The sequence below is a fragment of the Meiothermus cerbereus DSM 11376 genome (genome assembly GCF_000620065.1).
Lineage (GTDB): Bacteria > Deinococcota > Deinococci > Deinococcales > Thermaceae > Meiothermus > Meiothermus cerbereus.
In genome coordinates this window covers 1-55,674 of record NZ_JHVI01000013.1, presented here as the reverse complement: position 1 = coordinate 55,674, position 55,674 = coordinate 1, and the positions used below count along the sequence as shown (strand labels likewise).

The following is a 55,674-nucleotide window of genomic DNA, read 5'->3' as shown; positions in this document are numbered from 1 at the left end:
AGGCTACCTCGGCAATGCTCAGGGTGCGCCGGTGGATCTTTCCACTACCAAGGGGGCGGGGTTCGGCATACACCAGGGTAACGGGCCGCAGGAGTTCATTGGCCCTCTGGGCCACTGGCTCGAGCATGGCCGCCGTCAGGCGGGGGGTGATGCTTCTGGGAAAAAACTCGAGCACGCTCTGCGTGGGGTGCTGGATATAGGTCTCGATGGCGCGCTCGATGTCGAGTTGCAAGCCCGCCTTTTCGGGAATAACCACGTACTGGCCGTTCTTAAACACCACCCTGGCATCGGTGGGGGGGTACTCGAGCTTGTCGGCAATGACCCGCAGGCGATTTTCCAGGGCTCTGGCATCCACCCTGGGCACCAGGGGAACCCTGACCTGCCCCCGCAGGGCTGCCAGGCGCTCGCTCCAGCGTGTTCGTCCCACCGCAAAAGCACGCTCGGCGGTGGCCCTGGGGTCGGGCTGCCAGCCCAGCTCGGCGGCGGAGACCTCCAGGGTTTGGTCGCCAGCCTTGAGGGTGAGCAGGGGTGGGGTGATGTTTTGCGTGGCAGCCGCAATTTTCGCGGTGGCCTCCTCCAGCGTCAGGCCTCCTACTAGTACCCCAGCGGCCTGCACGCCCGCAAAGACCCGGTTGTGGTGGTGGCGCTCGATTCCAGCCCAGCCCAGCACCGAACCCGCGAATATGCCCAGACCAATCAGCAAGCCCCGTCTCATCGGCTTTCGAGTATAGCGGCCCGATGTGGGCAAGGTGTGAAGGCAAACACCCAATCGGGTTTTACAATCTCTCATCACCTCAGCCCTGCTCAAAGAGGCTTGCCAGCCCATGCCCGGCCCTGCTTGAGCCTGGGCTGCGGGCGGGATAGGATGCCCCCATGCTACTTTATGGGCGAATAGAGACCATGACCGAGGCTGGGGCCGAGGCAGTGTATCTGGAAGGTGACCGCATCGCCGATGTGGGTAGCCTGCAAGACCTGAGTGCGCGCTACCCGGGAGCCAAAAAGCATTTTTTTGAGCAGATTACCCCTGGCCTGCACGAAGCCCATGCTCACCCGCAGATGTGGGGGTTGCAGCTCAGCAGCCTGGACCTGGAGGGGCTTGGCGACCCCCAGGCGGTGGCCCAGCAGGTGGCCGAGAAGGCCCGCACCCTGCCCCCCGGTACCTGGATACGCGGCGGGGGTTATCTGTTTCGGGACTACCCCACCCGCGAACTGCTGGATGCTGTAGCACCCCACCACCCGGTGTTTTTACAAAGCCGCGACCGGCACTCGGCCTGGGCCAACAGCCAGGCCCTGAGAGAGGCCGGTATTACCGCCCAAACCCCCGATATGCCCGGTGGGGTGGTGGTGCGGGATGCCCAGGGTGAGCCCACCGGGTATTTACTGGAAGCTGCCCAGGAGCTAATAAACCGGGTCTTGCCCCCGCCCGGCCTGGCCGAGCTCGAGCGGGGCCTGCAAGACCTGGCCCGTCGGGGCTACACTGCCGTTCATCACATGGGCTGGTGCCACTATAGCCTGGCGGAACAACTCGCGGCTTCCGACCGGCTGCCGCTGCGGCTTTGGTGGGCCCTGGACCGCGACCACTGGCGCGAAACCCAGCCAGGCTGGCGGGGCGACCGGCTGGAGATTGCCGCGGTCAAGTTTTTCGCCGATGGGGCCCTGGGCAGCCGCACCGCCTGGATGGTGGAGCCCTACCCCGACGGTTCACATGGTCTGGCGCTCGACCCCCTCGAGCTGATCGAAAGTGAGGGCCAGGCAGCACTGGCAGCGGGCTTCGGCCTGACCGTACATGCCATCGGAACCCGGGCGGTGCAGGGGGTGTTGGAGGTGTTTCACCAACTACAACCCGAGTCCGGGCGTATCTTTCGGCTCGAGCACGCCCAGCATGTGCGCGATCAGGAGTTGCCACGGTTTGCTGGGCTGAACCTGGCGATTTCCATGCAGCCCATGCACCTTCTAGGGGACGCCGAGCTGGTGCGCTACCACCTGCCGGGCCACGAGCACCAGGCCTTCCGCCTGCGCGACCTGTGGAACACCGGCCTGCCCCTGGCTTTTGGCTCGGATGCCCCGGTGATGAAGCCGCTTTTCGAGCTGAACCTGGAGGCTGCTACCCAGCACCCCCTGAATCCGGCCCAGCGCCTGACCCCCGCCGAGGTTTTGTGGGCCCACACCCGGGGCGCAGCGCTGGCGGCGGGCTGGCCCCAGCACGGCCAGATTCACCCGGGGGCCCCCGCCGACCTGACCTTGTGGGCGCAGGGCCGCCCTGTGGGGCGGGTCTTTGCCGGGGTGCTCGAGCTGGTCTGATACCAGATTCGGTTAGTTCGTCGCCGAACGGTGACGAACTAACCCGACCGAAGGGATACGCTTTCTTCGCCGAGCGCAGCGAGGGGTGTGCTCTAGGATTCAAAAAGATAGCCTCTTAGCGCTTTTTGTTTGAAGATTATCTTTTTGAATCCGGTATGATACCTGGAGCGCTTTGCTAGCCCAAAGCCCGCCGGTGGCCTTGCCAAAAGGATTTTGCACCTTTCTCGCCCCTGGAAGGCCAGGGTAGGGCAATCAGGCTGGCAGGAGACTTAGCGATTGTGAAGAGTGTTCTAGCGATCCGGGGCTTCTCTGGCCAGTAAAAAGCTTTCCAGCGCCCGCCCTGCGTTGCGGACGTGGGTTCGCATGGCAGCTTCCGCAGCCTCGGGGTCTTTGTCACGTACCGCTTGCAAGATGGCTTCGTGTTCGGCGCGGGACTGGGGCAGGCGCCCTGGGATGGCCGCCGAGCTGTTGATGAGCATGCGAATTTGTCCGTCTATGGTCTCGGCGGTGGCGAGCAGGCGTTTGCTGCCGGCGGCTTCCCAGAAGGTGCGGTGGAAGGCCAGGTCTAGGTCGCCATAGGTGCCAATATCGCCCTGGTCGGCGGCTTCGCGCTGCTTGCTAAACAGGCGCTCGAGCTTCCTAAAAAGGGCCCTTCCGTCATTCTCGACGGCTAATCGGACTGCCAGCCCCTCCAGCACCTCGCGCAGGCTGTAGATCTCCCGCACATCCTCGAGGCTTGGCTCCAACACAAAATAGCCCCGGTGGGGCACCGCCACTACCAGCCCCTCGCGCTCCAGCGCTGCTAGGGCTTCCTTGACCGGGGTGGGGGAGAGCCCCAGGTCTTCGGCCAGCACCCGCACCACCAGTTTCTGGCCGGGGGGAATCTTGCGCCCCAGAATGGCCTGCCTGAGCGCCTTGTAGGCTTCGCGGTTCAGGGTGGTGCGGTTGAGGGTCATCCTTGGTCTTTCAGTTTAGCACATTGACTATAAAAGATTTTAGATATAAAATCCCAAGGAAACCAAAGGAGGACTTGTGGCACATAGGGCCTTAGCGCATAAAAGCACCGATGATGTAGCGGTTGCGGTGGCCGATTTAAAAGCTGGCGAGGAGCTGACCATCCATAGCCTCGAGGGCGGAAAAGCCCACAAGGTTAAGCTGCTGGAGGACATCCCCTTGGGGCACAAAATCGCCCTCAAGGACATGCCCGAAGGCCACGTGGTCATCGAGTATGGCGAAAAGGTGGGCCGTATGACCCGGCCCGTAAAAAAAGGCGGGTATGTGCACGTGCACAACATCCGCACCCTGCGCTGGGATTATGGAAAAAGCAAGGGTAATCCCAAAGCCAAAGGAGGCCGATGATGCCCAGGAAAGTAGCTTCTAAAGGCTTGGCGCTCACCGGCTACCGTCGCCCCAACGGGGCGGTGGGGGTGCGCAATCACGTGCTCATCCTGCCGGTGGACGACCTGTCCAACGCCGCCGCTGAGGGCGTGGCCCGCTTGATTAACGGAACCACGGCCCTGCCACACCCCTATGGGCGCTTGCAGTTTGGTGCGGATCTCGAGCTCACCTTCCGCACCCTCTCGGGCCACGGGGCCAATGCCAACGTACACGGGGTGGTGGTGATCGGCATCGAGCCCAAATGGACCGACCGGGTGGCCTCGGCCATCGCCAAAACTGGCAAACCCGTCGAGACCTTCTCCATCGAGCGCCACGGCGACCTCAACGTGATCAACGCAGCCAGCCGGGCGGCCTACCGCATGGTGCAGGATGCCTCCGAGCTCAAGCGCGAGCCGGTTCAGGTATCCGAGCTGGTGCTCTCCATAAAGTGTGGCGAGTCCGACCCCACCTTGGGCCTGGCCGGCAACAAAGCCCAGGGCCGGGTGGTGGATCGGTTGGTGGACATGGGGGCCTCGGTCATCTTCGGCGAAACGTCTGAGCTGACCGGTGGCGAGCACCTGATCGCCAACCGCTGCGCCAGCCCTGCCCTCAAGCGCAAGTTCATGCAGATTTATAACGACTACATCCGCATGATCGAGGCCCAGGGGGTAGATCTGCTGGGCTCCCAGCCCACCGAGGGCAACATCCGCGGGGGGCTTTCCACCATCGAAGAAAAAGCCCTGGGCAACATCCAGAAAACTGGTTCGCGCAAGGTAAACGCGGTGCTGGACTACGCCGAGCCGGTCAAGCCGGGTCAGGGTCTGGTTTTCATGAACAGCTCCTCCGCCGGGGCCGAGCAGGTTACGCTCTGCGCGGCGGGGGGCAGCGTGCTGCACTTCTTCACTACCGGCCAGGGCAACATCGTGGGCCACCCCCTCATCCCGGTCATCAAGATCTCGCCCAACCCCATCACCTGCACCACCATGAGCGAGCACATTGACGTGAAGCTGCCGGATCTGCTGGTGGGAGATATCAATCTTGATCAGGCCGCCGACCGCATCCTGGAGGTTTTTGTTCGCACCGTCAATGGTCGCCTGACCGCTGCTGAACTTCTGCGGCACAACGAGTTCGTGATCACCAAGCTGTTCCCCAGTGCCTGAACCATGATTGTGGTTTGCGAGTTCATCACCCCCAGCGGGCTCGAGCGCCTAAAGCAAAGTGGCCTCGAGGTTCATTACGACCCCAACCTCTGGAAAGACCGCGCAGCCCTCAAGGCCCGGCTGGCCGAGGCCACCGCGCTCGTGGTACGCAACCAGACCCAAGTGAATGCCGACTTGCTGGCTGCTGCGCCTAAACTCAAGGTGGTCGGGCGGCTGGGGGTGGGCCTGGACAACATCGTGCAGCCCGACCTCAAAGCCCGCGGCGTACAGCTTTACTTTGCCCGCGGCATCAACGCGGTTGCGGTGGCCGAGTACGTGCTGGCCGCCATGCTGCACCTGGCCCGCAACATTGCGAGGGCCGCGGCCCACGTGGCCGGGGGCGGCTGGAACCGCAGCGCTTTTGGCGGTTTTGAGCTGGCGAACAAAACCCTGGGCCTGGTGGGGCTGGGCGAGGTGGGCTTGCGGGTGGCCAAGCGGGCCCGGGCCTTTGGCATGAAGGTAGTGGCCTCCGACCCCATGCGCCTGCCCTGGGAGAGCGCGGTAGAAGACCTCGAGATCGAGCTGGTTGCTACCCCCGAGGTGCTGCGAAGGGCCCAGTTTCTCTCGCTGCACGCCCCCCTAACCCCCGAAACCAAAGAACTGATCCGGGCCGAGACCATCGCTACCATGCCCAGGGGCAGCTACCTGATCAACACCGCCCGGGGCGAGCTGGTCAACCAGGCCGATCTGGTGGCCGCCCTACGTTCGGGTCATCTGGCTGGAGCCGTGTTGGACGTGGTAGACCCCGAGCCTCTGCCCGAGCAGCACCCGCTGCGGGGTGTGGACAACCTGTGGATAACCCCCCATGTGGCGGGCCTGACCGCCGAGGCCCAGGAAGCGGTGGGGCTGCGGGTGGCCGAGGGGGTTTTGAGCATCCTGGGGGTGGCATGAAGGTTCCCTATTCCGAGCTATTGCGGGTGGTCTCGAGCCACTTCCAAAGCCTGGGGCTGGCCCCGGGCCACGCCAACGAGTTCGCTGAGGTGATCCTCGAGGCCGAAATCGAGGGCAACGTAGGCCACGGCCTGACCCGTGTGGCCCAGTACACCAGCCAACTCCAAGCGGGTGGCTTGAATGCCAAACCGCAGATGCGTTTGGAACGAACCAAACCCAGTGTCGCCATTCTCCATGCCGACGGCGCACCAGGGCCGGTGGCCGGGCTCTTTGCGGTGCGGGTGCTGGCTCAGATGGCCCAGGAGCAGGGCAGTGCAACGCTGGCTGTGCGCGGCGCGGGGCACTCTGGGGTGTTGTCGGCCTATGTGGGTCGGCTGGCCCAGCAGGGCCTGGTGGCCTTAGCTTTTGCCAACACCCCGCCCGCTATTGCCCCTGGGCCGGTGTTGGGCACCAACCCCATCGCCCTGGGTGCGCCGGCCCAGCCCCAGCCGATCATCATCGACACCTCCATCTCGGTGGTGGCCCGGGGCAAAATTATTGCTGCTTCGAAGAAAGGCGCGCCCATCCCGGAGGGCTGGGCGCTTGACAAGGAGGGCCGCCCAACCACCGATGCTCGGGCAGCCCTGGAAGGTTCCTTGATTCCCATTGGGGAAGGCAAGGGCTTTGCCCTGGCGGTGCTGGTTGAGATTCTGGCGGGTGTCCTGGCGGGTGAGGTGCTCTCGCCCGAGCTGCCCCTACCCTGGATGCCCCCCGAGCAGGCTGCCAAGCCGGGGTTGATGCTCCAAGCCTTCGATCCCGGTGCATTTGGCTTGGGCTATGCCAGTCGAGTGGCCCAACTCATCCAGGCTCTTGAAGCGGTCGGAGGCCGGATTCCCGGTTCGCGCCGGGCCGCTTTACGAGAAAAAGCCATGACAGAAGGTGTGGAGGTTAGCGAGACACTACAAGCCGAACTCGGTAAACTAGGTTTGCATCTACAAGGAGGAGGAAACCCATGAAGAAGTTTTTTTGGTTGTTGGTTGCTATCTTGGTGATGTCTGGTGCGCTGGCACAGCAAGCCCGCTTGCGGGTGTTCGTTGGGGGGCAGCAGCGCCCCGATGTACTGCGCAAAATTTTGGATACCTACCAGCAGCGCAACCCTGGAGTGCGTGTGGAGATTGAAGTCGGTGGGGCTACTTCCGACCAGCAACAGCAATACCTCACTACTGTGCTGGCCTCGCGCGACCCCAGCATCGACGCCATCTTGATTGACGTGGTTCGGCCCGCCCAATATGCCGCGGCCAAGTGGGCCGATACCCTGGATAAGTACTTGCCAGCGGCTACCCGGCAAGCCCTGCTCAAGCAGTATCTTCCGGCCTATGCCAAAGCCAACGTCATCAATGGTCAACTGGTGGCACTGCCCAGCTTTGCTGATGCTCAGTTCCTGTACTACCGCAAAGACCTCTTGGAGAAGTACGGTTTCAAGCCCCCCGTAACCTGGGATGAAGCCATTAAGCAGGCTCAGACCATCCTGGCCGGTGAGCGCAACGCCAACCTCAACGGGATCGGCTTCATGGGCAACATCTCCGAGGGTACGGTGTGTAGCTTCCTGCTGCCCATCTGGGCTGCTGGGGGCGACGTGGACGAAGGGGGCAAGCTTATCCTGACCGAGGCCCAGGCGCGTGCTTCCTTGCAGTTCTGGCTCGACCTGATGGACAAACACAAGGTTTCTCCGCCCAACATGGCCGAGAAAGCCCAGGACACCATCCGCCAGGAAATGCAGGCAGGCCGCTGGATTTTTGGTACCCTGTTTGCTTACGCCTGGAATAGATTTCAAAACGACGCTGACAGCCAGGTCAAAGGCAAGATTGGGGTAGTCCCGTTGCCCAAGTTCGAAGGCGGGCGCTCGGCCTCCTGCCTTGGTGGCTGGCAGTGGACCATCTCCGACTTCTCAAAAAACAAAGCCCAGGCCTACAAGCTGGTGCGCTACCTCTCGAGCCCGGAAGTTTCCAAAATCCTGGCCATCGAGGCCTCCAACCTACCGGTTTTCCCGTCACTTTACCGTGATCCCGATGTGCTGAAGGCCAACCCCTGGTTTGCCGATGCCCTGCCGGTGGTGCAATCGGCCCGGGCCCGCCCGGTGCATCCGCGCTATCCCGAGGTGGCCGATGTGATGCGTAAGGCGCTCAACGCGGTGCTGGCCCGCACCAAGACCCCAGAAGTGGCCGCTAAAGAAGTTATCGAAGGACTTCGCGCGATATACCGCTAGCTGTTTACCTCGAGCCTCGAGCCGCAATTTTGCACCCTTACTGCGGCTCGAGGCCACTTCGACAGGAGAATAGTTGTGTCTGTGCCCACCCAACCATACCGACGAAGTTTTGGCGATATGTCCGAGCGAGCGCTGGCCGTCTGGCTGCTGCTCCCGGCGGGCCTGCTGCTGGGCTTTGTAGCGCTGTATCCGGTGGTACGGCTCATCTACACCAGCTTTTTTCAGTACCAGCTTACGCAAGGCCCTGAGGCCAGCTTTATCGGCTTGGCCAACTATGCAGCCGCCCTCGAGGATGCCCGCTTCTGGAACGCGTTTAGAAACACTGCCCTGATTGTGCTGGTTACGGTTCCGGGTGCTCTGGTGGTGGGGCTGGGCCTGGCCTTGCTGGCCAACCTGCCCTTTCGGGTAAAGTGGCCGGTTCGCCTGGGGTTGCTGCTGCCCTGGGCCTTGCCGCTGGTGTTCGTGGGTCTGATTTTTCAGTGGTTTTTTGATAGCCAGTATGGGGTGGTCAACGACTGGATTGTGCGCCTGGGGGGCGAGCGCCAATTCTGGCTGTTCAGGCCCGACCTGGCCTTTTGGGCTATTTGCTTTACCATCATCTGGAAGACCAGCTCGTTCGTAGCCCTTATTTTGCTGGCGGGCTTGCAGACCATTCCCAAGGAACTCTACGAAGCCGCCGAGGTAGATGGCGCAAGCCGCTGGCAGGTTTTTTGGCGCATTACCCTGCCGTTGCTCACGCCGGCCATTCTGGTGGCCATGATTTTTCGCACCATCACCGCTTTTCAAACCTTCGACATCCCCTATGCCATGACCAAAGGTGGGCCGGGCAACGCCACCGAGACGCTGGCGATGTACGTGCGGGTGACCAGTATCGAGAACCTCAACTTCGGTTATGGATCAGCCCTGGCCGTGCTGCTGTTTTTAGTCAGCATGGCGATTACGGTGATCTACCTGCGCTACATTCGAGGTGCCGATGACTAGGGATAGGCGAGTGCAGCACTATAAAGCAAATCAGGGCCGCAAAGGCCTTTTTGGGGACATATGAAAATCAATAACCCGCGCATCTGGTTATGGATAGCTGCGGCTATCGTTGTGTTAAATGGCTTTTTCCCGGCTTTGTGGATTTTCCTGACCTCCATCAAGGGAGAGGCCGAGCTGACCCGCATTCCCATTACCTACTGGCCCGACAACCCTACCCTGCAAAACTACGTGCAAGCTTTTCGGGAGCAGCCCCTGGCCCGCTACTTTTTGAATAGCCTGATCGTGGCAGGTTTTTCTACGCTGCTGTGTGTGAGCGTGGCCAGCCTGGCGGCGTATGCGCTGGCCCGACTGCATGTGCCGCGGCGCAACCTGATTTTGTCGTTGCTGGTGGGGGTTTCCATGTTTCCTGTGGCCTCGTTGATGGTGCCGCTGTACCAGACCTTCAACGAGCTGGGTCTGCGTAACAACTACTTGGCCCTGATTTTGCCTCACGCTGCGCTTTCGTTGCCGGTGGCTACCCTTACGCTGGTGAGCTTTTTTGCGGGCATCCCGCGCGACCTCGAGTCCGCCGCCATGGTTGACGGCAGCACCCGGCTGGGGGCCTTGTGGCACGTGGTGGTTCCGCTGGCTGCGCCAGGGGTTTTTACTGCGGCCATCCTGGCGTTTGTGAACAGTTGGGATGAGTTCCTGCTGGCCTCCACGCTGTTACCGGCCAAGGCCATGCGAACCCTGCCGGTGGGCATCCAGCTTTATCAGGGGGAGTACGTCTTTCCCTGGCCGCTCATCTCGGCAGCGCTGGTGGTGGCCCTGGTGCCGGTGGCGCTGGTGATTGCGCTGTTCCAGGAGCGGGTAGTGGGCGGTTTGACCCAGGGTGGAGTCAAGGGTTAGTGCGGCTTGGGTGTACTAAAGTGAACGAAAAGTGATATGTCAAACCTAAGAGTTGGTCTAGTTCCCATCGTGCGGCCTTTGTTCAGGGGCTCGAGGTTGGGCCTCGAGCACAGCAGCCGCCAAGCCCTGGAAGCCCTGGGCCCCAAGCTGGGCTTCGAGCTGGCCTTTGTGGCCGAGCCGGTGGTCGACGCTGCCCAGGCTGAGGCGGCGGCCCGTGCGGCCCAAAACGCAAAGCTGGATTTACTGCTGGTGCAGCATGTGACCTTTGCCACCGGCGATGCCTTTATGCCGCTCCTGGAGCTTCCCATCCCGGTGGGGCTGTGGGCCTTGCCGGAGGTGTGGGAGAGCGGCCCCCTGCCGCAGAACGCAATCTGCGGCCTCAACCTGGGGGTTTCGCTGGCGCAAAAGCCCACCAAGTGGTTCTACGGAGTGGTGGAGGATGCCTGGTTCCAGGCCCGCCTGCAGCTCACCCTACAGGCCCTACGCGGGGCCAGGGTGCTGCGCGAAGGCCGCGTGCTATGGCTGGGCGGCCATGCGCCGGGTTTTTTTGCCTTTGGGGCCCTGCCCGAGACCGGCCTTACCGTCGAGAAGGCCGACCTGAGCGAGCTATGGGCGGCCCTGGCGGCGGTCTCAGAGGCCGAGGTAGAGGAGCGGGCGTCAGCGTTTCGTGAGCTTTCGGAGTACCCGCTGGAAGCTTTGCGCGAAAGCTTCCGCCTCGAGCTGGCCCTGGAAAAACTGGCCCGGCCCTACGACGGGGTGGCCCTGCGGGAGTGGCCGGAAATCCCCGACCAAACCGGGGTGATGGCCTATGCGGCCATGGCCCGTCTGGCCGATATGGGCTACACCCTGGCGCCCGAGGGCGACGTGATGGGCTTGGCCGGTATGCTGGCCCTGAAGGCCATCTCGGGGCGGCCCGCCATCCTGCTGGACATCTCGCACTTCTCGTCCAAAGGGGTGATGCTCTGGCACGGGGGCGAAGCCCCCCAGGTCTGGGCCGGTGGCCCCACCCGGCTGGTGCCGCACTTCAACCGCAACCTGCCCGCCGTGCGCGACATGCCCCTGCGCGCAGGGCCCATCAGCGGCCTGCGCCTGCTGCCGGGCCGCAAAGCCGTGGTACACGGGGGGGTGCTGAACGGCGATAAGGGCTACGACGGCGACTCAGGGCACCTTACCCGCCCTACCTGGGCTGGTGAACCCCTCACCCCCCGGCAGTTCCTGGCGAGCTGGCTCAACCACCGCATCCCGCACCACCTGGCGGTGGGGATGGGCGCGCACGAGGAGGCCCTGCTGGAGATGTGTGTCTGGCTGGGCCTGGAGGTACTGCCCCCACGTTCGGAGGAGCGCAGGCTGGTATGAAGGTACTGACCGTGGGCTGGGCCAACCTGGATCAGCGCTACTACGTCGAGGAGTTCCCACCCCGCGCCAGCCGAACCGGGGTGCGGGCCTACCGCGAGACCATCGGCGGCCCGGCCGCAGTGGCCGCGCTGGCGGTGGCCCGGCTGGGGGGGGCGGCCCACCTGCTAAGCCGCCGGGGCGATGATGCGGCGGGCGAGCGGCTGCAGGAGCTGCTCGAGGCCGAAGGGGTCAAAACCCATTTCCAGCTGGGCGCGGCCACCCCGGTCTCGGCGGTGCTGGTGACGCCGGAGGGGGAGCGCTTTATTTTTCCCTACCGGCCTGCCCTGCCCGAGGAACTGCTGCTGAGCCAGGAAGACCTGCTTGGGGAGGCGAGGGCGCTGCTTTTGGACGGGCGCTGGGCCACCGCCGGGTATAGGCTGGGCCAGGCCGCCCGGGCGCGGGGCCTTCCGGTGGTGCTCGATCTGGATCGCGACCGGGAGGAAGACTGGAGGCTTATTCAGGTGGCCACGCACGTGGTGGCCTCGGAAGAGCTGGCGCTGAAAAAAGGCGGCGTGGATGCGCTTTTGGCCCAACTACAGGCGTTGGAGGTATTCGCTGCCGTTACCCTGGGGGCCGAGGGGGTCGCGTATGCGGGGGGACGGGTAGCGGCCCACAAGGTGCACGTGCGCGATACCACCGGGGCCGGCGACGTGTTCCACGGTGCGTTTACCCTGGCGGTGGCCGAGGGGCAAACAGAGCTCGAGGCGCTCGAGTTCGCCTCGGCGGTAGCCGCCCTGCACTGTGCCAACGCTGCGCCGCCACACCGCAACGAGCTAGAGGCCTTCCTGGCATCCCAGGGCCGCGCCTAGATTCAGCTTTTCACCAAAAACCTCAGAGGGAAAGATATGCAAACCACTCCAGCAAAAGCCCGTGCTTATGCCCGTATCGGTGATGGGGCCCTGCGCTTTGGCACCCTGGCCATCGACCAGCGCCCACCTTTGATGAACCTGGTGGCCCAAGCCCTGGGCCGCAACCCCGAGGATGTGGGGGCCGAAGTAGCCGAACTCAAGGGCCTGCTGGCCGAGACCCTGGGCCGCGCCGTGACCGGCATCCTGATCGACCCGCACTATGCCTTTCCGGCGGCCATGCCTGCCCTGCCCCGCGAAACCGGCCTGATGCTGACCCTCGAGCACCACCGCTTCGAGACCCTCGAGGGCGGTTGGCGCAAAAGCCAGCTCATCCCCGGCTGGAGCGTGGAGCGGGCCGTACAGATGGGGGCCGATGGCCTGAAGTTGCTGGCCTGGCACCGCCCCGACGCCCCACAGGAAATTGTCGAGCACCAGCTCGAGTTCGTGCGAAGGGTGGGGGAGGCGTGCAAGCGGGCCGACCGCCTCTTTATCTTCGAGGTGCTGCCCTACCCCCTGCCCGGCGAGGACGAGGCCGCCTACAACGCCAAACTGCGCGAGATGTCGCTGGAAATCGCCGCGGCTTTTGCCGACCCCAGCTTCCACATCGACCTCTACAAACTGGCCTTCCCCGGTGCGGCCCGCTTAGTGAAGGAGTGGGGCGGCTCGGGCTACAGCCTGGAGGACCTCGAGGCCGACATGCGCGAATACAGCAAGCTCCCGGCCCCCTGGCTGCTGCTTTCGGGCGGCCTGAATGCCGACCAGTTTGTGCAGATGCTGGAAGCTGCCCTGAACGCCGGCGCGCGGGGTTATCTGGCGGGCCGCGCGGTGTGGCAGCACCCTTTGCGCTTCTACCCCGACCAGGCCCGCGTGCGCGAGGCCTTGCGCGAAGAGGGCCTCGAGACCATCAGCCGCCTGAACGAACTCCTGCACGCCCTAAAGCCCATGCATCCCCAGGTGGACTGGAAGCTCGAGGGGGTGGCCGGGTAGAGCCCGGCTACTCCCGCACCAGCCGGTAGCGCATGCCCCCATCTACCTGAACCAGGTTCAGCACCGGCCCGCTTCCGGTCATCTCGAAGTAGGCCTCGAACACCTCGGTCTTGTTGTTGAAGCGGTTGGTTAGGCTCATCTGCCAGTTGTTTAGGGTCATGCGGCCCTGGTATTTTTGCGAGTAGAACTGCTGTGAACCCACAAAGCCGCTGGCCCCGCTGTGGGCAGAGCTATAGGTACCGTCGCGATTAAAGGTGAAGCTATGCGCGCTGCTCACCGCGTTCATGCCGGCATAGGCACCGGTGACGGAGTTGTAGTACTGGCCTGCGGCGAAACTGCTCTCTTTCCACGTGCCGACCAGGTCGGCGGCCTTGACCATAAACTTGTTGTAGCCGTACATCTTGCCCACCGCCTCGATGTTGGGAAACTCTTTTTGAAAGGCGGCAAAGCTGGGGGCCACCACCTGGACGGCATAGCCCAGGCCATTGCCAAACGAGATGTAGAGGGCCACGTGTTTGCGCGCGCCGGTGGCAATCTCGGTTGCGCTGCCCTCGCCAAAATAAAGGCAAAAATAACAGATGTCGTTTTTGAAGACCTTGAGCTCGTCCACCCTGTAGCGAGGGGCCACCAGACGGTTCCAGTAGTAGCCCACCCGCTCCTGCTCGTTGCCCATCACCCACATGTTGTCCGGCAGCGGCAGGCCATAGTGCAATAGCACCACCACCTCGCCCTTGGCCACCCGCACGAAGCCCTGCTCGATGGTGGCCACCCAGCCGTCGTTGAAGCGGGTGGTGGGGGTGGCGATGCTGCGGTTGCTGGCCGGTGCGTTGGCGGGTGGACGGGCCACATTGACCGGCGGGGCCTGTGCTGCTTTGGGTTTGTTGAGCCTGAGGGTGCTGTTGAAGCGGTCGAACAGGTCGAAGAGCTTTTCGTCGGTGGTGATGTAGAGCACGCTGGCCGCGCGCCCGTTGCCGGTAAAGGTGGAGAGCAACACCACGTAGTTGAGCCCGTCCTGCGTGGCCGCAAGGCCCCCCGCCAGGTTCTGGTACTCGCCGTTGGGTGGCCCCATCTCGGTGGTGGGCTCACCGGACAGCCCCAGCCCCTCTTCCACCAGCCGCTTCCACTCGCCCTTAAAGTTTTGCTCGGGGTTGTTGCCGGCGGGCACGCTGGCATACAGCACAATGCCGCCAAACGATTCTTTGGTTTGCAGCGAGAGCATCACCCCGCCCTGCAGGTTGGTTTTCTTCCACCCCTGGGGTGGGGTGTACTCGAAAATGTCGAAGCTATCGGCCAGGGCTACCCCCCACCCCAGCCACAGCACCGCCGCCATAAGCCCAAACAGCTTTTTCATGCCCGTACCTCCTCAGGTTCTCTATCAGGGTACGCACTGCAGGATGACTCGAGCATGACTGAGGGGTGGCTGGCTTGGCAGCGGGCGCGTCAAGTGCAAATTGCCGTCTGAAATGGGCAGGGGTGGGTTAGTATGCGGCGAATATTGGAGACCTCTATGCGGTCACTTCGAGGTATAGGAAACTGCGCTGGTTCAGGAAAGGTCTAAGGGATTAATCGCTAATGTGCGAATGAGCGTATAGGAGGCTTCTTTAATGTCGCCGCTTGAAGCGAGGAAAATCATAGAAGCACTAGCCAACGGTATCGACCCCGAGACAGGAGAGATCTTGCCAGCACAAAACACGCTAAATAGTCCACAGGTCATCCGCGCACTCTTTGTTGCTTCAAAGGCACTAGATAAAGAGGCTAGGCGCCATAGAGCAACCCATCGCAAAAGTTCTATTCACGCAAAGGCTGGTAGTCCATGGTCTGTGGATGAAGATAAAGAGCTCCTTGCTGCCTTTGACTCAGGCATACCCGTCAACGAAATCGCTCAGCGTCACGGGCGAACCCAGGGTGCAATAGCGGCTCGCCTGGTTCGCCTGGGCAGAATCAAGGAACGTTCCGAGGTTTATTTCCACACTCAACCCGAGCCCGTTGCTACTGGAGATATCTCCGAAAAGGGGCATCACCTTTGAGACTTCAATCTGGCATAAAATACCCGTAATGGAGTCTTTGACGCCAGTAAGCTACATAAAATCTAAAAAACGCGTCGCTGAACACGGTGAGGTGTTTACCCCGCCCTGGCTTGTTGAGGCGATGCTAGACTTGGTAAAAGAAGAAACTGAGCGAATCGATTCGCGGTTTCTGGAGCCTGCTTGTGGTAGCGGCAACTTCCTGGTAGCTATTTTGCGCCGCAAGCTTGCCGCTGTAGAAATCAAATACGGTAAATCCAAGTTTGAGCGGCAGCACTACGCCCTGCTCGCGCTGATGTGTCTTTATGGCATCGAGCTCCTTGAAGACAACATTGCCGAGTGCCGGATGAACCTGCTGGAGATTTTTGCCGAGTATCTAGAACTCGAAGAGACCAACCCCCTTTTCCGAGCCGCATCGTATGTGCTCTCGCAGAACCTGATTCATGGCGATGCGCTGAAAATGAGTACCCACGATGGCCAGCCGATTACCTTCGCCGAGTGGGGCTACCTGGGTAAGGGCAAGTACCAGCGTCGCGACTTCCGCCTAGATGCCCTCACCCTCTCCTCAACCTTCAGCGCAGAAGGGTCGCTTTTTGCGCATTTGGGCAAGCACGAGATTTTCACGCCGGCCAAGGCCTATCCGCCCATGACGGTGCGTGAACTAGCCGCGCTGGCGCCGGGGCCGATCTGCGGTGATCTGCCATGACGCACGATCTCCACAACCATCACCGCCGGTCCATCCGACTGAAGGGATACGACTACGCCCAGGCAGGGGCGTATTTCGTCACCATCTGTACGCAGAACCGAGCGTGTTTGCTAGGCGAGGTGGTAGGTGGGGAGATGCGGTTGAATGACGCGGGCAGGATTGTTGCCGATGTATGGGAATGGTTAGGGATTCAATACGATTATGTGGAATTGGATGAATGGGTGGTCATGCCCAACCATCTACACGGCATCATCGTGATCACCGACGATAATTGTAGGGGCGGTTCGCGAACCGCCCCTACCCGAACCGCCCCTACCCCACCAACGCAACGCAAACCGATTGGCCGGTTGGTCGGGGCGTTCAAAACGGTATCCACCAAACATATCAACGAACGCCGCGGCACGCCCGGTGTACCCGTATGGCAACGCAATTATTACGAACACATCATCCGCAGCGACCCATCCTTGCAGCGCATCCGCGCCTATATCGCCAACAACCCGTTGCGCTGGTATCACGACCGTGAGAACCCGGCTGCCCAGGAGGTCACGCTATGACCACCCAAGCCCCCTTCAGCCTGCGCGGGCGTAACCCGGATGTGCTGACCTGCATTGCCAGACGCGCCCAGACATGTTTACGCCTTCGTCCCCGATCTCCCGCTCGACCATGCATGGACCGACGCCAAGCTATACCAGCGCTATGGCCTGACCGCTGACGAAATCGCTTTTATCGAGTCGCAGGTTTCCGAGCACGACGACACCCTGACCGAGGAACCTGCCCCCGACGAAGCCGACGATGAGTAAACCCCTTGGATCGGCTTGATTGCTTTGCCTACAATGCTAGCATTGATATCACGACAAGGAGGTGAGCATGGCCAGCTTGACTATTCGCAACCTCGATGAAACCACCAAGCAAGCCTTGCGGCTTCGGACGGCGCGGCACGGGGTCTCGATGGAGGAGGAGGCGCGACGTATTCTCAAGTCGGCGCTGGAGGGGACGCAGCTTTCTATGCGGCTGGGTAGCCATCTGCGCGAGCGGTTTCGGGCTGTCGCGGATTCAGCCTTCGAACTGCCCGAACGCCAAACGCCGCGCAAGACGCCTCGCTGGGATGAGTCCGCGTGATTCTGCTCGATACCAACGTGCTCTCCGAGTTCATGCGGCCACCACCTGCATTGCAGGTGGTGGCCTGGTTGGACAAGCAACCCGCCGACTTTGAACAAATCGTGGGGCTCGATTTGTTCAATCCTTGGATGGGTGCGGCCTGAGCACCCGTGTGTTTTGGACACGCAGCGTTATGACTAAACCCATCGAACAAATCCTTGCCGAAAAGCCCAGGGCGCAGCTTCACATCTACGCCTATTCCCTTGATGCTGAAACGCACCGCGGGCTGCTCAAGATCGGCCAGACCACGCGAGACGTGAAAACCCGCGTGGCGGAGCAGCTCAAGACAGCGGGCATCACCAACTACCGCATCGAGCTGGACGAACCCGCGGCGCGGGAAGATGGCACGCTGCTTAGTGATTTTGAGGTGAGAGCGGCTCTGGAGCGCAAAGGTTTCGAGCGAGCGATGGGGGAGTGGATGCGCTGCACGGTGGCGGATGTGCAGGCCGTGCTGGCCGAGCTGCGTACCGGCAAGCCCCTTTCGGGCACGCGCTACCAGACCTTTTCCATGCGCCTCGAGCAGGCCGAGGCCGTTGAGAAAGCGCTGGCCTACTTCAACTCCATCTGGCGCGAAAACCCCAAGGCCGTGCCGCGCTTTTTGTGGAACGCAAAGATGCGCTTCGGCAAGACCTTTGCCACCTACCAGCTGGTCAAGCGCATGGGAGCCAAGCGCGTCCTGATCGTGACTTTCAAGCCAGCAGTTGAGGATGCCTGGCAGAGCGACCTGGAAAGCCACCTGGACTTCGAGGGCTGGCAGTACCTCTCCCGCGCCACCGGCGGAGACCCTACCCAGGTTAGCTCTGATCGGCCATTGGTTTATTTTGGTTCTTTCCAAGACTTGCTCGGTCGTGACGAATACGGCAACATCAAGGCTCACAACGAATGGCTGCACGTCGTGAACTGGGACTTGGTGGTCTTCGACGAATACCACTTCGGGGCTTGGCGCGAGACGGCCAAGGAGCTGTTCGAGGGCGAAGAGGACGCTAGCGCAGAACTCAAAGCGGAGTACGGCACCACCCTTTCGGGCCGGGTGGCCCAAAGCGTGAGCCTGGCCGATTTCGAGGAAGAGTTTAAGGAGCTTGGGGAGGCCGAGACTGAGTTCCTGCCGATTACCACACGGGCCTATCTGTACCTCTCTGGCACGCCGTTTCGCGCGTTGGCAACTGGCGAGTTCATCGAGGAGCAGATCTTCAACTGGACCTATACCGACGAGCAACGTGCCAAGGAAGCCTTTGCTCGCGAATACCCCGGCCAGCCCAATCCCTATGCTGCCTTGCCGGAGATGCGGCTTTTTACCTACCAGATGCCGGATGAGCTACTGGCGATTGCCAGCGGCGGCGAGTTTGATGAATTCGACCTCAACGAGTTTTTCGCGGCCAGCGGGACGGGTAAACAGGCCACCTTCAAGCATAAGGACGAGGTGCAGAAGTGGCTGGACATTATCCGCGGTGGCTACCTGCCCAAGTCGGTGGAGTTTCTCAAAACCGGTACCAAGCCACCCTGGCCCTACCACGATGTGCGGCTGTTGCCCTACCTGCAACATTCGCTTTGGTTTCTGCCGAGCGTGGCGTCTTGCTATGCGATGGCCAACCTCCTGGCCGAGCGGCATAACACCTTCTGGCACGATTACACCGTGGTCGTAGCTGCCGGTGCACAGGCGGGTATCGGCCTTGCAGCCCTGCCGCCGGTGCGTAAGGCCATCGGCAGCGGGTTCGATACCAAGACCATCACCCTTACCTGTGGCAAGCTGACCACGGGTGTTACGGTGCCGCAGTGGTCGTCCATTCTGATGCTGCGTAACCTCAAGTCGCCGGAGACCTACTTCCAGGCGGCGTTTCGGGTGCAGTCGCCTTGGGTCATCAAAAACCCTGATGGCGACGACCCCAGAAAGGAACTTATCCTCAAGCCGGTTTGCTTTGTCTTCGACTTCGCGCCTACCCGCGCTTTGCGGCAGCTTTCGGAGTATGCCGTTGGCCTCTCGCCCCACGAGCCCAACCCCGAGAAGGCGGTTAACGAACTTATCGCCTTCCTGCCGGTGCTGGCCTACGATGGCGCGAACATGACCCAGATTGATGCTGGCGGCATCCTCGACATCGCAATTGCCGGCACTTCGGCCACGCTGCTGGCACGTAAATGGGAGTCGGCGCTTTTGGTCAACGTGGATAACGACACCTTGCGGCGTATATTGAACAGCCCCGAAGCGCTCGCTGCGGTGGAGCGCATCGAAGGTTGGCGCAGCTTGGGCGATAACATCATCGAGACGGTCATCAACCAGGGCGAAAAGATCAAGCAGCTCAAGACGAAAGCCAGGGAAAGCGGACTTACAGAAAAGGAGAAAAAAGTTCTCTCCGATGAGGAGAAAGAATATAAGTCCAAGCGCAAGCTGATTCAAGAAAAGCTTATCAAGTTTGCTACACGTATTCCGGCATTTATGTACCTGACCGATTTCCGCGAGAACACTTTGCAGGATGTAATCACCAAACTCGAGCCGGATCTATTTCTTACCGTTACCGGATTGACCATAGAAGACTTCCACCTTTTGGTAAGCCTCAGGGTGTTTAACACCGAGCAGATGAACCAGGCCATCTTTGCCTTCCGTCGCTACGAGGACGCCTCTTTGCGCTATACAGGCATAGATAGCCATAAAGGCCTGGCACACTACGGGCTGTACGACACCGTGGTAGCAAAGGAGCCGAACCAGGTGAATTGATGGCGCTGGGTATCAACCAAAGCGTCAACTCAGATGCCCCAACCCACTCCCCTCGAGCAACTCCTTCACCCACACCTTTTCCCCCCGCTTCACCGACTCCTCGGCGGCTACCCCCACCACCACGCTCCAGAAGCCCTCTTCGGCGGTGGCCGCCTTGCTGGGTAAGCCGTCCATGGCCTCGATCCAGCGCAGGTGCTCGTAGTAGGTGGCCCCGCTGTGGCCGCTTTCCTCGATGAGGGCGGGGTAGCTGGGGGTCATGGTGCGGGAGGTGCGGTCGGGCAGGCAGATGACCTCGAGGTAGTTCTCCCACTTGGAGTAGGCCTGGCCGTTGACGCCCTCGCTGGCCTTGAGGCGGCCCTCGTCGCCACAGATGACGATTTCCTCGTAGACCATGGGTGCGAACATGCACAGGTTGAAGTTGGCCCGGATGCCGTTTTGGTACTCCACAATCACAAAGGCGTTGTCCAGAATGTCTGACTTTAGGCCGCCGTACTCGAAGTCGCGGAAGTTCACCGCCTGGCTGCCCGAGGCGTATACGCTCACCGGGCGCGACTCGGCGAAGAGGTTGAACAGGTCGAAGTAGTGGCAGCACTTCTCCACCAGGGTGCCGCCGGAGTACTGGGAAAACTTGTTCCACTGCTTCACTTTGTCCAGGAAGGGCTCGCGGTGCTCGAGGATGGTCAGGGTCTTGATCTCGCCCAGGCTCTGGCGCACCTTGGCCTCGTGAATGGCCTCCACGTAGATGGGCTTGAAGCGGTACTGCAGGCCAATTTGCAGTACCTTGGGGTAGTTCTGGGCCATCTGCCAGATTTCGTAGGCATCTTGCAGGTTGGTGGCCATGGGCTTTTCCAGCAGGATGTGCTTGCCCGACTGCACCGCCACCTTGAGCACCTCGAGGTGGGTGTGGTTGGGGGTGCAGATGATCAGCCCGTCCACCGCGGGGTCGTGGCAGGCGGCCTCGAGGCTCTCGTAGACCACCAGCGGCTCCTGGCTGAACTGGGCCTTGATGCGCCGGGCGGCCTCCACGCTGGTGGGGTTGGGGTCAAAGACGCCGTGGATGGTGCAACTGCCCTCGAGCAGCGTCACTTTGATGTGCTCCTGCCCATTCACCCCCGCCCCAATCACGTTGAAGCGGTACTTGAGGGGGCCGGGGTTCATCAGGAAGCGGTCTTCCTGCGGCACATAGGCAAACTTGGGTGATAGCGCATGGAGGCGGTTGGCAAACTCCTTGTTGCGTTTCATGCTTTTTGGATTATAAATCTAAAATCTGCCATTTGATAGCAGGCCCCCACCTAAGGTTGAAGGGGAATCCGGTGGCTGTAGCTGATGCTGTTGTCCTGGCGCAGTCCCAGCCACAGCACCTCCAGCGTGCTGGGGAGGGTTAGCTCGAGGCGCACCGGCCCTGAGACGTTTTGCCAGAAGCGCGGCTGCGAACCCACCGCCAGGGTGAAGTTGCCTGCTGGAAGGCTGAGGCTGACCCGCTGGCCGGGTACGGTGCTGTGCTCGAGGGTCTGCTCGAGCTGCAAACCCCGCTGGCCGCTCCGGGTAGCCCACCAGGTCTGGCCATCAAAAAGCGCAAAGCTCACCTCGGCCTTGGGGGGCAGCTCGAGGCGGGCCTGGATGGGCGGATTGAGCCGGGCATAGAGGTTGTTGCCCACAAACACCCCCAGCGTGCCGGAAGCAGTGCCCGAAAGCACCAGCACAGTGCGCTCGGTCGGGGCTGGGGTCAGGCGCACCTGAGGGTCGAAGGGCCGCCCGATAAAGTTCTGTACCACCACCACCCGAGGCCCCTGGCGCACCAGGGCCACCCCCAGGTGGGTGAACCCGGGCTTGAGCAGGTTGGCCCGGTGGCCGGGACTGTTCATCCAGCCAGAAAGCGCCCGCTGAGGGATTAGGGCATCCGGGTAACCCTCGAAGCTGGCCAGGTTCTCGCCCACCATCACCTCGAGCACCCCGGCGGCCCGCATCCGCTCGGCGGCCCCCAGGCCGTCGGGGTTCTGGTGGGCGAAAAAGTTGCGCCGCAACATGTCCTGGGCATGCTCCCGCGCAGCTTTGTAAGCCAGCGCGTCCCACCGCAGGGATTGCAGGCCGCGCTCGAGGCGCACCTGGTTGGTGCGCTGAAGTACCTCGAGCTCCAGTGCGCTCTGGGCCAGGGCCCCACCCCACACCAGACCAATCAGCAAAAACCACACCTTCACCCCCGCATGATAGGGCCGGGGTCTTAAGAAGTGCGTTTATATTTCCTCAAGAAATGCCCCGGCAGCCTTGGGTTCCGCTTGGCCTCCCGGGGCAGCAAGCGCCCTCAGGCAGGCACCAGGCTGTAGAAAAAGCTCTGGCTGAAGGGCCGCGACTCTAGAAGACCGTTTACATCGGCTAAAGTGACAGCCTCGACCTTGCGGGCCACCTCGCTCAGGGGTTCGTAGCTCTGGTTGTAGATGTAGTTTATGCCCACGCTCATCAGGCGTTGCATGGGGGTCTCGCCCGCAAACACCAGCGCAGTGGCCAGCTTGTTTTTGGCTCGCTCGAGCTCCTCCTGGCGCACCCCCTCCCGCTCGAGGCGCTCGAGTTCTTCGCGCAGCACGGCCTTGACCGTTTCCTCGTGGGCCGGGTCGGTCTGGGCAAAAATGTAATACACCCCAGCCTGGTCGGCCTCGTCGATTCCGGCCCCCACCGACTCCACCAGCCCTTTATCGCTAAGGGCCCAGTGCAGGCGGCTGTTGCCCTCCTCACCCAGGATGTTGGCCAGAATGTGGGCCGCATAGCGGCGTGGATCCTGGGCCGAGACCCCCGGCGCAAAAACCGCCAGGTAGGTCTGGGTGGCCTTGGGGTAGGGTTCGCGCAGTTCGCCCACCGCAGGGTTAAGCGCAGGGTAGGCGCGATTGGCCTGGCCTCTGGCCCAGGATGCGGTCAGCTCGGCAACCTGCGCCAGGGTGCGTTCCCAGTCCACCTTGCCCGCCAGGACCAGCACCAGATTGCCGGACGCATACCGCTGGGCCTGGTAGGCCGCCATCTGGTCGCGGGTCAGGGCCGATATCGATTGGGTTGTGCCCAGCACGCTGTTGCCCAGCGGGTGCCCAGCAAAATAGCGCGCCCGTCCCCAGTCAAAAAGCATCACGTTGGGCCGGTCCTCATAGAGGGCAATTTCCTCCAGAATCACCTTTTTCTCGGTGTCGAAGTCCTGCTGGCGCAGGGCCGGACGCATCAGGTCGGTCCACAACTCCAAAAGCCTGGGGGCAAACTCGGGGAGCACGGCCCCGTAGTAGACGGTGTTCTCCTCCGAAGTAAAGGCGTTGTACTGGGCCCCCATCTGGTCGAACTCGAGGTTGACCTCCAGGCTATCGCGCTTATCCGTGCCTTTGAACAGCATGTGTTCCAGAAAGTGCGAAACACCCGAGATCTCGGGGGTTTCGTCGCGGCTGCCGGTCTTGCAGAAGTAGCCCAGGGCCACGCTCTTGGCCTCGGGGTTAATCTCGGCGATGACGGTGAGCCCGTTCTCGAGGGTGGTTTGTTTGAAGGTCGGTCGGGTTAGGGTCATGGCTGCTCCACAGTGAAGTCTTCTCGATTGGCGTCTGGCTAGCAAAACTGCTGGATCACATGCTGAAATTAAACGCCTCAGGTGTGCTTTTATCAGGCTCGATGGGCCAGGCATCACGCAAACCAGGTGACACGGAAGCACAGACAGGGCTTTTTTGCCTTGCAGCGCCCCGGCTTTACTCCACACCTGCCAGCTTGCGCGGCCCCAGGGTGGCGATCCAGGGGTTCTGGTAAGGGTGTGAAGCCAGGTAGCGGTTGATGCGCTCCACATCTACCGCTGCAATCTGGGCCTCGATCTCGTCCAGGGTGCGAACCCGGCCCAGCATGTAGAGGTCGCGGGCGATGCTAGCGGCCCTCGAGCGCGACGATTCATCCTGCATCACCAGGGCGGCCCGCAGGCCTATCTTGGTACGGGCCAGCTCGTCCTCCCGCACGCCTTCCGAAAGCCGGGCGATCTCGGCCTGCATGACCCGCAGGGTCTCGTTGGCCCGCTCGGGGGTGGTGCCGGCGTAGGCGGTCAGGTAGCTGTAGCCCTTAACCCCGTTGGGAGCGGCGTACACCGAGTAGACCAGGCCGCGCTTTTCCCGCACCTCGGTAAACAGGCGGCTGCTGCTACCCCCGGAGAGCACCTGCGAGGCCAGCCGGGCGCTATAAAACTCGGGGTGGTCGATGGTAACGTCGGGGTAGATCAGGCCAATCTGCACCTGGGCAGTGTCCTGCTCGAGGTGAATGGCACTTGGGGTTGTAAGCTCGATGGGTGGATAACCCACCCCAGGCCCGCTCCAGTCGCCAAAGGCGTTCTGGATAGCTTCTTTGGCCTGCTCGAAACTGATCCCGCCCACCAGGGCCACAATGGCACCCTGGGGCGCATAGCGCCGGGCAAAATCTTCCCGCAGGGCCTCGGCAGACATGGTTTCCAGGTGGGCTTTGTTGCCGCTGGGGTTACGCCCGTGGTTGCTGGCAAATACCGCCCGACGCAGAGCGGCAAACATCTTCTTGGGGGGCTGGTCTTCCAGCGAGGCCAGTTCCTGCAAGGCAATTTGCCGCACCGCCTCGAGGGCCTCGCTGGGTAGGTGAGGCCGCACCAGCACGTCGGCAAAGAGCGAGAGCACCGCCTCCAGCTTGTCGGCCAGAAATTGCGCCGCAAAGGTGGTGTGCTCGAGGGCACTGCTGCTGCCACGGCGCACCCCCAGCTCGTCAAAAGCATCGGCCAGGGCCCGCGCATCCCGGCTACCGGCCCCTTTCCATAGCCAGCCCTCCAGCAGGTTGGCCGCGCCCTCCATGCCTTCGGGGTCGTTCACCGCGCCCACTGGAAGCAGCAACTGCAAAGCGACGCCAGGTGTCCAGGGACGTTCTTCCACCGCCAACGTCAGGCCGTTGGGCAACACTTCAACTTGGGATAAGGCCATACCCACCAAGTATACGAGCTAGACCGCTGCGAACCATGACCTTTTAGACATTGCCCCATTCGGTAGCCTGCCCAAAGCCACAAAACCCTCCATGGGCTTCGGTAAAATAAACCCAGCAACAGAAGAGGAGCACGTGACCCGCGAAGAACTCAAAGCCCGCCTCATCCGCCCCATAGCGCGCGAACTGGCCGACGGTGCCCAGGATCGGGTGGTGGCTGGGGGCCTGGAAAAGCTGATTCAGAACCTGGGCCAGCCCTTCCCCGAGGTGGGGCGGGTACTGGCAGGGTATCGCCAGATGGATGTCGAAGCGCGTAAAGCACAGCTGAAAAAGGCCCTCGAGCTGCTGGGCGATCGGGTTGTGCAGAACCCATCTCAGCCCACCGAGCCCCGGCAAGCCACGCCCGGTAGCCGAAGTCCGGTGCCGGAGGCCCTCTCCTTCGACACCCCCATCGAAGCTTTGAACCTGGGGCCGGGCGGCAAAAAAAAGCTGGCCGAGCTGGGCATCCGGGTGGTGCGCGACCTGCTGCACTACTACCCCCGCCGCTACGAAGACCGCCGCACCTTGCAAGGGGTGCGCGAGGTAGAGGACGGCGCCAAGGCCACCCTGGTGGGCAAGGTGCTGAGCCGCGAGCTGGTCAAGACCCCCAAAAAAGGAATCCAGCTTGTGCAGGTGCGTTTTATGGACGGGTGGGGCTGGAAGTTTACGGGCATCTGGTTCAACCAGCCCTGGGTGCTCAAGCAGATGCCCGAGGGTGCCAGTATGGTGCTCTCGGGGCGGGTGCAAAAGCGCGGGGGCAACGTCTCGCTGATGGTTGAGTACTTTGAGGATGAAGGGGGGGAATCCCTCTCTACCGGGCGCATCGTACCGGTCTACCCCTCGCGGGAGGGCATTGGACAGGCTTTTTTGCGGCGGGCGGCCTGGCGGGCCCTGGAGGCTTTCCAGGCCATACCCGACCCCCTGGCGCATTTACCACAAAGCCTGCTGCCCCTGGATAAGGCCCTGCGCCAGGTTCATTTTCCCGACTCGGAGGAGAAGCTCGAGCAGGCCCTCTACCGGCTTAAGTTCGACGAATTTTTGCTCCTGGAACTTAAGGTCATGCTGCAGTCGGGGGGTTCGGCGCTGTTGGGGCGGATGTTCCGGGTCAGCCCTGAGATGGTCGAGCGCTTCCGCTCGATCCTGCCCTTCAAGCTCACCGGGGCCCAGGAACGGGTGCTCTCGGAAATCCTGGCCGACATGCAGTCCGAGCGCCAGATGGCCCGCCTGGTGCAGGGCGATGTGGGCTCGGGCAAGACCGCCGTGGCCGCCGCTGCGCTGTATGTGGCGGCCCAGAACGGCGCCCAGGGGGCCCTGATGGCCCCCACCGAGATTCTGGCCAAGCAGCACTTCGAGAACCTGACCCGCTACCTCTACCCGCTGGGGGTCTCGCTGGATCTGCTGGTTGGCTCGATGAGCGCAAGTGAAAAACGAAGCGTGCAGGAGCGGCTCAAAAGCGGCCAGACCCAGGTGGTGGTGGGCACCCATGCCCTCATCCAGGATGGGGTGGAGTTTTGCGACCTGGGCCTGGCGGTGATTGACGAGGAACATCGCTTTGGCGTCTTGCAGCGCCGCCGACTGCTGGGCCAGCGGCCCGATGTGCTGGTGATGTCGGCCACGCCCATTCCCCGCTCACTGGCCCTTACCATGTACGGCGACCTCGAGGTCTCCCAGATCGACGAGCTTCCCCCCGGTCGCACCCCCATCAAGACCAAAATCCTCACCCAGAAAACCCGCACCCAGGCCTATGCCTTTGCCCGGCAAGAGATCAAAAAGGGCCACCAGGTATTTGTGGTTACGCCCATGATTGAAGAGGGTGAGTCGGAGGCCACCGCCGAACTGGCCGCTGCCACCCGGCTGCGCGAGGAGCTGGAAGTGCTCTTACCCGAGGTGCGTATAGACCTGCTGCACGGAAAAATGAAGGTCGAGGAAAAAGACGCGGTAATGGAGCGCTTTAAGCAGGGGGCCTTCGATCTGCTGGTCTCCACCACGGTGATCGAGGTGGGGGTAGACATTCCCCAGGCCACCCTCATGATTATCGAAAACGCCGAGCGCTTCGGGTTGGCCCAGCTCCACCAGTTGCGCGGGCGGGTCGGGCGCGGCGGGCTGGAATCCTACTGCATTCTGATTGCGGGTGAGACCTCCAAGCGCACCATGGAGCGCCTGCGGGTCATCGAGGAGTCCACCGACGGCTTCTACATCGCCGAGCAAGACCTGCGGCTGCGCGGCCCCGGCGAGTTGCGGGGGCTGCGCCAGTCGGGCATGCCCGACCTGCGGCTGGGCGACCTGGCCTCCGACCAGGAGATCATTGAGCAAAGCCGGGCTCTGGCCAAGGCCATTCTGGAGGCCGACCCCTACCTCGACCAGCCCGAACATGCCCTCCTGAAACGCGAACTACAGGCCAGGGCCGAGGCCATTGGTTTCCGCGAGGTGATCTGATACCGGATGCAAAAAGATAATCTTCAAACAAAAACATTAAGGGGCTATCTTTTTGAATCCTAGAGCACACCCCTCGCTGCGCTCGGCGAAGAAAGCGTATCCCTTCGGTCGGGTTAGTTCGTCACCGTTCGGTGACGAACTAACCGAATCTGGTATGATATGAACCCCACCTGATGCTTTCTGTTTAGGGCAGGTTAAAGCCCGCCAGATGCATGGGCAGCTCCTGGCACAGCTTCAGGTGGGGGCCCCAGCAAAAAGAACAAATCAAAGACATTTCTTATCAGACGCAACACATGCAAAACCCTCCCCCTGCGGGGGGAGGGACAGAACCTCGAGCCTAACGGCGAACCAGGCGCCAGGCGGCAGGCAGCAAAGCTGCGGCAATGGCGGCCTTGATAAAGTCGCCCAGCAAGAAGGGCACCATCCCGGCCTGCAACACCCCCCAGACCCCGGTATAGCGCCCCGCACCCGAAAGCGCAAAGCCCAGCCAGGTTACGCCCACGGCATAGATGACCAGGCTGGCCAGCAACATGGCCCCAAAGGTCTTGAGCACGCTGCGGTCGGTGCCGTAGCGCTCGACCAGGTAGCCCACCAGGTAGGCCGCCAGGGGGAAGGCCAGCAGGTAGCCCGCGGTAAAGGGAATGCGCGGGTGGAACCAGGTGGCCCCCCCGGCAAACACCGGCAGCACCAGGCCCTCCAAGAGATACGCCACCACCGCCAAAAAGCCCAGCCGGCTGCCCAGCGCAGCCCCCACCAGGAGCACCCCCAGGGTCTGCAAGGTGATGGGCACCGGCTGCAAAGGAATGACCGCCTGCGACAAAAGCGCCAGCAAAAAGCTGCCCCCCAGCACCAGCAGCAGGTCGCGCTGCCAGCTTCGGGCCGGGAAAAGGGACTTGGAAAGGGGTAGGTACGGTAGGCTTTGGGTTGGGTTCATCTGCTTCCTCCTAAAAAACCAACGAGCTCCACATCGCCAGCCCCGACGTGGTGGGTTGTGCCCTCGCTTTGCACCACCAGCGCACCATCGGGGGCGATATCGCTGGCCTGGCCCTCTATCACGCCCTGCGCCGTGGCCACCCGCACCCGCTGCCCCAGGGTGTAGCTATTGGCCCGGTAGTCCTGCAGAAGCGCCTGGGGGTTGCGTAACTGGGCGTAGCGGGCCTCCAGGCTTGCCAGCAGCCGCGCCAGCACCTGCACGCGGCTAACCGGGCCGAACTCCTCCAGGTCTGCGCCGCCAGGCGGTGCGGCCCCCCGGTGCACATTGAGGCCGATGCCCAGGAGCACCCAGGCCACCTCCTCGCCGCTCACCTGGGCCTCCAAAAGCACCCCCGCCAGCTTACGTCCGTCCGGGCTTAGCAGGTCGTTGGGCCATTTGAGTCCCCCCACCCCGCAGGCATCACGCAAAGCCAGGCCCGCGGCCAGGGGCAGCAGGGGCAGCGCAGACAGCGGCAGCGCAGGGCGCAGCAAAAGCGAGAAGGTAAGGCTTTTGCCCGGCACGCTGGCCCAGGCCCGCCCGCGGCGGCCACGGCCTTTGAGCTGCCGCTCGGCCAGCACCACCGCGCCTTCTTCGGCGCCATCCAGGGCCCAGTTTTTGAGCACCTCCTGGGTGCTGTCCACCGTGCCCAGGTAGGCATAAAATGCGCCGAACCTACCGCTTCGCAGGGCCTCGAGGGCCGCTGGCGTGGGGCTGCCCGGGGCCAGACGGTAGCCCTGGCCCCGCTGGGTTTCTACCGGGTAGCCGGCCTTGCGCAGCTCGGCAATCTGCTTCCAGACCGCTGTGCGGCTAACCCCCAGGGCTTTAGCCAGCGCTTCGCCACTCTGGTAGTGGTCGTGGAGGTGGCCTAGCAAAGCGGACACGTCAACCAAAATACCCTTTACAGGTTGACAAGTGCAAGGCCCGCAGGTTTCACCATCCCCACCACCGGCCTGTGCCAAAAAAGCCAGCGAAAGCAACGCCCCCGCCCTCAGGCCGGTCGAATCCGGGGTGGGTTGCCTCAGCCTGGCTTAAGGCTGGCTTCAGCTTGGGCGGCTATCTTGGAGGGGCAAGACCCAGGAGTCCAATATGGCCCGTCCCCTCAGTTTTTCCAACGCAATCCACCTGCTGCGCCGCGCGGCTGCTCGAGGACGCAAGGAAGAGGCCCAGCAGCTTGCCGAAATGGGCCTCGAGGCCGCCGTAGAGTTCCTGCTGCGCGACCCTGCCCCAGCCCCCAGCTACCGCACCGCCGCTACTCGCAACGAACGCGGCCAGCAGCACCGCGAGATTAGCCAGCTCTGGCTCAACCACTGGCTCACCACCCCCACCCCCGCCGCCGAGCGCCTGGTGTTGTTCTGGCACGGCCACCTGACCTCGGAGTTTCGCGAGACCATGGGGGCCCAGGGCATTGACTTCTGGCAGCAGTTTGCCACCTTTCGGCAGCTGGGTTATGGCCCCTATGGCGAACTTCTTAAGGCCATCGCCAAAAACCCGGTAATGCTCTTGTACCTCAACAACGCCCAGAGCCGCAAGGAGCACCCCAACCAGAACTGGGCACGAGAGCTCTTAGAGCTCTATACCGTAGGCCCCGGCCATTACACCGAGCAGGACATCCTGGAGGCCGCCCGGGCCTTTACCGGCTGGACCGTGCGGCTGCCCGGCAACCAGCGGCCCCGTGAAGCCAGCGCCAACCTGGCTTTCGAGTACGTCTTCAACCGCAACTGGCACGACCCCGGCGAAAAAACCTTCCTGGGCAAGCGCGTCAAAAGCGGCGACGAGGTGCTGGAAATCCTGATTGCCCACCCCAAAACCTACGAGTTTGTGGCCCGCAAGCTGCTGCGCTTTTACCTGTGCCCCGAGCCCCCCGAAGCCCTGGTGCAGCAAGGGGCGCGGGTCTTCCGCGCCGAGGGCACCCGTGGCTTTTTGCGCTGGCTCTTCACCAGCGAGGTCTTTTATAGCCCCGAGTACCGCAACGCTCTGGTCAAAAGCCCGCTGGAGTACCTGGTGGGGCTGTGGTATGCCGCCGGGGTGGAAAAAGTGAGCTTTGAGGAACGCTCGGGCAGGGCCCTCTACCTGTCGTTGGCGGCCATGGGGCAGGTTCCCTTCGACCCGCCCAGCGTGGCCGGATGGGACGGCGGTATGGCCTGGCTGGCCGAGTCGCCCTTCCTGACCCGCATCAACCTGCTGGCGAGCTTCGCGGGCCGAGAGCCCCGGCTCGACCTCGAGGTGTTTATGGACCACGCCGACGGCGCGCTGGCCCTGGTTAAGCCCGAGGCACAACTGCTTTAGGCATAGCGGCATGAGTGAGGTTTATATGAACCGACGCGAGTTTATCCAGAAATCGTTGCTGACGCTGGCCCTGGGCCAGGGCGCACCCTCGCTGCTCTCCAAAACCGCCCTGGCGGCCCAGTCCAAAGACAAAATTCTGGTGGTGGTCAACCTGTTCGGCGGCAACGATCAGCTCAACACCCTGGTGCCCTACCGCAACGAACTGTACTACCGCCTGCGCCCCAACATCGCCATCAAGCGCGAAGAGGTGCTCGAGCTCGGCGCGAACGGGCAACGCCTGGGCCTGCACCCCGAACTGAGGCCCCTGATGCAGATGTGGAACAACGGGGAGCTGGCCCTCGTTCCCCAGGTGGGCTACCCCAACCCCAACCGCAGCCACTTTATCTCCACCTCCATCTGGCACACCGCCGACCCCAGCCAACGCCAGGAAACCGGCTGGCTGGGCCGCTGGGGCGACCTGCAGGACGACCCCTTCTGCGACACCTTTCTGGGCGGGGCCACCCCCCAGGCCCAGATGGGCGAACGCCGCAGTGCGCCGGCCATCAGCAGCATCGACACCTTCAGCATCCGGCTGCCCCGGCCCTTCGAGGAAGCCTTCAACAAAGAAGCCCTGCGCCTTCGCAGCGGCACCGCCGAAGAGGTTCGCCAGGCCATGCTCTCGCTGCGCAGCGCCCTGGACAAGGTGGGCCAGCTACGCCAGGTCAAGAACCAGGCCCAGTACCCCGAAAATGCCTTTGGCCGCAGCATGGCCGACATCGCCCGCATGATTGCCGGTGGGCTGGGCAGCAGCGTCTACTACACCACCCTGGGGGGCTGGGACACCCACGCCGGGCAGCCCCCGCGCCAGGCCGAGCTGCTGGGGTATGTGGCCCAGGCCATGGCGGCCTTTCGGGCCGACCTGAGGGCCATTGGCCGGGACAGGGACGTGATGGTGATGGTCTTCAGCGAATTTGGTCGCCAGGTCGCCGAAAACGCCTCTTTTGGCACCGACCACGGCGAAGGCGGCCTGATGCTGGTGATGGGTGGTGGCATCAGGGGCGGGCTTTACGGCAGCGAGCCAGACCTGGAGAACCTCGAGCTCAACGCCCTTAAATACCAGACTGACTTCCGCAACGTCTATGCCACGGCCCTGCAGTGGATTGCCGCCAACCCGCGACAGGTGCTGGGGGGCGATTTCCAGGCTCTGGGGCTGATATAGAGCGCTCAAAAATATTGCGCTGTCCATAACTCGGTTACTTTGTCCTGCGCAGTACAGCTGCCTCCCGGATGGGAGGCAACATCTGTGAAGAGCGCTCTATGCTAGCATCCCCTAATGGGGCGCAAGCCCCGAAAGGGGATTGTTTTAGTGGAAGCTCGAGTCCTCCTCGCCATTGCTCTAACCATCCTGCCCTGGGCCTCGGCTTTTGCCGGGATTCGGGCCGGGCTTCAGGACTACAGCCCAGGCCACCTCACCCTGCTGCGCTTTCTGGTGGCCTCGGCAGTAATGGTGGTGTATGCCCTGCTGGTGCGGATGCCCCTGCCCGAGCGCAAAGACTGGCCCAGCATTTTTGGGCTTGGGTTCCTGGGCATCACGGTCTACCACACCGCCCTCAATTTTGGCCAGGTCACAGTGAAAGCTGGCCCGGCGGCCCTCCTGATTGCGGTGGGGCCGGTGTTCGTGGCCCTGATGTCGTACTTTTTTCTGCGTGAGCGGCTTTCGGCCTGGGGCTGGCTGGGCATTGCAGTGGCCTTCGCGGGGGTGGCCTTAATTGCGGTGGGGAATCACCCCGGCAGTTTTCAGCTCGAGCCCGGTGCGCTGTTGATAGTGCTGTCGGCCTTTGTGACCTCGGTGTACTTTGTGTTTCAGCGCCGCTTGGTCAGAAAGTACAACCCCCTCAACTTCACGGCCTACACCATCTGGGCCGGGACGCTGCCCCTGCTGGTGTTTTTGCCGGGGCTCTGGCCCGAGATACAATCGGCCTCGGCTGCGGCCACCTGGAGCGTGGTTTACCTGGGGGTGCTGCCCGGCGGCCTCTCGTACCTGACCTGGAACTACGCCCTGAGCCGCGCTCCGGCCTCCCAGGTGACCAGTTTTCTCTACATCTCCCCGGTGCTCGCCACCCTGATTGCCTATCTCTGGCTGGGGGAGGTGCCGGGTGTGCTGGCCTTGGTGGGCGGGGGTATGGCCCTGGTGGGGGTCATCATCGTGAACACCCTGGGGAAGGTGGCGCAGGTCAGCAGCAGCTAGGCGACCCTGCGCCGAGCTGCTCCAGTCCGGCAAGCCCAACGGATGCTCGGCGTGCCCCAGGGCGGCATGACCAGGCTTTTCTCCAGACACCCGAACCGCCCCAGTTTCCTACCCCATCTGCCCTTGCAGGTACAATCATCTGGATATATGCCCGAGATTCTTCCCATCCGCCTGTATGGCGACCCCGTCCTGAAGAAAAAAGCCCAGCCGGTGCAGGACTTTAGCGGCATCCCAGCCCTGGCCGAGAACATGCTCGAGACCATGTTCGAAGCCCGCGGGGTAGGGCTGGCCGCCCCGCAGGTGGGCCTCAGCCAGCGGCTGTTTGTGGCTGCGGAGTACCTGGAAGACGACCAAGAAGAAGGCTCCGAGGCCGACCTCAAGACCCGCGTCAAAGAGCTTTACGTGATGGTGAACCCCGTCATTACCTACCGTGCAGGAAGACAGTCCATCCTCGAGGGCTGCCTCTCGCTGCCGGGCCTGTACGCCGAAGGGGCCCAGCGCGACCTGCAGGTGCGGGTCGAGTACCAGGACGAGAAAGGCCAAAAAAAGGCGCTCGAGGCCGAGGGTTATCTGGCGGTGGTCTTGCAGCACGAGATCGATCACCTCGATGGCATCCTCTTCTTCCAGCGCATGCCCTTTGCCGACCGGCAAAAATTCCTTGAAGAGCACCGGGAAGACCTGGCCGAGTTTCAGCGCCAGGCCAAGGCCTTTTTGCGCGAAGAAGCCCTGCGCCAGTCAGGGAAGCACAAATAGCGGGGGTAGCGTGAAGGCTGTTTTTTGTGTAAAGGGTGTCGGATGACCGAGACAGAGCCTAAAAGCCCTCAACCCCCGCGTCGCAGGGTGGCCTTTTTTGGCTCTCCGGCCTGGGCGGTGCCGGTTTTGCAGGCCCTGCACCAGAAGCACGAGGTGGTGCTGGTGGTTACCCAGCCCGATAAGCCCGCCGGACGGGGTTTGCACCTGACCCCCTGCCCGGTGGCGCAGTGGGCAGCGTCCCAGGGCCTGCGGGTGGAAAAGCCCGCCAAACTGCGAAAGAACCCCTTGTTTATGGAGCTTTTGCGGGAACTGAAGCTGGACGTGGCGGTTACGGCGGCCTACGGCAAAATTCTGCCTGCCGAACTGCTGGAAATCCCCCGGTTTGGCTTTCTTAACCTGCACCCTTCCGACCTGCCTAAGTACCGCGGCCCCGCGCCGGTGCAGTGGACGCTTATCCAGGGCGAGCTCGAGACCGCCGTCTGCATCATGCAGACCGACGCAGGCATGGACACCGGCCCGGTGGTGGCGAGGTGGCGCACCACCATCGAGCCCGACGAGACCGCGCTGGAGCTTTCCAACCGCCTGCGCGATAAAGGTATCGAGCTACTTTTGCAGGCCCTGGCCGACCTCGAGCGCCTCCAGCCCATCCCCCAGCCTGCCCAGGGGACGCACGCCCCCATGCTGCAAAAAGACGATGGCAAGGTGGTTTGGGAGCGTACCGCGGTGGCTATCTATAACCGCCACCGAGGGGTACAGCCCTGGCCGGGAAGCTGGTTCGTTCATCAGGGCAAGCGGGTGAAGGTCTTGCGTATGCGCTTGGCGGAGCCTGCCACCCGCCCTTTGCATCCCCCGGGAACGGTGGTGTGTATCGCCGACGATCTGCTGGTCGCTACCGCAGAGGGGCAGGTGAGCCTCCTGGAGCTTCAGCCCGAGGGCAAAAAACCCATGCCTGCCGCCGACTGGGCCCGGGGTGCGCGCCTGCGGGAGGGCGATCGTCTGGGCTGACCCGGCTTTTGGCGGCAGCCTGTATGAAAGCCGCTCGATATTTCATAATGGGGCCTAGCCCATGAGCACCACGGATAAGGTGAAACTGGCCGGACGCTACAGGCTCGAGGCCCCCCTGGGCGAGGGGGGGATGGCCGAGGTCTGGCGGGCCACCGACCTTCGCATGGATCGCCCGGTGGCGGTCAAAATTCTGCACACCTACCTGCACCCCAGCGAGCGCAACCGCTTTTTTCGTGAGGTGAAGGCGCTGTCTAAGCTCTCCCACCCCGGCGTGGTACAGGTCTTCGACTTGGGCGAAGAAGATGGTCGCACCTATTTTGTGATGGAGCTGGTGGAGGGCGGCAGCTACGACCGCATGGGTCCTTTTGAGGACGGCATGGAGGGCCTGCGCCTGCTTACTGCCTCGGCGCGGGTGCTCGAGGCCCTGCAACACCTGCACCAGCGGGGCGTGATCCACCGCGACCTGACCCCCCGCAACATCCTGGTTTCGTCCGAAGGCCAGCCCAAGGTGATGGACTTTGGCCTGGCCTACCTGATGCAGGAAAGCCGCCACTTTACCCGCACCGGCATCACCGTGGGCACGCCAGAGTACATGGCCCCCGAGCAGGCCAAAGGCCTGGCCCTGACCCCTCAGGCCGACCTCTACAGCTTTGGGGCGGTGCTCTACCGCACCTTCACCGGCAAACCCCTGTTCGAGGGCGAAAACGACCAGTCGGTGCTTTACCAGCACGTCTACGAGCCCCCCAAGCCGCCCCAGAGCCTTAATCCGGCCATTCCTGCCGAGGTTTCAAGCCTGATTGAGTCGCTGCTGCAAAAATCCCCTGGCGAGCGCCCGGCCAACGCTGCTACTGCCCATGCGGTGTTGGAAGAGACCCTGCGCCGTTACCGCGAGAGCCTTTCGGCCACCCCGCGGGCGGGGGCCAGCCGCAGCGGGCACTACCCCACCGGCCCTGCAAGGCCCGAAAAGCTAGAACTACAGGGTATCCACGACCTCTCGGGCGAGGTGGCCTGGCCCGGAGAGCTGGTGGCCCGCGAGGGCAGCCTGTGGGTGGGGGCGGGGCAGGGCATCGCCCGCCTGGATCTGACCGACGGCTCGGTGTACCGCCAGCGCCTGGGCGACGAGGTCTCGGCCCCCCCGGTGGTGACCGATGGGCGGGTGTACGTGGCGGCCTGGGATGGCCGCCTGACCGGGATGTCGCTCTCCGGGCGGCCCATCCTGAGCTTTCCCACCCGCGCCGAGATTACCGCCGCCCCCTTGGTTGCCGAGCTGATCTACCTGGCTGGACGCGACGGCTTTCTGTATGCCCTGGATGCCAGCGGCACCCTGCGCTGGGGCTTCCAGGCCGGCAGCGAGCTTTCGGCCTCGCCCACGCTCTACCGGGGGCTCTTGTTTGTGGCCAGCGAGGGCGGCTGGCTGTTTGCCCTCGACCCCCAGAGCGGGCACCTGCGCTACAAGGTGGAGGCCGGGGCCGTCCACACCGCCATGCCAGCCCGTGGGGGCCTGCTTTTTATCCCCACCTGGGCAGGCGAAATCCACGCCTTCGACCCCCTCACCCGTGAGGTGCAGTGGAGCTTCGACCTCGAGGGCGAACTCTGGGGCGCACCGGCTTTAGATGAGCGGTATCTTTACGCGGCCAGTTGGGCCGGAAGACTTTATGCCCTGGAGCAGAAAACCGGCGAGGAGGTATGGACGCTCGAGGTGGGCAAGGTCACCGCGGCCCCCTCGATAGCCCACGGGGTGCTGTACCTGGGTACCGAGGAAGGCCGGGTGTTGGGGGTGGATACAGGGAGCGGACGGCTCTTATTCGAGGCCACCGGCTTAGGCCCCATCCAGGTGCCGCCGTTGCCCTACCGGGGGGCGCTTTTTGTGGCGACGTTGGCGGGGAAGCTGTATCGGTTTGCATGATGCCGTGGTGGATCAACATGAGTCGTTATGAAAAGCTGCTCTTGAAAATACTGCGTGGCACAGCGGACGCTAACATAAACTTCGATGACCTCCGATAACTGCTCCTCCATTTGGGTTTTGAAGAACGGGTGAAGGGAAGCCACCACATTTTTCGCAAGGAGGGTATTGAGGATCGAATCAACTTACAGCAGGATGGAAGCAAGGCTAAGCCGTATCAGGTGAAGCAAGTCCGGGCGATGATTGTTCGATATAAACTTGGGGGTTAGGGATGATGTACAAATACGAAATTTACTGGAGCCAGGAGGACGATGTTTTTGTGGCCGAGGTGCCAGAATTGCCCGGCTGCACGGCGCATGGTGATACGCCAGAGGATGCGCTTGCCAGCGCCCAGCAGGCCATTGAGCTTTGGATTGAGACGGCCAAAGAGTTTGGCGATCCCATCCCCCAGCCCAAAGGGCGCCGCTTGCAGTTTGCCTGAGTATCCTGGCCTGATCGGGTGTGTGAACCCTTGCTCGACGTACGTATTCTAGCTTTTATGCCCCTCTGTAAACCTGGGGAGACACCCATCCTTGGGTAGACTGTTCGAGCTGTGTCCCTACACCTGACCGACGAGCAGCAAGCCATCGTGGCCCACAACGAGGGGCCTGCTTTGGTGTTCGCGGTGGCGGGGGCGGGCAAGACCACCGCGCTGGTACACCGCATCGAGCGCCTGGTGCGGGAGCGGGTCTTCGAGCCGCGCAAGATTCTGGCCACCTCCTTTAGCCGGATGGCGGTGGACGACCTCAAGCGGGCCCTATCGCGCTGGCCGCACACCCAGGGGGTGCGGGTCTCGACCCTGCATGCGCTGGGTTACCGCATCGTGCGGAAGGCCGCCTCGGAAGGACTTTTAAAGCTGGCTGAGGGCAAGGAAGAGAACTCCGAGCAGGCCCTTTTGCAGCGCGCCTTGAGGCGGGCACGGGAGCTCAAACTGCCCTGGGTGCAGGAGCTAGAGAACCTCGAGCCCGAAGACTTCTTGAGCTATGTGGGGGCCTGCAAGGGCAACCTGCAGTACGCCGACCTGAAGGGGGCCGGGCTGCCGCTCGAGGCCCTGCAGGTGGCCTCGCAGGCCAGCGCACCCAAAGGGCTTGAGTGGTACCTGGATTTGTACCGCCTGCTGGAGCAGGTACGGCAGGAAGAAGGGCTGCTCAGCTTCGACGACATGCTGATGACGGGCTGGGAGGTGCTGGTGCGCCATCCCGAGATCCTGCACACCGTGCAGAAAGCCTTCCAGGCGGTGCTGGTGGACGAGTTTCAGGATGTGAACCTGGCCCAGTCGGAGATGCTCGACCTGATCACCCGGCCCCACCGCAACTACATGGCGGTGGGCGACGACGACCAGACCATCTACGAGTGGCGGGGGGCCAGCCCGCGCTTCATCCTCGAGTTCGCCCAGCGCTATGGGGCGCAAAAATACCTGATCCGCGACACCTTCCGCTGCCCTGCGCCGCAGGTGGTGCTGGCCGGGCGGGTGATTGCGCAGAACCAGCAGCGCGAGTCTAAGCGCCTGAGCCTGACCAAAGGCTTTGAAGGCAGGGTGCATATTCGCCTGGAACCCCATATGCCCGCCCAGGCCCAGAGCCTGGTAAGTGATATGGCGGGGCTGCTGGCCGAGGGGTATAAGCCCTCCGAGATGGTGGTACTGTTGCGGCTGTACGCCCAGACCCCCTACCTCGAGCAATGCCTGATAGAGCGGCAAATTCCCTACCGGGTGGTGGGCAGCACGCCCTTCTACCAGCGTCCGGAGATTCAGGTTTTGCTGGCCTACCTGCAGCTGGCCCTGAACCCCGGCACCGATAACGCGAAGCGCCTGTGGCTGCAGGTCTACAACACCCCCAAACGCTACCTGACCCGCGCCCTGGCCGATGCCATCTGGCGGCAGGTGGAGCGGGGGGCCCCGCTGGTGGAGGCGCTCAGGGCCGCGATGGCCGGGGCAGAGGAGCGGGTAGCACGGCGCTTGCGCGAGCTGGCCGATGTGTTCGAGTGGCTGGCGGGGGCTGTGGAGCGGGCTTCGGCCCACGCGGTGCTGGAGGCCCTCGAGGCCCGTCTGGACTACTGCCGCCACCTGCTTTCCTCCTCCGGTTTCTACGAGGTAGGGGCAGGCAAGGCTGAGGGGTTGCGGGCTTTTCTGGAGTACGCCCGCGACAAAGGGAGCGTGCGAGAGCTGCTTCTGCACCTTGAGCGGCTGGCCCAGGAACACCTGGGCGACGACCCCGCCCTGGACCCCCGCGAGCGGGTCAGCCTAATGACCATCTTCCGGGCCAAGGGCCTGGAGTGGCCCCTGGTCTTCATCCCCGACTGCAACGAGGGCACCCTGCCCTATAGCGGCGCGGAGAACCTCGAGGAGGAGCGCCGTCTGTTTTACGTGGCCCTGACCCGAAGTTCGCAGCACACCTATCTCTATGCCCTGTCCAGTCTGCCCATCTCGCCTTTTTTGCAGGAGGCCGAGTACCAGCAGACACTACAGGCGGTGGAGCGGGTGGGGGCGGCCCTGGCCTGTGCCCCAGAAGAACTCTCCACCGCCCAGACCCTGGCCCTGGCCCTGGGGGCCCACAAGCTGGGCCTAGAGCGCTACTTGTACCAGTGGTGGAACGCCCAGCAGGCCAGGGGCGTTGCCGCTAAGGTGCTGCGCCTGTTTGCCTATGCTGAAGCCAAAAATTGGACGGAAGCACTGGGCCTCACAGACGAGGCCAGGAAGGTGTGGGAGGCCTTCGATGTGGCAATGGGGGAGGGGCAGGAAGGAGAGTTCGCCGACCTCGAGCGCTTCCTCCTCAGGCCGCTTTCTTCTGCCCAGCCCACGCTCCGGGTGGGGCAAAAAGTGCGACACACCCAGCTTGGCATAGGGCTGGTGGTTGGTTTGGACGACGGGGTAGCCACGGTTGCCTTTGGCGATGGCATTCGCAGACTGGCCCTGCGCTATGCCCGGCTGGAGGTGGTGGGGTAGAGGGTTGGTTAGAAAGAAAGGAACCCAGGGCTGGGCGTTGCCAGCCCCCTTTCGCATTTTTCACAGGCGTTGCCTCCCATTCGGGAGGCAACTGTGCTGTTCAGGACAAAGCAATCAAGTTGTGAACAGCTCAATATTTGTGAAGAGCGCCCTTGTGGATGCCCACTCGCTCCCAGGATTTACTCCCTTGTACCGGATTCAAAAAGATAATCTTCAAACAAAAAGCGCTAAGAGGCTATCTTTTTGAATCCTAGAGCACACCCCTCGCTGCGCTCGGCGAAGAAAGCGTATCCCTTCGGTCGGGTTAGTTCGTCACCGTTCGGTGACGAACTAACCGAATCTGGTATTACCAGGCGGAAGGTGGTCAGGCAGGTGGGGTTTTGGGCATGGGTAGCGACCTCCCCCCGGGCTGTCCAGCTTCCTTGCCGGACCTCGAGGACATACACCTTGTTCCGGGGAAGCCAGAGTTCAAAGAACCCGTCCTCGCCGGTGCGCACCTCCGCTCGCAACACCTCTTTGTTTCCCTCCAGCACCTGTACGCTGAAGGTTTCCTTCCTCAGCTCCCCGGTGTAGCTGGAAGGGGTCCTCACCAGCCCATGTATCCCCAGCCGCATCCCCACATAACTCTCACCTCCTAGACCAAGGCTACCTCATCCAGGTTAAGCCTGCGTAAAGGCCGTCACCACGGGCTTACCGCAAAGTCTGCTACTGGGGTAGGCATTATCCCGGCTGGCCCTGGCCTTTCTGACCCCTGGTAGTCTGCAAAGCAGGTGCTGGGACGCGAAAACCGCTATAGAATCAGGCATGCCCATACAATCCCATTTCCCCGCCCTGGCCGGAGGCTTTAGTTTTCTGGACAACGCTGCTGGGGCCCAGGTTCCCCAGCAGTGCATCGAAGGCATGGCGCAGTTTCTGGCGACCTCGAGCTGCAACGTAGGCATGCCTTACCCCGGCTCACAGGCCGCCACCGCGGTGCGTGAACGGACGCGGGAAGAAACCGCGGCCTTTTTCAACTGCAAGCCCAGCGAAGTGGCGATTGGGCCAAGCGCTACCGCCCTTACCTTTATCCTTGCGCGGGCTTTTGCCCGGCTGTGGGGCGAAGGCGACGAGGTGGTGATTTCCGAGCTCGAGCACGAGGCCAACGCCTCGCCCTGGCGCAACCTGGCCGAAAAAGGCGTGCAGCTCAAGGTCTGGAAGGCCCGCTGGGCGGAAGGCGGGCGGCTGGAACCTGCCGACCTCAGGGCGCTGGTCTCGCCCCGAACCCGGCTGGTAGCGGTCACCTCGGCGGCCAACTCGTTGGGCACCACCCCGGATGTGGCCGCCGCCGCCGAAATTGCCCACTCGGTAGGGGCCTGGTGCATCACCGACATGGTGCATTACAGCCCCCACCACCTGCCCGACGTGCAGGCCACCGCGGTGGACATGGCCTTTTTCTCGGCTTACAAGGTGTTTGGCCCCCACCTGGCTTTCCTCTATGTACGCGAGGAGCTGATTGGGCAGCTCCCCACCGACAAGCTCTGGTTCATCCCCGACGACAGCTTGCTCAAGTTTGAGCCGGGCACCAACAATCACGAGTGTATGGCCGGCTGGCTGGGAACCCTGGACTACTTGAGAAGTGTGCTGGGGGACGGAAAACCAGGGCGCGAGGGCTTGCAGGCAGCCTACCGGCAGATTGAGGCCATCGAACAACCCCTGGTAGACCAGGCCCTAAAGCGGCTCCAGAGTGTTCCCGGCCTCCAACTGTACGGGATGCCCACCCCCCAAGGGCGGGTAGGAACCTTCTGTTTCAATCTGCCGGGTCAGCCCCCCATGACTGTGGCCGAACGGCTGGCAAAACTGGGGGTGGGGGTGGCCGCCGGACACTACTACGCCACCATGCCCATGCAGGCCCTGGGCCTGTGGCCCGACGGGGCCCTCCGGGCCTCCATCGCCCACTACACCACCCAGGCCGACCTGGACAAGCTAATAGCCGGCCTGCAGGGCCAGGACTGAACCTTTTGGTGCACGGAGCAGGCTCCGTCCCGAAGGGGATCGTCCCCCTGGTGTACGGAGTGAACTCCGTCCCGAAGGGGATCGTCCCTGGTGCTACGGACACAGCGTCCAGACGGTGTCCTTGTTGAGCACCAGCGAGCGGCTAAAGCGCAGATGCCCCGGCTGGCCGGGCTGGGTGCCCTCGGCCCGCAGCTCGTAGCGGCCTTCGCGCAGGCTGGGAAAGAGCCTCGAGCCCCGCACGGTTCCGATAAACTCGCCATTGATGTAAAAGAATACCGTCTGGTTGGGGCCGGTGCACTGGTTCTGCACAATCAAATCGAAGCGTCGCACCTCTGCTACGGTGGGCGCACAGGCCGACAAAGCCAGCAGGGCCATCAGACTGAATAGAACGCGCATCATCCAGACCGTGATACCTCGAGCCACCACAAATTACATGAGGGCTTGCCTACACGGCCCCTGCATAAGCGCCGAGAACTAAACCTTTCGCCATAGAAAAAAGGGTGCTCGAGGAAGACAAGCGACGTTGAACCGGTCAACCCTCGGGTTCAGCGGCGGGCCGTCCGCTGCAACCCCTTGTTAGCCCAGCACGCGCCGGTAGTGCAGAGCGACCGCACCGTTGCGGAGCGGCATCGCCGAGACCAGCTCGAGGCATCGCGTGCTGGGCAGTCCACTCTGGTACAGCGTCGGGCCGTGACCGGCGATTCTGGGGTGGACGAGGAACTTGTACTCGTCGATCAGATCCAGCCGATCCAGCTCCGCCGCAAGCTTGCCGCTACAGAGGAGCACGCCGGCCGGGGTCGCGTCCTTGAGCTTCTGCACGGCCGTGCGCAAGTCGCCGGCGATGTGGTGGCTGTTGGTCCACGGGAAGTCCGTTCGCGTCGACGACACCACGTACTTCGGCTTGGCCTCCAGTTTAACCGCCCACTCGCGCATTGCCGGCGGTGCCTCCAGGTCGCCGCGAGCGACCGCCGGCCAGTAGCTCTCCATCATCTCGTAGGTGACGCGGCCCCAAAGCATCGCCCCTACCTCGTCCATGAGGCGGGTGAAGAAAGCGTGGGTCTCTTCGTTGGCAGTTCCTTCTCGGTGGTCGACGCAACCGTCGAGGGTGACGTTGATGCTGAAGGTCAAGAGTCCCATGGCGACTATACTCCGAGTTGGGCGTACCGCTAGACTGTCACTTGTCGTAAAGAGCCTCGCAGCGGCTAACTAGTGATTTAGCAACATTTTGTCTCATAACTCCCCACAATGCATTCGCTAAAAAAACTATAAGCTTTATCACCCAAAACGTCCCCCTTTCCCAACAAGGTTCACAATACCCTCCGTGCAAATAACCGACATATAGGTTCCTCGAGCTTTTTCCGGAATGTTAGATGGCTCGAGCTTTTTTTGCAAGTGGGTAGTCGTTCACATGGCCATGTTTTCCCGAGCGCAGTTTGTCAGCGCTAAAGGGGCAAGCGTAGACTGAGGGCATGTTGTTCGAGCGTGCGCGCCTCGAGGCCCTCGAGGCCCAGACCCTGGCCCCCTATGCGGTAAAGTCCGGCCAAAGCCGCGGACGCGAGCACCCCGAGCCCGAGTCGCGTTACCGCACCCCCTTCCAGAAAGACCGTGACCGGGTGAATCACACCACGGCCTTTCGCCGCTTGCAGTACAAAACCCAGGTCTTTGTGAACTTCGAGGGCGACTACTACCGCACCCGCCTGACCCACACCCTCGAGGTGGCCCAAGTGGCCCGTTCCATCGCCCGGGCCCTGGGGCTCAACCAGGAGCTTACCGAGACCATCGCCTTTGCCCACGACCTCGGCCACCCGCCCTTTGGGCACTCGGGCGAGGCGGTGCTGGACGGTCTGATGCAGGGACACGGCGGCTTCGACCACAACAAACAGTCCATGCGCATCGTGACCCACCTCGAGCAGCGCTACCCCGGCTTTCGCGGTCTCAACCTGTGTTGGGAGACCCGCGAGGGCATCGTCAAACACGAGACCCGCTACGACCTGCCCGATGCCCAGGGCTACGAGCCCCACCTGCGCCCCAGCCTCGAGGCCCAGATCGTGAACCTGGCCGACGAGATTGCCTACAACGCCCACGACCTCGACGATGGCCTGCGCTCAGGCCTGCTGACAGCCGGCCAGCTCTGGGAGGTTGAACTACTGCGGGATTTGTTGGGTGAGCTGGGCCTGCACCCCGACCGCTTCGACGAGATGAGCCGCCGGATCTTTATCCGCGAACTCCTGGGCCTGATCATCAGCGACACCATCGGCGCCACCCATGCGCTCTTAGAGCAGCACGGGATTGGCAGCCTCGAGGCTGTGCGCCACCACCCCGCACCCCTGGCGGTTTACTCCGAGACCCTGACCCAGCGGCTCCACGAACTGCGCGACTTCCTTTATGCCAACCTCTACCACCACTACTACGTGGTGCGGCAGGTGGGCAAGTCGCGCTTTGTGCTGGAAAAACTCTTTGAGGCCTATACCCAAGACCCCCGCATCCTGCCCCCCCAGGTGCAACAAGCCGCCGAGGCCGAGGGCATCCACCGCGCGGCCTGCGACTACATCGCCGGCATGACCGACCGCTTTGCTCTGGACGAGTACGCCCGGCTCTTTGAGCCGGAGTTTCACCGATAGCGGGCGGGTGAGTTCGAGGACAGGCTAGCGGCCTCCAGGGCCGACCCGTAGGTGGTCTGTTGACTGGTGCAATTTGGAACATCATAATGTTCCATATGAAAACCATGCCCGTCCTTCGCTTTGACGGCTCGCCGGATGACGTAGCAAGCGTTCGGGAGGGCTTGCCGGTCGAACTCGTTGCCGAGGTGGCCCGACACTACGGCCTGGGCCAGGTGGAGGTGCTGGAAGCCGCCGGTATCCCCCGGAGCAGCCTCCACCGCTACAAGGCCCTGGGCCGCCTCTCGCGCGAGCAGTCCAACCGGCTGTACAAGGTGATCTACCTGCTGCGCCGCGCCGAGACGCTTTTCGGCTCGCCCCACCTGGCCGCCGCCTGGATGAAGGGCCCCAAGGTCTTCCTGCACGGTTCGAGCCCCCTCGCCTACCTTGACACCGAGCCCGGCTTCCAGGCCGTGGAGCACCTGCTGGGCCGCCTGGAGGACGGCCTGGTAACGTGAAGGCCTGGCGCATCGCCTCCCGTAAATACGCCCACGCCGCCTTCAGCGGGGAAGGGGCAGCCCGGAATCCCGGACGCTGGAACCGCCAGGGCGTCCCGGTGGTCTACCTGGCCGAGCACCTCTCCGCCGGCATCCTGGAGGTGCTGGTGCACCTGGACGACCGGGCCCAGTTGGCCGCGTTTGTAGCTATCGAGGTGGAGATCCCCGAGGCCCACCTCGAGACCCTGACCGATCTGCCCCCCGACTGGCAGCAGCTACCCGAACCCTACCCCGAGTCCACCCAGAGGCTGGGCAGCGAATGGGCCCTGGGCCTGCGCTCAGTGGCCCTGCGGGTGCCTTCGGCGGTGGTTCCAAAGGAATTCAACCTGTTGTTCAACCCCCGTCATCCCGCCATGAGTGAGGTACGGATCGGTGAGCCCGAGCCGCTCTTCCTCGATCCCCGCCTGTCGCGCTAGGCACCCGGCAAGGACATGTAGACCCTTGGAGGTTTTTTCCTAACGCCTTTGCGGCAGAAGTTATACAAAGCGTCATATACCAGGAGTAGACTGGAAGGGTGGAAAACCTAGAAGCCAACTTTGATGACCGCTTTGCGGCCCGAACACAGCGCATCCAGGCCTCGACCATCCGTGAAATTCTGAAGCTGACCACCCAGCCGGGTTTTATCAGTTTTGCCGGGGGGCTCCCGGCTGCCGACCTGTTCCCTATACAGCGCATCGGCGAGGCCACCCAGCGCATCCTGCAAAAACACGGAGCCCAGGCCCTCCAGTACAGTACCACCGAGGGCTACCTGCCCCTCAGGGAGTGGATCGCCAGCCGGCTGCCTGGCACCACCCCCGACCAGGTGCAGATTGTCTCGGGTTCACAGCAGGGTCTTGATCTGGTGGGCAAGGTGCTGATTGACCCCGGCTCGAGGGTGCTGGTGGAAGCTCCCACCTACCTGGGGGCCCTGAGCGCCTTCAACCCCTACGAACCTGAGTATGTCTCGGTTTCCATGGATGATGAGGGCCTCGAGCTCGACCAGCTCGAGGCTGCCCTCAAAGCCCATACAGTCAAGTTTATGTATGTGCTGCCCACCTTCCAGAACCCCTCGGGTCGCCTGATGGGCCTGGAGCGCCGCAAGGCCCTGGTCGAGCTGGCGCGCAAGTACCGCACCCCCATCCTGGAAGACGACGCCTACGCCGAGCTGTACTTCGACGGCAGGCCCCTGCCCACGCTCTTTGCCCTCGACCAGGAACAGGGTGGGGGCAACGTGGTCTACCTTTCCACCACCTCCAAGACCCTGGCGCCGGGCCTGCGGGTGGCCTGGGTGGTGGGGCCCAAGCCCGTCATCCAGAAGATCACCTTTGCCAAGCAGGGGGCCGACCTGCACTCGCCCACCCTGAACCAGATGCTGGTTCATGAACTCATCCAGGATAACGAGTGGTATCGCGCCCAGATTGACAAAATTCGCCAGACCTACCAGACCCGCCGTAACTGGATGCTTCAGGCCCTGCAGAAATACATGCCCGAGGACATGGGCTGGATTGTGCCGGAGGGGGGCATGTTCTTCTGGCTCACCGCGCCCGCCGGGCTGGATAGCCTCGAGCTGCTCAAAAAGGCCGTAGAGGAGAAGATGGCCTTCGTACCGGGGCAGCCCTTCTTTGCCGACGGCAGCGGCAAAAATACCCTGCGGCTTTCGTACTCCAGCGCCTCTCAAGAGCAAATCGAAGAAGGTATCCAACGCCTGGGCCGGGCGGTACACCGCATGCTGGGGCGGGCGCCGGTAGTGTAGCGCAGAGGTGGGTTCGATTTGCCTGGCAGACAACCTCGGGGGTCGCCAACCCTGCCTGACCAGGTATAATGCGCCCTGAAAAACTCGAGCTGCCTGCGTGCAGCACTTCAAGGTGGAGACTGTCAAAGGTCTCTGCCCTTTGTTATGTTGTGGGGGGGGTTATACCGGAGCAATCTATGGTTGTCGCTACAGCAATCGCTTTTTTGGGGGCTCTTACTGCGCCGTGGTTTTACCGCTGGCTGGGCCAGGCCGCGGGCTGGGTGCTGGCCCTCCTGCCGCTGGGCCTTACGGCCTACTTCGCCAGCCTGCTGCCCACAGTGGTGGCAGGCCAGACCGTGCGGCAGGGGGTGGCCTGGGTGCCCAGCCTGGGGGTCAACTTTTCCTTCTATCTGGACGGGCTTTCGCTCTTGTTCGCCCTGCTCATCACCGGCATCGGCACCTTTATTGTGATTTACTCCGGCGGCTACCTGAAGGGTCACCCGGATCTGGGCCGGTTCTACCTGGTCATTTTGCTCTTCATGGCCTCCATGCTGGGGCTGGTGCTGGCCGACAACATCGTGACCCTGTTCGTGATGTGGGAGCTGACCAGTCTCACCTCCTACCTGCTGATTGGCTTCAACCACAGCGAGTTCAAGTCGCGCCGGGCTGCCACCCAGGCCCTTTTGGTCACGGCGGGCGGAGGGTTGGCTTTACTGGCCGGGCTCATTCTGCTGGCTGGGATGGGCGGTAGTTGGGAAATCTCCGAGCTCTTGAGCAAGGGCGAGGTGCTGCGCGGGCATGTGCTCTACATGCCTGCTTTAATCCTGGTGCTCCTGGGGGCATTTACCAAGTCGGCGCAGTTTCCCTTCCACTTCTGGCTGCCCAACGCCATGGAGGCCCCCACCCCGGTCTCGGCCTACCTGCACTCGGCCACCATGGTCAAGGCAGGGGTCTACCTGCTGGCCCGGCTCCAGCCGGCCCTGGGCGGCAGCGAGGTCTGGAGCGCGGCCCTCATGACCTTTGGGCTGGCCACCCTGCTGACCGGGGCCACCCTCACCTTCCGCCACACCGACCTCAAGCGCCTGCTGGCCTACTCCACCGTAGCCGCGCTGGGGGCACTGGTCTTTGCCATCGGGATGGTGCCCCTCACCGACTACTACGCAGCCATGGGCTTTGCCACCTTCCTGCTGGCCCACTCGCTGTATAAGGGCGGGCTCTTTATGGCTGCGGGCGCAGTAGACCACGAGGCCGGCTCGCGCGATGTTACCCAGCTTGCGGGCCTCTTCCGGGTGATGCCCCTCACCGGGGTGGCGGTGGTGCTGGCGGCCCTTTCGTTGGCGGGTTTGCCGCCGGTGCTGGGCTTCATCGGTAAGGAGGTGCTGTATGTGGCCGCGCTGCAAGCCGCCCCAGCCTGGATGGTGGGGCTGGCGGTGCTGGGCTTTGCGGTGGGGGCCATGCTGGCCCTGCTGCTGGTGGTGCCCTTCTTTCGCGGCCAGCCGCCCCAGGGGGTGCACGAGGGGCCGCCCAGCCTGTGGCTGGGGCCTATGGTGCTGGCGGGGCTGGGGCTCCTGCTGGGCCTGTTTCCTGGGCTTTATAACCCCCTGGCCGAGGCGGTGGCCAGTTCGGTCAAGGGCCAGGCCGTGGCCTATCACCTGAAGCTCTGGCCTGGCTTCAACCTGGCCTTGCTCCTAAGCCTGCTTACGGTTTTGCTGGGCATGGGGCTTTATTTCCTCTACCCCCGCCTGCAGGCCTGGATGGCCCAGGAGCCCCTTCCTGGCCCGGAAAGCGCCTATGTGGCCCTTCTGCGGGGTCTCATGCGAGCGGCAGTAGGGGTAGAGCGCCTGCTGCAAAGCGGCTCGCTCAGGGCTTACCTGGTCTGGATATTTGCGGGTCTGGTGACGCTGGTGGGGCTGGCGCTCCTGCGCGGCGGCCAGGTCTTCTGGCCGGAGGAGGCCTCGAGCCCCGCCCCCGCGCAGGTCTTGCTGCTGGGGCTGATGCTCCTGGGGGCGCTTTTTGCCCTCCGGCTGCGCTCCCACCTGGCGATGGTGGTGGTGCTGGGCATGGTGGGGGCGGGGGTGGCCCTGGTCTTCCTGCTGCAAAACGCGCCCGACCTCTCCATCACCCAGTTTTTGGTGGAGACCCTAACCGCCATCCTGATCGCTTTGGTGCTGCTGCAAATCCGCAACATTGGGCCGGTGCCGCATGGGCGCTGGCTGGACAAGGCCGTAGCCCTGGGCTTTGGGGGTATGGTCACCCTCTTGATGCTGGGGATGCTGACACAGCCGCTCGAGCTGCACCTGAGCCAGTTTTTTGCCCAGAAGAGCCTGCCCGAAGGCTTTGGGCGCAATATCGTAAACGTGATTCTGGTAGACTTCCGCGGCCTGGACACCTTTGGCGAGATAACCGTGGTGGGGCTGGCCGGGCTGGGGGTCTGGGCCCTCTTGGTGAAGCGCCATAGAGGATCGTCCCTTTCTAGTCGACGGAAGCGGGAGGAGAAGCCGTGAACACCCTGATCCTGAAGACCACCTCGAGGTTCCTCTTTACCCTTTTGCTCTTGCTCTCGGTCTTTTTACTGCTGCGCGGCCACAACGAGCCGGGCGGGGGCTTTATCGGGGCCCTGGTGGCGGTGGGGGCCTATGCGCTGTTTGCCCTGGCGCACGGCCTGGCCGCGGCCCGCAAGCTGTTGCCCCTGCCCCCTTTAAGGCTGGTGGGGTGGGGCCTGCTGCTGGCCCTGTTGAGCGGCCTGCCGGCCCTGCTTCAGGCCGAGCCCTTCATGACCGGGCAGTGGTTCAAGGTGCTGGGCGTGAAGATTGGTACGCCGGTGATCTTCGACATCGGGGTCTACCTGACCGTGTTTGGGGCGCTCCTCTCGGCTATCTTTGGGCTCGAGGAGTCTTCGGCCCGTCCGGAGGGCCTCTAATGGAAGTTTTGCTCTCGTTTTTGGTGGGCGCTTTGATGGCGGTGGGGGTCTATCTGATGCTCAGGCCCCACCTGATTCAGTTTCTGATTGGCTTTCTGGTGCTGGGCAACGCCGCCAACCTGCTCATCTTTACCGCAGGCCGCCTGGGCAGCCAGTTCCCGCCCCTGGTGCAGCCCAGCGGTGCGGTGATGGAACCCTACGCCAACCCTTTACCCCAGGCTCTGATTCTCACCGCCATCGTGATTGGCTTTGCCCTGGCGGCTTTCGGCATCGTGCTGTTCTTCCGGGCCCAGGAGGCACTCGGTACCCTCAGCGCCGAGGCGATCCCCGAGACCCTGGAGCCGGCCCCGGCCCCCTCGCCGGTGGACGAGGTGCGATGGGAGGGTGAGCGCCCATGAGCTGGCTCTTGGTGCTTCCCTTGCTGGTTCCGCTCACCACCGGCATTTTGTGCCTGGTGGTGGCCCACCGCTCCGCCCAGCGCCTGCTGGGTCTGGCGGGCGCTCTGGGCTTGCTGGCCGCAGCCGTGGCCCTGCTCATCCAGATCCACCAGCGGGGCATCCAGGCCGTCCAGATTGGCAACTGGCCGGCCCCCTTCGGCATCACCTTCGTGGCCGACCACCTCTCGGCCCTGATGGTGCTCGCCACCGGGGTGGTGGCGGTGGCGGTGGCCCTGTATGCCCTGAATGAAGGCGACCCGGCCCGCGAGGCGCAGGGCTACTACGCCCTGGCCCACTTGCTGCTCTTCGGGGTGAATGGGGCCTTCCTGACTGGCGACCTGTTCAACCTATACGTCTGGTTCGAGGTGCTCCTGCTGGCCTCCTTCGTGCTGATGATCCTGGGGGGCAGCCAGGCCCAGCTGGCCGGAGGGGTCAAATACTTCGCGGTCTCGCTCCTGTCCTCCATCCTGTTTTTGGTGGCGGTGGGCCTCCTGTACGGGGCCACCGGGGCCTTAAACCTGGCCGACCTGGCCACCCGGGTCGGGGCCGTCCACCCTGGGCTCTTGAGCGCGCTGGCCATGCTCTTTCTGGCAGCTTTTGGCCTCAAGGCCGCAGTCTTTCCCTTTTTCTTCTGGCTGCCGGCCTCCTACCCGGCCCCACCGGTGATGATCTCGGCCCTCTTTGCCGGGCTCCTGACCAAGGTGGGGGTATATGCCCTGATCCGGGTCTTTACCCTGCTTTTCACCCAGGACACCGGGTTTACCCATAACCTGATTCTCTGGATTGCCGGTTTTACGCTCTTGCTGGGGGTGTTGATGGCGCTGGCCCAGGGGGAACTCAGGCGGCTTTTGTCGTTCCAGCTGGTGAGCCACATCGGCTATATGCTGATGGGGCTGGGCATCCTGACCCCGCTGGCCCTGGCTGGCTCGGTCTTTTACGCCCTCAACCACATGGTTGTCATCGCAGCCCTGTTTTTGCTGGCGGGTCTGCTGCAGCGCCTCCAGGGCACCACCGTGCTGGTGCGGATGGGCGGGCTGTACCGGCCCTTTCCCTGGCTGGCGGTGCTGTTTTTGCTGCCGGCCTTCTCGCTGGCGGGGCTGCCGCCTTTTTCGGGTTTCTGGGCCAAGTTTACCCTGGTGGCGGCGGGGTTGCAGGCCGGGCAGTATGGGATTGTGGGGGTAGCCCTGCTGGTGGGCCTGTTGACCCTGCTCTCGATGGGTTTGGTCTTCGCCGAGGTTTTTTGGAAGAATGCCCCCCAGGCCACGGACGCATCGTCTGGCTGGGGGGGGCTGGTGCTGCCGGTAGCCCTGCTGGCCCTACTGACGCTGGGCATCGGGCTGTGGGCCGAGCCGCTTCTGGGACTCTCGCTGGCGGCAGCGCGGGAGCTGCTCGAGCCCGCCGGCTACATTGAGGCGGTGCTGGGGGTGAGCCGATGAGGGCCTTTGTCTACAACGTGGTTTTGACCATCTTCTGGATGGCCGTGACCGAGGCTTTTACCCTTGCAAACTTTCTGGTGGGCTTTGCCATCTGCTTCCTGATTCTGCTGCTGGCCCGCCCCCTCTTCGACCCGCAGGCCCAGCGCTACTTCACCCTGGCCTGGAAGCTGCCCCGTTTTGTGCTCTTGATGCTGTGGGAGATTGTGCTCTCGAGCCTGCGGGTGGCCCGGGCGGTGCTCTCCCCCCGCCTGCCCATCCGGCCGGGCATTATCGCCTATCCACTGGAGGTTAAAACCGACCTCGAGATCACCCTCCTGGCCAACCTGATTACCCTCACACCGGGCACCCTGAGCCTGGACGTCTCTTCTGACCGCAAGGTGCTGTATGTGCACGGGATGTTTGTGGACGACCCACAAAAGGTGATCGAATCTACCCACGAAAGCCTGGAAAAAGCCGTTCTGGAGGTAACCCGATGAGTTTTCTGGAGGCCATGCTGCTGGCCTTGATGCTGACCCTGCCCTTTGCCCTATATCGCTTGGTTAAGGGGCCTACCCTGCCCGACCGGGTGGTGGGCCTCGACCTGATTACCTCGGTCTCGGTGGCCCTGGCCGCCCTGTATGCCCTGGTCAGTGGCCAGACGGCCTTTTTAGATGTCGCCATTGCGCTGGCTCTGTTTGCCTTCCTGGCCACGCTGGGGCTGGCCCGCTACATCGAGTACCGGGGCCAGAAGGGGGACTGAGATGCAAATGTGGCTGGTGTATGTCCTGGTACTGGGTGGGGTGTTCTTCCTGTTTATTGCGGCCATTGGAGTGGTGCGGATGCCCGACCTGTACAACCGCATGCACGCCACCTCCAAGGCCGGTACCCTGGGGGTGGGCCTGATTCTGGTGGCGGTGGCGGTGTTCTACCAGGAGCTCTCGGTGGCGGCCCGGGCCCTCTCGGCCCTGGCCTTCATTATCCTGACCGCGCCGGTAGCCGCCCACGCCCTGGGCCGCGCGGCCTACCTGGCGGGGGTTAAGCCCTGCGAGGAGACCTACATAGACGAGCTGGCCGGGCACTACCGGGCCAACCACCGGCTCGAGTCGGTGGAGAAAAAAACCCCCGAGTCATAAGAGATGTCTTTGATTTGTTCTTTTTTCTGGGGCCCCCGCCTGAAGCACGGGCAGCATTAGCTCGAACAACCAGGGTGCTCTGACCTGTCCATAACGAAACGATTCGGGCGGGGTTCATATCATACCCCTAGGCGCTGTAGCTCATAGGGCAGCATCTTCTGCCACCAGGGCCAGTCGTGGTCCACGTCGTGGCCCCAGTAGTCGAAGGTGGCATAGATGCCCTTTTGTTGCAGCAGCTCTTGCATCTGGCGGGTGTCGCGCAGGCACTCTTCCTCCCAGCGTCCCTGGCCCACCGCAAACACAATCTTGTTGCGCCGGTAGGCCTCGAGCTTGGCTTCGTCGGTCAGGTTACGCAAATACCACAAGGGCGAGTTGAAGTAGGCGTCCATGCTGCCCGCATCGCCCACAAAGCCACCCACCTGATACAACCCAGATATGGCAATCAGGCCGTCGAATACCTCGGGGTATTTGAAGAAGAAGTTGGCCGCATGCAGGGCCCCCATGCTGCACCCCGTGACCCACAGGGTGGGCAGGCCGGTGTTCTTCTGCACAAAGGGAACCACCTCCTGCATGATGTAGGCGTCGTAGTCGTTGTGGCGGCGGGCCCGCTCAGCCGGGGGGATGCTCTGGTTGGTCCAGCTCTGCCAGTCAATGCCGTCCACGCAAAAAAACTTGACCCGCCCCGCCTCAATCATGGGGGCCAGGGCCTGGGCCATCCCGGCGTGGCCTTCCCAGTCGTACCAGCGCCCGTTCTGGGCCGGAAAGACCAGCACCGGCTGGCCGTAGTGGCCGTACAGTTTGAGCTCCATCTCGTGCCCCAGGGCCGGGCTATACCATTTGTGATACTCGGTGTACATGCGAAACTCCTTGGCTAGGCCCGTTCCTGGATGGCCTGGGCGGCTTGCAGCAGGATGGTCAGGTCGGGGTGGCGCAGGATGTAGCCGTAGTTGCCAATGGCCCCGGCAAAGATGCCGCTGATGCGCTCATGGTGGGCGATCAGGGGGCCAAACTCGGCCAGTACCTGTTCGTGCGAACGCTTGTAGTGGATGTGGTCTTTGCGGCCCACATAGGTGCAGAAGTAGGGGTGCTGGGCCTGCTGGCTCACGCGACCGTAGGTGAGCACGTTGACCCATTCCTTGAATATGTCCATGTCGTTGGCGTAGTTGAACATGTCGATGGTCAGGCCGCCTGGGGGGCGCATGTTCACCTCCAGCGCCATCAGGGAGCCATCTTCCAGGCGGAAGAACTCGAAGTGGAAAAAGCGCTCGCGCACATGGAAGGCCTCCACCACCTTGCGGCCGGCCTCGCGCAGGTCTTCCGGTATTTCCCGCACCATGTAGTAGTAGATGTCGGTGTCCTGGTTGACCACCTCCATCACGCCCTTGGAGTACTCGAGCGAACTATCGAATACCACGTTACCCTCGATATCGGTCAGACCATCGTAGGTGATGATTCTGCCGGGGATGAACTCTTCCATAATGTAGTCCACCGGGGGTTTGGTGGCGATATAGTCCATAAGTTCGGCGTCGTTGGTGATCTTGTAGGTCTTGGCCGCGCCCACCCCAATATCGGGCTTGGCTACCACCGGATAGCCCACCTCTTCTACAAAATCCTGGGCTTCTACCGCCGTGCGGCAGACCCGGCCCCGCGCCACCCGCAGCCCGGCCTGCTGAAAATACTGCTTCATGACCGACTTGCGCTTCACGCGGTCCATATCCTGGGGCCGCAGGCCGAAGATATTAAAGTCTTCGCGCAGCCTGGCCTCGGTCTCGAGCCAGTACTCGCTCATGGAGTCGAGCCGGTCGAGCTTGCCGTAGCGGTGTGTAAAGTAGCCCAGCGCCCGCACCAGCTCGTCGTAGTTGTGCATATCGGAAACCCTGTAATACTCCGTGAGGGCCTGCCTTAGCTCGGGGCGCAGCGCGTCGTATTCGGCATCGGCCAGGCCCAGCACGTTGTGTCCCGCTTCACGCAAACGCACACAAAACGGCCAGAAGTTGGGGGGGAAATGGGGGGAGAGAAACACTACATTCATACCATGCCTCCTGGGCTTTTGCTTGACCCCAGTATTCCCAACCCGAGCCCACAAATCAAGCAACCAGGCGTGGAAGCCCAATTGGCATAGCCTGCACGGGAAATAGAGGGTCTGTTTACCAGACCGAGTGCTCCGCTAAAAAACCTCGAGCGGCTGTCCTTTGGAAGACCGAAGCTCACCGCGCCAGCTATTCTGGCTTCAAGGCCTCTGCCGTCCAACCTCAGCGAAACGGCCCCACTGCGTCGGCCTCGAGCCCCTCGGTGTGCAAATCCGCCGGCCAGACCCCGCCCAACCGCTCCCAGGCCCGCACCATATCGGGGGGGATAGGGGCCACAAAGTGCAGGTACTTGCCGGTACGAGGGTGTTGCAAGCGCAGTTCGTAGGCGTGTAGGGCCTGACGCGCGATCAGGTCAGAGGGCTTGCCGTATACCTCGTCGCCCAGAATGGGGGCGTGCAGGTGCTTGAGGTGTACCCGGATCTGGTGGGTGCGTCCGGTGTGCAGGATGGCCGAGACCAGGGCGTGGGGTTCGGCCACCGCCAGCACCTCAAACTCGGTCTGGGCGTGCCGGGCCGCTACACCCCCCACATGCATGCGGGTGCGGTCTACCGGATGACGGCCAATGGGAGCCGACAGAATACCCTCCCGCGGGATGCCCACCGTGAGGGCAATATAGCGCTTGTAGATGCTGCGCCCGGCGAAAGCCTCGGAAAGCCGGCGGTGGGCGGCTTCGTGCCGGGCCACCACAATAACCCCGCTGGTGTCCTTGTCTAGGCGGTGCACGATCCCCGGGCGCACCAGCTCGGGCCGGGGGGCTTTGAGGCGCAGCTCACCTTCTTCTTCCGACTCGCCCAGCGAGACATCCAGCCCATACCGTCCCAGAAGGGCATTCACCAGTGTTCCAGAGTAGACCCCGGGGGCGGGGTGGGTGATCATGCCGGCGGGTTTGTTGATCACGATCAGGTCGGGGTCTTCGTACAAAACCCGCAGCGGGATGTCCTCGGCGGCCACGCTGGCCGGAAGGGGCGGTGGCGGCTCTACCTCCACGGTTTCGCCCTTGAGCTTGTAGGAGGCTTTGGTAACGACCTTGCCCCCTACCGTTACCAGGCCTGCTTCGATCCACTCCTGGGCCTTGGCCCGCGAGGTATTGGCCTCGAATGCCAGGGCCTGGTCGAGGCGCACCCCACTGGCAGAAAAACGTACCATCGGGGTTATTGTACGCTACGCCAAAATGACCCTGCTCTCCCGCATTTGGGTGCTATGGTGAACCCAGGGATGGACGCCAGTAATACCAAATCTATGTAGATAATAACTCATGCCAAGCAAAGCCATAGCCCTACACGCCCACCTGAGCCTGGAAGAACTCGAACAGCGCTACCGTAGCTGCAAGGATGCCAAGGAGAAGACCCGCTGGCAGGTGATCTGGTTGTACGCCCAGCAGACCCGGGAGAACCGCCCCAGCACCCGGGCAGTGAGCCAGGCCACCGGGTTTAGCCAGAACTGGGTCTACAAGCTCATCCGGCGCTACAACGCCGAGGGACCCCAGGGGCTCATCGATAAGCACCGCTACAACCCAGGAGGGGATAAGCGGGCCTTGCTGAACCAGGAGGAGCAACAAGCCCTCCG

At 62.8% G+C, this 55,674-nt stretch carries 56 protein-coding genes (1 of these 56 only partly in view); 41 read left to right on the top strand and 15 right to left on the bottom strand.

The genetic code is table 11. The features are described from left to right. Positions 1-715: the beginning of a VanW family protein gene (locus Q355_RS0106060; RefSeq protein WP_027876971.1), read on the bottom strand. It extends 1,016 nt beyond the left edge of the window; 715 of the gene's 1,731 nt are visible here — the first part of the coding sequence; the start codon lies at positions 713-715; its stop codon lies beyond the left edge, outside the window. Positions 716-873: 158 nt separating this feature from the next. Between Q355_RS0106060 and Q355_RS0106055 the strand changes: the two genes are divergently transcribed. Then, a complete protein-coding gene (locus Q355_RS0106055) occupies positions 874-2,301 on the top strand; it encodes an amidohydrolase (RefSeq protein ID WP_027876970.1) in 1,428 nt (475 codons plus the stop codon). 290 nt (positions 2,302-2,591) lie between these two features. Here Q355_RS0106055 and Q355_RS0106050 read toward each other — a convergent pair whose 3' ends face one another. Next, positions 2,592-3,257, bottom strand: coding sequence for a GntR family transcriptional regulator (locus tag Q355_RS0106050; protein ID WP_027876969.1), 666 nt, complete (start codon positions 3,255-3,257; stop codon positions 2,592-2,594). A gap of 76 nt (positions 3,258-3,333) precedes the next feature. On the opposite strand from Q355_RS0106050, the gene Q355_RS0106045 reads away from it, so the two are divergent. The 10 genes from Q355_RS0106045 to Q355_RS0106000 all read left to right on the top strand — a co-directional run bounded on the left by Q355_RS0106045 (position 3,334) and on the right by Q355_RS0106000 (position 13,112). Continuing rightward, positions 3,334-3,660: a UxaA family hydrolase gene (locus Q355_RS0106045; RefSeq protein ID WP_027876968.1), complete on the top strand. Its 327-nt coding sequence runs from the start codon at positions 3,334-3,336 to the stop codon at positions 3,658-3,660. Further along, positions 3,660-4,838 (top strand): UxaA family hydrolase, encoded by a 1,179-nt coding sequence (locus Q355_RS0106040; RefSeq protein WP_027876967.1) that lies wholly within the window; start codon positions 3,660-3,662, stop codon positions 4,836-4,838. Before Q355_RS0106045 ends, Q355_RS0106040 begins: the two co-directional genes overlap by 1 nt. Before the next feature lie 3 nt (positions 4,839-4,841). Further along, positions 4,842-5,768 carry a hydroxyacid dehydrogenase gene (locus Q355_RS0106035; protein ID WP_027876966.1) on the top strand — a complete coding sequence of 309 codons (927 nt, stop codon included), beginning with the start codon at positions 4,842-4,844 and terminating at the stop codon, positions 5,766-5,768. After that, positions 5,765-6,763 (top strand): Ldh family oxidoreductase, encoded by a 999-nt coding sequence (locus Q355_RS0106030; protein WP_027876965.1) that lies wholly within the window; start codon positions 5,765-5,767, stop codon positions 6,761-6,763. Before Q355_RS0106035 ends, Q355_RS0106030 begins: the two co-directional genes overlap by 4 nt. Next, positions 6,760-8,013 (top strand): ABC transporter substrate-binding protein, encoded by a 1,254-nt coding sequence (locus Q355_RS0106025; protein WP_027876964.1) that lies wholly within the window; start codon positions 6,760-6,762, stop codon positions 8,011-8,013. The genes Q355_RS0106030 and Q355_RS0106025 overlap by 4 nt, the downstream gene beginning before the upstream one ends. Before the next feature lie 117 nt (positions 8,014-8,130). Continuing rightward, a complete protein-coding gene (locus Q355_RS0106020) occupies positions 8,131-8,994 on the top strand; it encodes a carbohydrate ABC transporter permease (RefSeq protein WP_036258837.1) in 864 nt (287 codons plus the stop codon). A 60-nt stretch (positions 8,995-9,054) separates the two neighbouring features. After that, the gene (locus Q355_RS0106015) at positions 9,055-9,882 is read left to right on the top strand and encodes a carbohydrate ABC transporter permease (protein ID WP_027876962.1); all 828 of its coding nucleotides are present in this window, start codon (positions 9,055-9,057) and stop codon (positions 9,880-9,882) included. A 36-nt stretch (positions 9,883-9,918) separates the two neighbouring features. Continuing rightward, a complete protein-coding gene (locus Q355_RS0106010; protein ID WP_027876961.1) occupies positions 9,919-11,238 on the top strand; it encodes a fucose isomerase in 1,320 nt (439 codons plus the stop codon). Beyond that, positions 11,235-12,086 carry a PfkB family carbohydrate kinase gene (locus Q355_RS0106005; protein ID WP_027876960.1) on the top strand — a complete coding sequence of 284 codons (852 nt, stop codon included), beginning with the start codon at positions 11,235-11,237 and terminating at the stop codon, positions 12,084-12,086. Before Q355_RS0106010 ends, Q355_RS0106005 begins: the two co-directional genes overlap by 4 nt. 36 nt (positions 12,087-12,122) lie before the next feature. Continuing rightward, positions 12,123-13,112 carry a tagatose 1,6-diphosphate aldolase gene (locus Q355_RS0106000; protein WP_027876959.1) on the top strand — a complete coding sequence of 330 codons (990 nt, stop codon included), beginning with the start codon at positions 12,123-12,125 and terminating at the stop codon, positions 13,110-13,112. Positions 13,113-13,119: 7 nt separating this feature from the next. Here the strand turns inward: Q355_RS0106000 and Q355_RS0105995 are convergent, their stop codons facing one another. Continuing rightward, entirely contained in the window at positions 13,120-14,463 is a 1,344-nt protein-coding gene (locus tag Q355_RS0105995) for a hypothetical protein (RefSeq protein WP_027876958.1), read from the bottom strand. Positions 14,464-14,716: 253 nt separating this feature from the next. On the opposite strand from Q355_RS0105995, the gene Q355_RS16400 reads away from it, so the two are divergent. The 7 genes from Q355_RS16400 to Q355_RS0105960 all read left to right on the top strand — a co-directional run bounded on the left by Q355_RS16400 (position 14,717) and on the right by Q355_RS0105960 (position 19,710). Beyond that, positions 14,717-15,139 (top strand): hypothetical protein, encoded by a 423-nt coding sequence (locus tag Q355_RS16400; RefSeq protein ID WP_211247158.1) that lies wholly within the window; start codon positions 14,717-14,719, stop codon positions 15,137-15,139. 28 nt (positions 15,140-15,167) lie between these two features. Then, a complete protein-coding gene (locus Q355_RS0105985) occupies positions 15,168-15,842 on the top strand; it encodes a DNA methyltransferase (RefSeq protein ID WP_027876957.1) in 675 nt (224 codons plus the stop codon). A gap of 134 nt (positions 15,843-15,976) precedes the next feature. Next, positions 15,977-16,396: a transposase gene (locus Q355_RS0105980; protein ID WP_245597509.1), complete on the top strand. Its 420-nt coding sequence runs from the start codon at positions 15,977-15,979 to the stop codon at positions 16,394-16,396. Between the two features lie 54 nt (positions 16,397-16,450). Beyond that, on the top strand, positions 16,451-16,642 hold the full coding sequence (locus Q355_RS0105975; RefSeq protein WP_027876955.1) for a hypothetical protein: 192 nt from the start codon (positions 16,451-16,453) through the stop codon (positions 16,640-16,642). A gap of 67 nt (positions 16,643-16,709) precedes the next feature. Further along, the gene (locus tag Q355_RS0105970) at positions 16,710-16,961 is read left to right on the top strand and encodes a FitA-like ribbon-helix-helix domain-containing protein (protein WP_027876954.1); all 252 of its coding nucleotides are present in this window, start codon (positions 16,710-16,712) and stop codon (positions 16,959-16,961) included. After that, on the top strand, positions 16,958-17,104 hold the full coding sequence (locus Q355_RS16990) for a PIN domain-containing protein (RefSeq protein ID WP_211247157.1): 147 nt from the start codon (positions 16,958-16,960) through the stop codon (positions 17,102-17,104). Before Q355_RS0105970 ends, Q355_RS16990 begins: the two co-directional genes overlap by 4 nt. 29 nt (positions 17,105-17,133) lie before the next feature. Continuing rightward, positions 17,134-19,710, top strand: a complete 2,577-nt coding sequence (locus Q355_RS0105960) for a GIY-YIG nuclease family protein (protein ID WP_027876953.1) — start codon at positions 17,134-17,136, stop codon at positions 19,708-19,710. 24 nt (positions 19,711-19,734) lie between these two features. Here Q355_RS0105960 and Q355_RS0105955 read toward each other — a convergent pair whose 3' ends face one another. The 4 genes from Q355_RS0105955 to Q355_RS0105940 all read right to left on the bottom strand — a co-directional run bounded on the left by Q355_RS0105955 (position 19,735) and on the right by Q355_RS0105940 (position 24,653). Then, positions 19,735-20,952: a Gfo/Idh/MocA family protein gene (locus tag Q355_RS0105955; RefSeq protein ID WP_027876952.1), complete on the bottom strand. Its 1,218-nt coding sequence runs from the start codon at positions 20,950-20,952 to the stop codon at positions 19,735-19,737. 50 nt (positions 20,953-21,002) lie between these two features. Next, entirely contained in the window at positions 21,003-21,908 is a 906-nt protein-coding gene (locus Q355_RS0105950) for a CAP domain-containing protein (protein WP_027876951.1), read from the bottom strand. 104 nt (positions 21,909-22,012) lie between these two features. Beyond that, entirely contained in the window at positions 22,013-23,245 is a 1,233-nt protein-coding gene (locus tag Q355_RS0105945) for a M16 family metallopeptidase (protein ID WP_027876950.1), read from the bottom strand. A 175-nt stretch (positions 23,246-23,420) separates the two neighbouring features. Next, positions 23,421-24,653, bottom strand: coding sequence for a M16 family metallopeptidase (locus tag Q355_RS0105940; RefSeq protein WP_027876949.1), 1,233 nt, complete (start codon positions 24,651-24,653; stop codon positions 23,421-23,423). 91 nt (positions 24,654-24,744) lie between these two features. Here Q355_RS0105940 and recG point away from each other — a divergent pair, with 91 nt between their 5' ends. After that, positions 24,745-27,126 (top strand): ATP-dependent DNA helicase RecG, encoded by a 2,382-nt coding sequence (recG, locus tag Q355_RS0105935; protein ID WP_051529335.1) that lies wholly within the window; start codon positions 24,745-24,747, stop codon positions 27,124-27,126. Between the two features lie 337 nt (positions 27,127-27,463). On the opposite strand, the gene Q355_RS0105925 is transcribed toward recG, so the two are convergent. Further along, positions 27,464-28,060 carry a biotin transporter BioY gene (locus Q355_RS0105925; protein WP_027876947.1) on the bottom strand — a complete coding sequence of 199 codons (597 nt, stop codon included), beginning with the start codon at positions 28,058-28,060 and terminating at the stop codon, positions 27,464-27,466. After that, positions 28,057-28,980: a biotin--[acetyl-CoA-carboxylase] ligase gene (locus tag Q355_RS0105920; RefSeq protein ID WP_027876946.1), complete on the bottom strand. Its 924-nt coding sequence runs from the start codon at positions 28,978-28,980 to the stop codon at positions 28,057-28,059. The genes Q355_RS0105925 and Q355_RS0105920 overlap by 4 nt, the downstream gene beginning before the upstream one ends. Before the next feature lie 205 nt (positions 28,981-29,185). Here Q355_RS0105920 and Q355_RS0105915 point away from each other — a divergent pair, with 205 nt between their 5' ends. The 9 genes from Q355_RS0105915 to Q355_RS15475 all read left to right on the top strand — a co-directional run bounded on the left by Q355_RS0105915 (position 29,186) and on the right by Q355_RS15475 (position 39,256). Then, positions 29,186-30,385 carry a DUF1800 domain-containing protein gene (locus Q355_RS0105915; protein ID WP_027876945.1) on the top strand — a complete coding sequence of 400 codons (1,200 nt, stop codon included), beginning with the start codon at positions 29,186-29,188 and terminating at the stop codon, positions 30,383-30,385. Between the two features lie 25 nt (positions 30,386-30,410). Beyond that, positions 30,411-31,583, top strand: coding sequence for a DUF1501 domain-containing protein (locus tag Q355_RS0105910; RefSeq protein WP_027876944.1), 1,173 nt, complete (start codon positions 30,411-30,413; stop codon positions 31,581-31,583). 147 nt (positions 31,584-31,730) lie between these two features. After that, the gene (locus tag Q355_RS0105905; RefSeq protein WP_027876943.1) at positions 31,731-32,612 is read left to right on the top strand and encodes a DMT family transporter; all 882 of its coding nucleotides are present in this window, start codon (positions 31,731-31,733) and stop codon (positions 32,610-32,612) included. A 147-nt stretch (positions 32,613-32,759) separates the two neighbouring features. Then, positions 32,760-33,365, top strand: coding sequence for a peptide deformylase (gene def / locus Q355_RS0105900; protein ID WP_027876942.1), 606 nt, complete (start codon positions 32,760-32,762; stop codon positions 33,363-33,365). Positions 33,366-33,407: 42 nt separating this feature from the next. After that, entirely contained in the window at positions 33,408-34,370 is a 963-nt protein-coding gene (fmt, locus tag Q355_RS0105895; RefSeq protein ID WP_051529334.1) for a methionyl-tRNA formyltransferase, read from the top strand. A 61-nt stretch (positions 34,371-34,431) separates the two neighbouring features. After that, complete coding sequence (locus Q355_RS0105890) at positions 34,432-36,276, top strand: serine/threonine-protein kinase (RefSeq protein WP_036258834.1); 1,845 nt, start codon at positions 34,432-34,434, stop codon at positions 36,274-36,276. A 110-nt stretch (positions 36,277-36,386) separates the two neighbouring features. Then, on the top strand, positions 36,387-36,542 hold the full coding sequence (locus tag Q355_RS17295; protein WP_211247156.1) for a hypothetical protein: 156 nt from the start codon (positions 36,387-36,389) through the stop codon (positions 36,540-36,542). Between the two features lie 2 nt (positions 36,543-36,544). After that, the gene (locus Q355_RS0105880) at positions 36,545-36,754 is read left to right on the top strand and encodes a type II toxin-antitoxin system HicB family antitoxin (RefSeq protein ID WP_245597508.1); all 210 of its coding nucleotides are present in this window, start codon (positions 36,545-36,547) and stop codon (positions 36,752-36,754) included. A gap of 111 nt (positions 36,755-36,865) precedes the next feature. Continuing rightward, positions 36,866-39,256: an ATP-dependent helicase gene (locus Q355_RS15475; RefSeq protein ID WP_036258855.1), complete on the top strand. Its 2,391-nt coding sequence runs from the start codon at positions 36,866-36,868 to the stop codon at positions 39,254-39,256. Positions 39,257-39,483: 227 nt separating this feature from the next. On the opposite strand, the gene Q355_RS16980 is transcribed toward Q355_RS15475, so the two are convergent. Beyond that, positions 39,484-39,846 carry a CueP family metal-binding protein gene (locus tag Q355_RS16980; protein WP_245597507.1) on the bottom strand — a complete coding sequence of 121 codons (363 nt, stop codon included), beginning with the start codon at positions 39,844-39,846 and terminating at the stop codon, positions 39,484-39,486. A 214-nt stretch (positions 39,847-40,060) separates the two neighbouring features. Between Q355_RS16980 and Q355_RS0105865 the strand changes: the two genes are divergently transcribed. Next, positions 40,061-41,248 carry a cysteine desulfurase-like protein gene (locus tag Q355_RS0105865; RefSeq protein WP_036258831.1) on the top strand — a complete coding sequence of 396 codons (1,188 nt, stop codon included), beginning with the start codon at positions 40,061-40,063 and terminating at the stop codon, positions 41,246-41,248. Positions 41,249-41,341: 93 nt separating this feature from the next. On the opposite strand, the gene Q355_RS0105860 is transcribed toward Q355_RS0105865, so the two are convergent. Continuing rightward, positions 41,342-41,647, bottom strand: coding sequence for a hypothetical protein (locus tag Q355_RS0105860; protein ID WP_027876937.1), 306 nt, complete (start codon positions 41,645-41,647; stop codon positions 41,342-41,344). Between the two features lie 177 nt (positions 41,648-41,824). Beyond that, entirely contained in the window at positions 41,825-42,385 is a 561-nt protein-coding gene (locus Q355_RS0105855) for a dihydrofolate reductase family protein (RefSeq protein ID WP_027876936.1), read from the bottom strand. A gap of 332 nt (positions 42,386-42,717) precedes the next feature. On the opposite strand from Q355_RS0105855, the gene Q355_RS0105850 reads away from it, so the two are divergent. The 11 genes from Q355_RS0105850 (at position 42,718) to mnhG (ending at position 52,018) form a co-directional block, all read left to right on the top strand. After that, positions 42,718-43,869: a deoxyguanosinetriphosphate triphosphohydrolase gene (locus tag Q355_RS0105850; RefSeq protein ID WP_027876935.1), complete on the top strand. Its 1,152-nt coding sequence runs from the start codon at positions 42,718-42,720 to the stop codon at positions 43,867-43,869. Positions 43,870-43,964: 95 nt separating this feature from the next. Beyond that, positions 43,965-44,363 carry a type II RES/Xre toxin-antitoxin system antitoxin gene (gene parS, locus Q355_RS0105845; RefSeq protein ID WP_156941882.1) on the top strand — a complete coding sequence of 133 codons (399 nt, stop codon included), beginning with the start codon at positions 43,965-43,967 and terminating at the stop codon, positions 44,361-44,363. Then, entirely contained in the window at positions 44,360-44,818 is a 459-nt protein-coding gene (locus tag Q355_RS0105840; protein WP_027876933.1) for an RES family NAD+ phosphorylase, read from the top strand. Before parS ends, Q355_RS0105840 begins: the two co-directional genes overlap by 4 nt. A 98-nt stretch (positions 44,819-44,916) precedes the next feature. Then, positions 44,917-46,134, top strand: a complete 1,218-nt coding sequence (locus tag Q355_RS0105835) for an aminotransferase-like domain-containing protein (protein WP_027876932.1) — start codon at positions 44,917-44,919, stop codon at positions 46,132-46,134. A gap of 176 nt (positions 46,135-46,310) precedes the next feature. Beyond that, on the top strand, positions 46,311-48,617 hold the full coding sequence (gene mbhE, locus Q355_RS0105830) for a hydrogen gas-evolving membrane-bound hydrogenase subunit E (protein ID WP_027876931.1): 2,307 nt from the start codon (positions 46,311-46,313) through the stop codon (positions 48,615-48,617). After that, positions 48,614-49,033, top strand: a complete 420-nt coding sequence (locus Q355_RS0105825) for a Na+/H+ antiporter subunit B (RefSeq protein ID WP_027876930.1) — start codon at positions 48,614-48,616, stop codon at positions 49,031-49,033. Before mbhE ends, Q355_RS0105825 begins: the two co-directional genes overlap by 4 nt. Further along, a complete protein-coding gene (locus Q355_RS0105820) occupies positions 49,033-49,431 on the top strand; it encodes a sodium:proton antiporter (protein ID WP_027876929.1) in 399 nt (132 codons plus the stop codon). Before Q355_RS0105825 ends, Q355_RS0105820 begins: the two co-directional genes overlap by 1 nt. Beyond that, positions 49,428-50,906 carry a proton-conducting transporter transmembrane domain-containing protein gene (locus Q355_RS0105815; protein ID WP_027876928.1) on the top strand — a complete coding sequence of 493 codons (1,479 nt, stop codon included), beginning with the start codon at positions 49,428-49,430 and terminating at the stop codon, positions 50,904-50,906. Before Q355_RS0105820 ends, Q355_RS0105815 begins: the two co-directional genes overlap by 4 nt. Next, a complete protein-coding gene (locus Q355_RS0105810) occupies positions 50,903-51,382 on the top strand; it encodes a Na+/H+ antiporter subunit E (protein WP_027876927.1) in 480 nt (159 codons plus the stop codon). The genes Q355_RS0105815 and Q355_RS0105810 overlap by 4 nt, the downstream gene beginning before the upstream one ends. Then, positions 51,379-51,645 (top strand): MrpF/PhaF family protein, encoded by a 267-nt coding sequence (locus tag Q355_RS0105805; RefSeq protein WP_036258826.1) that lies wholly within the window; start codon positions 51,379-51,381, stop codon positions 51,643-51,645. The genes Q355_RS0105810 and Q355_RS0105805 overlap by 4 nt, the downstream gene beginning before the upstream one ends. Position 51,646: 1 nt before the next feature. Continuing rightward, entirely contained in the window at positions 51,647-52,018 is a 372-nt protein-coding gene (mnhG, locus tag Q355_RS0105800; RefSeq protein ID WP_027876925.1) for a monovalent cation/H(+) antiporter subunit G, read from the top strand. A gap of 119 nt (positions 52,019-52,137) precedes the next feature. Here mnhG and Q355_RS0105795 read toward each other — a convergent pair whose 3' ends face one another. The 3 genes from Q355_RS0105795 to Q355_RS0105785 all read right to left on the bottom strand — a co-directional run bounded on the left by Q355_RS0105795 (position 52,138) and on the right by Q355_RS0105785 (position 55,254). After that, positions 52,138-52,875 (bottom strand): esterase family protein, encoded by a 738-nt coding sequence (locus Q355_RS0105795; protein ID WP_027876924.1) that lies wholly within the window; start codon positions 52,873-52,875, stop codon positions 52,138-52,140. 14 nt (positions 52,876-52,889) lie between these two features. Further along, a complete protein-coding gene (locus tag Q355_RS0105790) occupies positions 52,890-54,050 on the bottom strand; it encodes an ATP-grasp domain-containing protein (protein ID WP_027876923.1) in 1,161 nt (386 codons plus the stop codon). A 220-nt stretch (positions 54,051-54,270) separates the two neighbouring features. Then, positions 54,271-55,254 (bottom strand): RluA family pseudouridine synthase, encoded by a 984-nt coding sequence (locus Q355_RS0105785; protein WP_027876922.1) that lies wholly within the window; start codon positions 55,252-55,254, stop codon positions 54,271-54,273. Positions 55,255-55,363: 109 nt separating this feature from the next. On the opposite strand from Q355_RS0105785, the gene Q355_RS16975 reads away from it, so the two are divergent. After that, a partial coding sequence (locus tag Q355_RS16975; RefSeq protein WP_027876921.1) for a helix-turn-helix domain-containing protein occupies positions 55,364-55,674 on the top strand: 311 nt, incomplete at its 3' end.

What these genes read in the sequence shown, in the direction of transcription:
- Q355_RS0106055 (WP_027876970.1), top strand. Translation starts at nt 874, where the DNA reads ATGCTACTTTATGGGCGAATAGAGACCATGACCGAGGCTGGGGCCGAG.
- Q355_RS0106050 (WP_027876969.1), bottom strand. Translation starts at nt 3,257, where the DNA reads ATGACCCTCAACCGCACCACCCTGAACCGCGAAGCCTACAAGGCGCTC.
- Q355_RS0106040 (WP_027876967.1), top strand. Translation starts at nt 3,660, where the DNA reads ATGCCCAGGAAAGTAGCTTCTAAAGGCTTGGCGCTCACCGGCTACCGT.
- Q355_RS0106035 (WP_027876966.1), top strand. Translation starts at nt 4,842, where the DNA reads ATGATTGTGGTTTGCGAGTTCATCACCCCCAGCGGGCTCGAGCGCCTA.
- Q355_RS0106030 (WP_027876965.1), top strand. Translation starts at nt 5,765, where the DNA reads ATGAAGGTTCCCTATTCCGAGCTATTGCGGGTGGTCTCGAGCCACTTC.
- Q355_RS0106025 (WP_027876964.1), top strand. Translation starts at nt 6,760, where the DNA reads ATGAAGAAGTTTTTTTGGTTGTTGGTTGCTATCTTGGTGATGTCTGGT.
- Q355_RS0106020 (WP_036258837.1), top strand. Translation starts at nt 8,131, where the DNA reads ATGTCCGAGCGAGCGCTGGCCGTCTGGCTGCTGCTCCCGGCGGGCCTG.
- Q355_RS0106015 (WP_027876962.1), top strand. Translation starts at nt 9,055, where the DNA reads ATGAAAATCAATAACCCGCGCATCTGGTTATGGATAGCTGCGGCTATC.
- Q355_RS0106010 (WP_027876961.1), top strand. Translation starts at nt 9,919, where the DNA reads ATGTCAAACCTAAGAGTTGGTCTAGTTCCCATCGTGCGGCCTTTGTTC.
- Q355_RS0106005 (WP_027876960.1), top strand. Translation starts at nt 11,235, where the DNA reads ATGAAGGTACTGACCGTGGGCTGGGCCAACCTGGATCAGCGCTACTAC.
- Q355_RS0106000 (WP_027876959.1), top strand. Translation starts at nt 12,123, where the DNA reads ATGCAAACCACTCCAGCAAAAGCCCGTGCTTATGCCCGTATCGGTGAT.
- Q355_RS0105995 (WP_027876958.1), bottom strand. Translation starts at nt 14,463, where the DNA reads ATGAAAAAGCTGTTTGGGCTTATGGCGGCGGTGCTGTGGCTGGGGTGG.
- Q355_RS16400 (WP_211247158.1), top strand. Translation starts at nt 14,717, where the DNA reads ATGTCGCCGCTTGAAGCGAGGAAAATCATAGAAGCACTAGCCAACGGT.
- Q355_RS0105985 (WP_027876957.1), top strand. Translation starts at nt 15,168, where the DNA reads ATGGAGTCTTTGACGCCAGTAAGCTACATAAAATCTAAAAAACGCGTC.
- Q355_RS0105980 (WP_245597509.1), top strand. Translation starts at nt 15,977, where the DNA reads ATGCGGTTGAATGACGCGGGCAGGATTGTTGCCGATGTATGGGAATGG.
- Q355_RS0105970 (WP_027876954.1), top strand. Translation starts at nt 16,710, where the DNA reads ATGGCCAGCTTGACTATTCGCAACCTCGATGAAACCACCAAGCAAGCC.
- Q355_RS0105960 (WP_027876953.1), top strand. Translation starts at nt 17,134, where the DNA reads ATGACTAAACCCATCGAACAAATCCTTGCCGAAAAGCCCAGGGCGCAG.
- Q355_RS0105955 (WP_027876952.1), bottom strand. Translation starts at nt 20,952, where the DNA reads ATGAAACGCAACAAGGAGTTTGCCAACCGCCTCCATGCGCTATCACCC.
- Q355_RS0105945 (WP_027876950.1), bottom strand. Translation starts at nt 23,245, where the DNA reads ATGACCCTAACCCGACCGACCTTCAAACAAACCACCCTCGAGAACGGG.
- Q355_RS0105940 (WP_027876949.1), bottom strand. Translation starts at nt 24,653, where the DNA reads ATGGCCTTATCCCAAGTTGAAGTGTTGCCCAACGGCCTGACGTTGGCG.
- recG (WP_051529335.1), top strand. Translation starts at nt 24,745, where the DNA reads ATGGGCTTCGGTAAAATAAACCCAGCAACAGAAGAGGAGCACGTGACC.
- Q355_RS0105925 (WP_027876947.1), bottom strand. Translation starts at nt 28,060, where the DNA reads ATGAACCCAACCCAAAGCCTACCGTACCTACCCCTTTCCAAGTCCCTT.
- Q355_RS0105915 (WP_027876945.1), top strand. Translation starts at nt 29,186, where the DNA reads ATGGCCCGTCCCCTCAGTTTTTCCAACGCAATCCACCTGCTGCGCCGC.
- Q355_RS0105910 (WP_027876944.1), top strand. Translation starts at nt 30,411, where the DNA reads ATGAACCGACGCGAGTTTATCCAGAAATCGTTGCTGACGCTGGCCCTG.
- def (WP_027876942.1), top strand. Translation starts at nt 32,760, where the DNA reads ATGCCCGAGATTCTTCCCATCCGCCTGTATGGCGACCCCGTCCTGAAG.
- fmt (WP_051529334.1), top strand. Translation starts at nt 33,408, where the DNA reads ATGACCGAGACAGAGCCTAAAAGCCCTCAACCCCCGCGTCGCAGGGTG.
- Q355_RS0105890 (WP_036258834.1), top strand. Translation starts at nt 34,432, where the DNA reads ATGAGCACCACGGATAAGGTGAAACTGGCCGGACGCTACAGGCTCGAG.
- Q355_RS0105880 (WP_245597508.1), top strand. Translation starts at nt 36,545, where the DNA reads ATGATGTACAAATACGAAATTTACTGGAGCCAGGAGGACGATGTTTTT.
- Q355_RS0105865 (WP_036258831.1), top strand. Translation starts at nt 40,061, where the DNA reads ATGCCCATACAATCCCATTTCCCCGCCCTGGCCGGAGGCTTTAGTTTT.
- Q355_RS0105860 (WP_027876937.1), bottom strand. Translation starts at nt 41,647, where the DNA reads ATGATGCGCGTTCTATTCAGTCTGATGGCCCTGCTGGCTTTGTCGGCC.
- Q355_RS0105855 (WP_027876936.1), bottom strand. Translation starts at nt 42,385, where the DNA reads ATGGGACTCTTGACCTTCAGCATCAACGTCACCCTCGACGGTTGCGTC.
- Q355_RS0105850 (WP_027876935.1), top strand. Translation starts at nt 42,718, where the DNA reads ATGTTGTTCGAGCGTGCGCGCCTCGAGGCCCTCGAGGCCCAGACCCTG.
- parS (WP_156941882.1), top strand. Translation starts at nt 43,965, where the DNA reads ATGAAAACCATGCCCGTCCTTCGCTTTGACGGCTCGCCGGATGACGTA.
- mbhE (WP_027876931.1), top strand. Translation starts at nt 46,311, where the DNA reads ATGGTTGTCGCTACAGCAATCGCTTTTTTGGGGGCTCTTACTGCGCCG.
- Q355_RS0105820 (WP_027876929.1), top strand. Translation starts at nt 49,033, where the DNA reads ATGGAAGTTTTGCTCTCGTTTTTGGTGGGCGCTTTGATGGCGGTGGGG.
- Q355_RS0105815 (WP_027876928.1), top strand. Translation starts at nt 49,428, where the DNA reads ATGAGCTGGCTCTTGGTGCTTCCCTTGCTGGTTCCGCTCACCACCGGC.
- Q355_RS0105810 (WP_027876927.1), top strand. Translation starts at nt 50,903, where the DNA reads ATGAGGGCCTTTGTCTACAACGTGGTTTTGACCATCTTCTGGATGGCC.
- Q355_RS0105805 (WP_036258826.1), top strand. Translation starts at nt 51,379, where the DNA reads ATGAGTTTTCTGGAGGCCATGCTGCTGGCCTTGATGCTGACCCTGCCC.
- mnhG (WP_027876925.1), top strand. Translation starts at nt 51,647, where the DNA reads ATGCAAATGTGGCTGGTGTATGTCCTGGTACTGGGTGGGGTGTTCTTC.
- Q355_RS0105795 (WP_027876924.1), bottom strand. Translation starts at nt 52,875, where the DNA reads ATGTACACCGAGTATCACAAATGGTATAGCCCGGCCCTGGGGCACGAG.
- Q355_RS0105790 (WP_027876923.1), bottom strand. Translation starts at nt 54,050, where the DNA reads ATGAATGTAGTGTTTCTCTCCCCCCATTTCCCCCCCAACTTCTGGCCG.
- Q355_RS0105785 (WP_027876922.1), bottom strand. Translation starts at nt 55,254, where the DNA reads ATGGTACGTTTTTCTGCCAGTGGGGTGCGCCTCGACCAGGCCCTGGCA.